The organism is Parolsenella sp. LCP21S3_E11, assembly GCF_052118165.1.
Taxonomy (GTDB): domain Bacteria; phylum Actinomycetota; class Coriobacteriia; order Coriobacteriales; family Atopobiaceae; genus Parolsenella.
In genome coordinates this window covers 1-55,100 of record NZ_JBQKHS010000001.1, presented here as the reverse complement: position 1 = coordinate 55,100, position 55,100 = coordinate 1, and the positions used below count along the sequence as shown (strand labels likewise).

Here is a 55,100-nt window from a genome sequence, read left to right as displayed (position 1 = left end):
CATGGTGGATTTGCCTGCGCCGTTCTCGCCCATGAGCCCCATCACGGTGCCACGACGCACATTGAGGTTGATGTGATCGAGGACCCTGTTACGGCCGAACGACTTGCTCATCCCTTTGATTTGCAGGACGTAGTCCTCTTGCTCATCCGCCATTTGATCACCCCTCTTTACCCCTAGAAATTGATAACGTACTCATCCCTTACCGGGAAAAGGCCGGGAAGAGGACCTACCCCTCCCCGGCCCAGCGCCAACGTTAAAGCTGGACGATAGCTAGACCTACGCCAGGAGCGAGGTGTAGGAGGAGCCGTTGTCGGTCTTCACCATGTTGATGGCGAAGGCGTCGTACTCGCCCGGGTTGCCGAGGCGGTTCGTGATGTTGGACTCGGTCTGACCGTCGCCACCGATGTAGTCAACCTTGAGGTTGAGGAGCTTGTCGTACTTCTGGAGGAGCGGCTGGTAGGTGGCGGACAGGAAGTTGTCGGCCGCGTTGTAGATGTCGAGCCAGACATTCTTCTCCGGGCTCTTGGAGGAGTCAAGCTGGGCCTGGGCGCCGTCATACAGAGCGGTGGCATCGGCGAACTTGTCGGCGTTCTCGGCGGTGACGGCGAGGTTCATCGCGTAGTAAGAGCGATCCTCCTCGCTGTACTTGTAGTCATCCTCGGCAAGGACGTTGCCGGCATCGTCGGCTGTGGAGATGCCCGTGTTGATGTCAACGCCGTCAAGGGAGTTGCGGAGCAGACGGAGGGTCAGGTAAGCCTGGACGGCCGGGTTCTGGGAGATGGTGCCGGCGTAGCCCTCGGCGATGGCGGCGACAGCGTCAGAGTTAGCGTCATAGCCGAAGGTCGGGACCTTGTTCTCCTTGGACCAGGCGTTGAACATGGCCATGCCCATGCCGTCGTTGTTGGAGACGATGACGTCGATCTGGTCACCGAAGGAGGTGGCCCAGCTGCCCAGGGCGTTGCCAGCGGTGGCAGCATCCCAGGTGGCGCCGGCGGAGTTCTTCATCTCCTGCGAGGCGAGCTCGCGGACGATGTACTTCTTGCCGTTGACCTCGAGCTCGCCGTCCTTGACGACGGTAGCGGAGCCGTCAACGTTGGTGCCGGCGGCCTCGGAGATGATGGCGCCGTCCTTCTCGACAGCGGTGCCGAGGGCCTTGCGGCAACCACGGGTACGGGCGATGGAGTCGTTGTGGCCCACATCACCGATGGCGAGGACATAGCCGATGACGCCGTCGCCGTTGCGGTCGATGGTGTCGATGTGCTCCTTGATGTAGTCAACGACCATCTGACCCTCGAGCTCGCCGCCCTGGTTGGCGTCGAAGCCGACGTAGTAGGTGTTGGCGTTCCAGTTGAGCGTGGTCATGTCGAGCTCACCGGTGGAGCTGTTGGACGGCTGGCGGTTGAAGAAGACGACCGGCTTGTCCTTGTTGGCGACATCTCCGCCAGCAGCAGCCGTGGTGGCGGCGCTGTTGTCAGAGCCGCCGCAGCCAACGAGGCTGCCAGCAGCGACGGTGGTCAGGCCAAGACCACAGACCTGGAGGAACTTACGACGAGACATTGCCATAACGATCTCCCTTTCCTTTTTGCGCGCAATTCGCGCGCCTTTTGACGGTTGGCGAGAATTCTCCCGCTTCGGACTCAAGAGTAACGCATTGGAAATAAAAGTTGACCACTCCTGAGTTGCCATTTCATGTGAGTACGTTAACATTCTCGCCGCGCGCACAACTCAGCGAGACTCGGATTGTTGCCGAACGGTCGAATTTTGCGCCGCGAGTGGCACTACGAGCGTGCAGGTAGGTCCTTAGCTTTCAGCTTTAGGGTCCCGCCAAAGGCCGCTTCGTCAACACGTGCGAGCTCTTCCGCACTCCACGCCTCCCCATCGAGGGCCTTGAGATTCTCGAGGACCTGCTCGGGACGCGAGGCGCCTGACGACACAATGTCTACACTATGCTCTCGCTCGGGCAACGGAGCCACGCTCGATAAGCTTGCCGGGAATGCGCACGGCAACGACCTGGTTGTTTACCGGATCCTCCGGCACGGCATGCTCGAAGGCGGTGCGCCCACGCTCGCTCATGTCGAAGCGCACGGTGGTGAGCTGGCAGTTGGGCACATAGTCCACGAGCGAGTCATCGACGCCGACGACGCTCACGTCCTCCGGAACGCGCAGCCCATGATCGCGCAGGGCACAGATGACGCCATTTGCCATCTGGTCGTTCGCGGCAAAGACCGCCGTGAAGTCATGGTCATGCTCGAGCATTTGGCATGCCGCCTCATAGCCGCTATTCGCAGACCAGTCTCCACGCGTGGGCTCGACCACGGCGAGCCCCCTCTCCTGGAGGGCGTCCCTCCAACCAGCCTGGCGAAAAACCTCGTCCACGGAGAACTCGGGGCCGGCAACATAGCGAATCTCGCGGTGACCATACGAGAAGAGATGCTCCATGAGCGTGAGGGCGCAACGGTACTGGTCAGAGTCGACCGTCGTACAGCGTGGGTGCGCATACATGGAGACGATCACCGAAGGAAGGCCCGCAAGCGGCGTAAACTCCTCGAAGTCTGGCGCGAGACGGCTCATGCCGAAGATGACGCCATCGACAGGCAGCGCGGACATCGCGCGCGTGGCCTCTTCGAGGCTAAAGTTCTGGTCCTTGCTAATCTCCATAAGCGTGACGGCGTAACCGCGGTCTCGCGCGGCGGCGGTGATTCCGTCAAGCATAGAGAGGTTACCGAACTCCGTGATGTCGTTCACGCAGAAGCCAACGGAATGGTACCTGCCATCCCTGAGCGAGCGACCCGCATAGCTCACGCGGAAGCCGAGCTGGTCCATAGCCTCCTGAACGCGCCTGCGCGTCTTCTCGCTGACATTGGGCATGTTGTTCGCCACGCGAGAGACCGTCTGCTGCGATACGCCCGCGAGGCGCGCCACATCAACCATCGAGACGGTGCGCCCAGCCGTCACCGCCTTGGTCCCGTTGTCTTCACTGCGCATCACGCCGCTCGCCTCCCGGTCCCGCCAGATTCGTTGGGCAATGACCGACCCGCCCCAGACACAGGGCGGACAAGCCCCCACGCCGCTCACAGGGCAATTATGGCCGATTGCGGGAATGAGGTCTGGTTCGGTAAATTCCTTATGAGTACGTTAACATTATTCGAGTGAAGTGTCCCGATTACTCGCCGAACGGCAGTCAGGACACGTAAATGCGAGTGCGAGAGGCGCATCATGGCAAACATCGAGTTCCTTGGGAAAGCCCCGGACGGCACCCCCGTGAGTTCATATGAGCTCTCCTGCGACGGCGTCACCGCCCGCGTCATGGACTTCGGGGCAACCCTCCTCTCCCTCAGCGTGCCCAACAGGGACGGCGCGGCGGAGGATATCATCCTCGGGTTCGACAGGCTCGACGGCTACTTCGACAACCCCGCCTGCTACGGCGCGACCGTAGGCCCCTCCGCCAATCGCACGGACCTCGGCCAGGTCACCATTGGCGAGGCCACGTACCAGATGCCCAAGAACGACGGTCCGGACTCCCGCAACAACCTCCACACCGATCTTGCGGGCGGCCTGCACAAGCGCGTCTGGAACGCCGAGCCCGCGGAGGATGATTCCTCCGTCACCTTCTCCATAACGCTCGCGAGCGGCGACTACGGTCTTCCCGGCAACCGATGGATCACCGCGACATACGCGCTTGCCCCCTCGCCCGAGGATGGCGTGGCGCTCACCCTGCACTATAGGTGTGAGTCTGACGCCCCCACGTTTGTGAACATGACCAACCACACCTATTGGAACCTCGCCGGCCACGCCTCCGGCCTCGTCTTGAACCAGCTGGTCAGCGTGAACGCCAGCCATTACCTGCCCCTTCGCTCCGACAACGTCTCTCTGGGCGAGGTCGCCGATGTCGCTGGCACCCCGTTTGACTTCAGGCAGGCCAAGGAGCTCGGCCGCGACATCGAGCTCGAGGACGGGCAGCTCGCCCAGGGTCGCGGCTATGACCATTGCCTCTGCGTCGACGGCTATGACGGCACGAGCGTGCCGCGTCATGCGCTTCATGCCGAGGACCCCGCGAGCGGCCGCGTGCTCGACATCTCAATCACGACGCCGGGCGCGCACCTCTACACAGGCAACTGGCTTGACGACACAGACGCCAAAGACGGCGCCACGTACACGCCCCGTTGCGGCTTCGCCTTCGAGCCCGAGTTCTGGCCCGACAACATGCATCACGCAGACTGGGAGCACCCCGTCTGCAAGCCAGGACAGCCCTACGAGCAGACCATCGTCTATCGCTTCTCCAACAGGTAATTACCGGCGCGCATGCGCCTCGAGAAAGGACCATCCATGAGCGACAGCATCTGTCCCGAGCTCCTCTCGCACCTCACCGAGCTATTCGAGGCCGCATTCGGCCCCGTTGGCGACGGGCGCGTCCTCCACGTCCACGCACCCGGTCGCTCCGAGATTTCGGGCAACCACACGGACCACGAGGGCGGCCACGTCATCGCCGCCGCGCTCGACGTGGCGGTCGACGGCCTCGCCCGCCCCAACGGCACCAACACCGTGCGCGTCGCCTCCGAGGGCTACCCCCTCATCGAGGTCGAGCTCGACACGCTTGACGTCGTCGAGGACGAGAAGGGCACCACCGCGAGCCTCGTGCGCGGCATGGCCCACGAGGTCGCCGCGAACGGCGGTACGCCGACGGGCTTCGACCTCGCGATGACCTGCACCGTCCCCTCGGGCGGCGGCCTTTCCAGCTCCGCTGCCGTCGAAGGCGCCTTTGGCCGCGCGATGGAGGCCCTCTGGGGTGTCACCCCCGCCGAGCCCGTCGCCCTCGCGCAGATGAGCCAGCGCACCGAGAACAACTACTACGGCAAGCCCTGCGGCCTCATGGACCAGGCCGCCGTCTGCCTGGGTGGCCTCGCCTTCATGGACTTCGAGGACTCCGCCAACCCCAAGACGCAGAAGCTCGAGCTCGACTTCGAGGACCACGGCCATGCCCTGGTACTCGTGAAGGTCGGCGCGGACCACGCGGCCTCCACCGATGACTACGCCGCCGTCCCGGGTGAGATGCAGGCCATCGCGGCCAAGCTCGGCCACGCGCGCCTGTGCGAGGTCGACAAGGCCGACTTCGACCGCGACGTCCCCGCCCTTCGCAAGGAGTTTGGCGATCGCGCCGTTCTCCGCTGCATCCACTATTGGTACGAGAACGACCTTGTCGACCGCCGCTGGGAGGCACTTAAGTCCACGGACATCGACGCCTTCCTCTCGCTGACGCGCGCGAGCGGCGCCAGCTCCGCGATGTACCTGCAGAACGTCGTAGCCGAGCTTGGCCGCGAGCAGCCCGCCATGTACGCCCTCGGCCTTGCCGAACACATCCTGGACGGCCGCGGAGCCGTGCGCATCCACGGCGGCGGCTTTGGCGGCACCATCCAGGCCTTCGTTCCGCTCGACCTCGTCGACCAGTTCATCGAGCGCATGGACTACTGGCTCGGCGCCGGCTCAAGCCGTCGCTACAAGGTCTCTGACGAGGGGGCGTTCGCGGCATGGCTGTAGAGCAGGACGCGACTCTCCGCGACGCAATCCAGGCGCTCGTGGACTACTCCGTAACCCATGGTCTTGAGCAGGCGGAAGACCGCGTGTGGTCCTACAACGCCGTGCTCGAGTGCGCCGGCGCCCAGGGTCCCGCACCCGAGGTGGACTGGGTCCTTACCGAAGGCATGCCCGCAGAGGACGCCGCGTTCGACCTCGACGCCACCCTGGCAATCATCGCCGAGGCCGCCGTGGCCAACGGTACGGCAGACGACACGGCAAGCGGACGCGACCGCGCCGCATGCCGCGTGATGGGGCTCCTCATGCCCAAGCCCGCCGCCGTCGCTGCCGAGTTCAGACACCTCGCCAGCGAGCAGGGGCCCAAAGCTGCCACCGACTGGTTCTACCAGCTGTGCTGCGATGCCGGCTACGTGCGTCGCTCTGCCATCGCCCGTAATATCGAGTGGGTCACCCCCACTGACTGGGGCGGCCTTGAGATTACGATCAACCTCTCCAAGCCCGAGAAGGACCCGCGCGAGATCGCCGCCGCGGGCGCTGCGAAGAACACCGGCGAGAAGTACCCCGCCTGCCAGCTCTGCATTGAGAACGAGGGTTACGCCGGTCGCGCCGCGAGCGCCCCGGGCGGCGCGCACCCCGCACGCCAGAACCTGCGCATCATTCCCATCACGCTTGGCGGCGAGCGTTGGGGCCTCCAGTACTCCCCCTACGCCTACTTCAACGAGCACTGCATCGCGATGAGCTGCCATCACAGGCCGATGCACATCGACCGCACTGCGCTCTCCTGCCTCCTCGATTTCGTCGACACCGTTCCGGGCTACTTCATCGGCTCCAACGCCGACCTCCCGATCGTCGGCGGCTCCATCCTGTCGCACGACCACTTCCAGGGCGGCGCCCATGAGTTCCCAATGATGCGCGCCGAAGTGGCGGGCGAGTTCACGATGGATGGCTTCCCCGGCGTCACCGGCGCCGTGCTTCGCTGGCCGCTCTCCGTGCTACGCCTTCGCAGCGCCAGCAGGGACGAGCTCCTCGACGCCGCCACGCACGTCATCGACGCGTGGCGCGCCTGGTCCGACGAGTCCGTGGGCATCATCGCCAACGACCCCGATGGCACGCGCCATAACACCGTGACGCCCGTGGTCCGCCGCGTTGACAAGGACGGCAACGTTGGTGGCGAAGGCTATGAGGTCTACCTCGCCCTTCGTTGTAACATCACCACGGCGGAGCATCCGCTGGGCGTGTTCCACCCCCACGCGGAATACCACCACATCAAGAAGGAGAACATTGGCCTCATCGAGGTCATGGGCCTCGCCATCCTTCCGCCGCGCCTCGTTCCCGAGCTCGCGGCCGTGCGCGAGCACCTGCTTGCGGGCGACGTGGCAGGCCTTTCCGCGGACGAGCTCACCGCGAGCCACGCCGATTGGGCCGCTGACGTGTTCGCGCGCCGCGGCGATGAACTTACCCCCGAGAACGCCCTCGACATCCTGCACGAGGAGGTCGGCGTCGTCTTCGGCCACGTGCTCGAGAACGCTGGCGTCTTCAAGTGGGACGAGCAGGGCCGTGCCGCCTGCGAACGCTTCGTCGGGAGCCTGTAGCGGGGCAGTCTCGCCCTTGGTATAGACCGCAGCAAGGCACATGGGCCGCTCCCATTTCGGGGGCGGCCCTTTCCTTTGGGATGGATTCCCAGCCGCGACCTCGTCAGTAATGGCCACGGCACCCGGCGTCGCAGCGGCCGTCCCAAGCCGCGTGGCGACGCCTCCTATCCGCGAGCGCGATGGCGACGCAGGAGGCTCGCGCCCGGGCGAGCGGGCAGCTCGATGTTGAGGCCCATGAGCACGTTGATGATCCAGACGAAGAACAGCAGCACGACGACGGGTATCACGCAGTTCGTCACGATCATGACTGCGAATGCCTCTATGAGGCGAGCGACCCAACCCTTCGCCGTGTCGAGGATTCCCGTAACGCCAGAGCTCAAGGCCGTGCCGGCCCCGCTGAGCGCAGATCCGATATCCTCGCCGAGTCCGCCCGCCCACGCGGCAAACGCGCCAATGGGATCGGTCGAGGCATCGGGTGCCTCGTCGGACGACGCGGACGAGGCCCCGTCATTCGCCTGAGTATTGTCCGCCGCGTCGGCACTCTCAGTCGTCACAGCCGCAGTCCCGGCGCCCGCAGCGCCCTCGGCGTCCATCTCGGAAGAAACGGAGGCGGCGTCATGCTCGAAAGTATCCTCGATCATGTTGGAGACCTGCACGCTCGCGGGCACGACAAGCGTGAGGGCGAGCGCGAGAAGGGCGAGCTTGACCGCCGACGTACGCAGGCCCGCACGCCACGTCACATCTTCACGCACGAGGACGTAGCCGACGCCGAGCGCGCACGCAAGCGGCACCACCACGCGACAAGCGGCGAGACCAAATATCGTTAGCATGTATTTCTCGAGGTAGATGGCCCCGAGCACGATTGCGAAGTCTGCCGCGACATCCATCAGCTTGTCCGCGACGGGAATCCCCGTGTCGCCTGGGATCGCAGAGATGGCGACGGAGGCCGCCGTCGTCGTACCAACGAGCGCCGTCACCGTCTGAGCCTTGGCATCGAGTTTCTCGATGCTGCCGCGGTACGTCTCCTTCGAACCCATGACGTCAGCCACGGGAAATGCGAAGACGAGGGCGACGATTACGAGAAGGGCGACGTAGAGGGCCTTCCTCGCAGAGGGCGAGAGCTCGCCGCCCGCACGGAGCGCGCGCGACGCGTCGCCCGTCTCCGCCACCTCGGGCACGTTCGCGAGGCGCGTGTGCCCGCTCCGTCCGCCGAATTCGTCACGATCACGATCCTCTCGACCCATGGTTGCCTCCTCGTCGCGATGTCTTTTTGGCCCATGCTAGCACCAAAGCGCCACGCTCTTCGCGCCTTGTACCAGCACATATAGGCCGATATTTAATGTCATGAACGGGCGATAAGCTTGACCGCGAGAAACAAGCGGGATAGAATCGTCTTCCCGTTTGCCCGCCAAAGGCGAGCACCCGGACGAAGGCTTCGGGTTCACATCATTGACCCAACCGCGTTGAGCAAGGGCAAGTCGGCCCCTCTGAGATGACGCGAGGTCCGCCCCAACAACCAAATACAAGGATTCTCGCCACCATGAGCGGCATGCCATGACGCATACCGCTCGAGGCCGCGCAGCCGCGCCGCCCCAGACCTCAGCAGGGAGACACCCATGGAATCCAGCTTTGCCTACAGCCCCCAGATCGTCCGCGAGACGTCGTCTGGCCTTGAGCGCTTTGACGTTCGTGACCAGATGCTCGCCAACCGCGAGCTCGAACTCACCAGCCAGGTCGACGCAGGCTCATGCGCCGGCGTCATCCGCAACCTCCTCTTCCTCAAGCGAGAGGATCCAGACGCCCCCGTCACGCTCTACATCAACAGCCCCGGCGGCGAGGTTCAGTCGGGACTGGCGCTCTATGACGTCATGCAGGCGGTGAGCAACCCCATCCGCACCGTCTGTCTCGGCATGGCGGCAAGCATGGCCGCACTGCTGTTCATCTCGGGCGATGAACGCGAGATGCTGCCCCACAGCCGCGTCATGATCCACGACCCGCTCATCGGCGGAGGCCTCGGCGGCAGCGCCCTGTCCGTCAAGGCCCGCGCCGACGACCTCATGCGCATCCGCGACATCACGGCGGAGGTCATCTCTCGCCACACGGGCATGACGCTCGAGCAGGTCTTCGCACTCACCGCGTCGGACACCTATTTCGAGGCGGAGGCCGCCATCGACGCCGGCCTCGCCGACCGCATCATCACCTCGCTCTAGAAGGGAGCCGCATGTACGACACGAACATCTCCGACAACCCCCACGCCAACGGCGGCATCCGCAAGGACGGCGTGGCCGGCGGCCACGACCCCCGCTCCGCCTATGCCGGCGAGCTGCTCTTCACGCGCCACCACTCCTCCAACGCGGACTCCTGGGCCTCCGGGCTCAACAACAACGTGCTGGTGCTCGGCTGCTCCGGCAGCGCCAAGACGCGCCACCACGTGAAGCCCAACCTCATGCAGTGCCAGGGCTCCTACATCGTCCTCGACGGCAAGGGCCGCCTCTGGCATGAGATGGCGCCGTTCCTCGCCCTCAACGGCTACAAGGTCGACCGCCTCGACTTCACCAGCCCCTGTAGCGACTCGATCGGCTACGATCCCCTCGCGCACGTCCGCTGGTGCCAAGACGAGCCCGTCCAGTCGGACATCATCTCGATCGCCAGCGCGATCTGCCCCACCTCGCAGCACGAAACAGACCCCTTCTGGCCGCTCGCCGCGTCCAACTACCTCGCGTGCTTCATCGCCTACGTCTTCGAGGCGATGCCTCGCGACGACCGCAACTTCTCGAGCGTCATCCGCGTCTTCGAGGCGATGTGCGACCGCAAGGAGCGGGAGCTGTTCGAGGCCCTCGAACGCGAGAAGCCCGGCAGCTACGCCGCGGCGCTCTACCGGCGCAGCAGGACCACGCAGGGCGCCGAGAAGATGCACTCGAGCATCACGGGCATCGTCGCCGCCAACCTCCTACCGCTCTCACACAAGGGCGCGATCTGGTCATTCCAGAACCCCGAGCAGGTCGACTTCGCGTTCTTCGGGCGCGAGCGCCGCGCCCTGTTCGTCACCATGGACGACCTCGACCACAGCCTTGCCGCGCTCACGAGCCTCTTCGTGAAGCAGGCCATCTCGAGCCTCTGCGACGCCGCGGACGCCAATCCGTCCGGCAGGCTGGACATGCCCGTGCGTCTCGTCCTCGACGACTTCGCGAACCTCAACCTTCCCGGCATCGACGACGCCCTCGCCGTCATCCGCAGCCGCGAGATCAGCTGCACGATCGTCTGCCAGACGGTGAGCCAACTCGAGGCGCGCTACGGCGAAGCCGGCGCGAACTCGATCATCGGCAACTGCGACCGCCAGCTCGTCACCGCCTTCCAGGACGAGAGGACCGCACGCTACTTCAGCGTTCGCGCCAACAAGCCCGCCTCGTCGCTGCTCGAAACCCCGTCTGGGCAGTGGTGGCTGTTCGAACGAGGCCGCCGCGGCGTTATGGACGAGGCCTATCACCTCGAAGAACACCCCGCCTACCAGCAGCTCACGCTTGCAAGCAACTTCGAGGTGGACGCGAGGGACGAGGATTCCTTCGAGGAAATCGACCCGTCCGAGTATGAGAAATACGGCTTCACGCCGGCGGCCTAGAGAACGGGACGGCCCCGCAAGCGAGCGCTCGCGGGGCCGTCCTCGGATTCGTTATGTGCCGGCACGATGCGCTGCCGCCGGGCGCCGTCGGCGCGCGTCGCCGCTAGGCATCGCCACCGTGCGTCGCTACCGTGCGTCGCCGCTAGGCGAGAAGCTCGCGAAGGATGTCGCACATCTCGTCGACATCCGCATGCGTGCAGACAAGCGGTGGCAGGAGACGCAGCGTCGTGGGGCCAGTGGCGTTGATCACGAGTCCGGCCTCGAGCGCACGCGCGACGAACTCGTGGGCATCAGGCAGGCCGGCCTCAAGCTCGGCTCCCTGGATGAGGCCGCTGCCGCGCACCTCGACAACGTGCGGCAGCTCAGCGAGCTGCTCCGCCAGGTACTCGCCAACGGAGCGGACATGCTCGAGATAGCCCTCGCCCTCCTCGCCCTCGGGAGCGGTGCCCTCCGTGAGCTCGGTCAGCACGGCGTCCGCCGCGGCACAGGCGAGCGGGCCGCCGCCAAAGGTGGAGCCATGGTCGCCGGCATGGAAGGCCTCGCTGATCTCCGCCTTGGCAACGCAGGCGCCCATCGGCACGCCGCCCGCAATGGCCTTGGCGAGGGTGAACACATCGGGAACGATTCCGTAGGCCTGGAAGGCGAGTGCCCAACCCGTGCGGAACAGGCCCGTCTGGACCTCATCGCACATCATGAGAGCGCCATACTCGCTCGTGAGGTTGCGCACCTCGGTCATGAACTCCTGCGTCATCGGGTGAACGCCGGACTCGCCCTGGATGGGCTCGAGGAGCACCGCGGCGATGCTGGAACCCTTCTGGGCGAAGACGTCACGCAGGGCGTCGACGTCGTTGGCATCGATGCCGATGAAGCCACCCGGCAGCGGGCGGAACGGGTCCTGAGCCCAGCCCTGCATCGTCGCGGCAATGGTCTCCATCGTGCGGCCGTGGAAGCTCTTGTTAAGGCAAACGATGTCAAAGCCGCCGTTGCCACCGCGCTTCGCCCAGAGGCGAGCAAGCTTGATGGCGCACTCGTTGGCCTCGGCGCCAGAGTTGCCAAAGAAGGTGCGCCACTGCTGCGGCGTGTCGGGGCTCGCGTCCTTGGGCGCGACCACACCGGCATTCGCAAGCTGGGAGATGCGACGCGCGACCTCTCCCCTGTGCTCGATCTGGAAGTAATTCGAGACGTGCAGGAGCTTGTCGACCTGCTCCTGGATGGCACCCGTGAGCGCGGGGTGACCGTAACCCAGGCAGTTGACGGCGATGCCAGCGAGGAAGTCGAGATATTCCTTGCCGTCCGAATCAGTGAGACGCATACCTCTGCCACCCACGAACTCGACCGGCGAGCGGCCGAACGTGTGCATCACGTACGCGTCGTCTAGCTTCTTGGCCTCTTCGAAAGACATGGGGCTCCTTTCGTGGACTGCGTCACGCGTCTTAAGCTATGACGCCATGCCCATATACGCGATTGTCCGCGCCTCGACGGCGGAGGACGCTACGCCCTTGTGCGCGACGGCCGCGACAATAGCAACGCGTCGCGCCTCGTACTACAGGTTATTGACTGAAAGCCTGCTTGCAAACGTCCCAAGCGGATGCGCGTCATACTCGAGCGCTTCCTCGGTGGAGTGCATCGTCGTGCCGATGCCCTTATCGGTGAGCAGCTCGATGAGCAGGGAATGCGGAGTCTTGCCGTTGATGACGTGGCTGCGGAAGACTCCCGCACGCAGGGCGAAGCAGCAGCTCTGAAGCTTGGGGATCATGCCCTTGTCCACGATGCCGGAGTCGAGCATCTCCTCCATCTCGCGCAGGCTCATGTTGGAGATGAGCGAGTCCTTGTTGGAGAAGTCCTCGTAGACGCCATCGACGTCGGTGAGGTAGACGATCTTCTGCGCGCCGATGGCAGCGGCCACGTGGCCGGCGGCGACGTCGGCGTTGATGTTGTAGTAGCCGCCGTCCTCGCCCACGCCCACCGTGGCGACCACGGGGATGTACTCATTCTTGATGAGGCTGTCGAGATAGGCGGTGTCAACGTGCTCGATCTTGCCCACGCAACCGAGCTCGGGATCGAGGGTCGAGCACATGATCGTGCCGGCGTCAGCGCCAGAGACGCCAACGGCGAGGTTGCCATGGCGGTTGATGGCCGCGACCAAATCCTGGTTGACCTCGCCCACGAGCACCTGACGGACGACATCCATCGCCGCGGGCGTGGTGACGCGCTGGCCGTTCTTGAACTCCACGGGGAAGTTGAGGGCCTCGAAGGCGCGGTTGATGGCCTTGCCGCCACCGTGGACGATAACGACGTTCACGCCCAGGATCTTGAGCAGGACGATATCGCTCATGACGTCGGCGCGAAGCTTCTCGTCGACCATGGCGGCGCCACCGTACTTGATGACGACGGTCTTGCCCGTGATGTTCTTAATCCAAGGAAGCGCCTCGAAAAGGACGTTACCGGTCCTCTCGTCGGTGTCCTTGGCGCGATGGCTTGTGTCTGTTACGTACTTCATGCGCGTCTCCTGCTTCGTACGATTGGCGCAAAGTTGACAAAGGGACAGTCCCTTTGTCAACCCGCCTCGAGAACCTGCAAAAGGGACTGTCCCTTTTTCAGGTTTACGTGCGGTAGTCGCCGTTGATCTTGACGTACTCGTGGGTGAGGTCGCAGGTCCAGACTGTGGTCTCGCAGGTACCGGCCTTGAGGTCCGCCCAGATCGTGATCTCAGGCTCCTCGAAGCGGCGGAGGGCCTCATCCTCGTCGAAGGCGACGGTAAGGCCGTCGCGGCAAACGGGCATACCCATGATGTCGATGTCGACGTCGCGCTGGTCAAACTCGACGCCGCACTTGCCAAGAGCCATCGCGATGCGGCCCCAGTTGCAGTCGTGACCATAGATGGCGGTCTTCACGAGCGGCGAGTTGGCGATGGCGCGAGCGCAGGTGTCCGCGTCCTCGTCGGTAGCGGCTCCGGCGACCGTAACGGTCACGAGCTTCGAAGCACCCTCGCCATCGGCCGCGATCTCGCGCGCGAGGTGCTGGCAAACGGCATTCACGGCAACCGCGAACTCGGCGGCCTCCGGCGTACCCGGCTCGATGGGAGCGACGTCCTTGGCGGCTTCACCCGTGGCGAGCGCGATGCAGGTGTCATTGGTTGAGGTATCCGAGTCGACCGTCACCTTGTTGAACGTGGCCTTCACGACGTCGATAAGCACCTCGTGAAGCGCCTCGGGCGCCACGGGGGCATCCGTCGTGATGATGGCGATCATCGTGGCCATGTTCGGCATGATCATGCCGGAGCCCTTGCACATACCTCCAACGGTCACGGTGTGGCCAGCGAGGGCACCCGTCGCCTCGTAGGAGACGGCGTACTCCTTTGGGTGGGTGTCGGTCGTCATGATGGCGCGAGCGGCATCATGGCCACCGGCCTGGCGAGCCGCCTCGTCACCCGCGGCAGCAATCCGCGCGTGAAGCTCGGGCACGCCCGTCTCGAAGTGGTCGAGTTCGAGAAGCTGGCCGATAACGCCGGTAGACGCCACGAGAACCTCACCCGGCTCGCAGTCGAGGGTATCCGCCACGAGCTTGCAGGTGGCCTCGGCAACCTCCAGGCCCTCCTCGCCCGTCGCGGCATTGGCGTTGCCGGAGTTGATGCAGATCGCGCGCACGGGAGCGCAGCCACTCGCGCCAAGGTGGGCGCGAGAAACCGTCACCGGGGCAGCGCAGAACTTGTTGGTCGTGAAGGCGCCGGCAGCGGAGCACGGCTCGTCAACCTCCACGAGTGCCATGTCGAGGCGGCCGGGCTTCTTACGGAACCCGGCATGAATGCCACCCGCGCGGATGCCCGCGGGACTCGAGACGCCACCGTCGGCGATAACCGTGAGCTTTGTCGTGATGTTGTCTTGCATGAAGTCTCCTATCGACGGGCACACGCCCGAAAGAAGGGATTGGTACGGTTAGACGGGCATACCGACGCGCGCAAGCCCGGTGTCCTCGGCAAGGCCGAAGACGAGATTCGCGCACTGAACGGCCTGGCCGGCGGCACCCTTGCAGAGGTTGTCGATGGCGCCGATGGCCACGAGGGTGTTCGTGTGCTCGTTCTTGGCGAGGCCCACCTGGCAGACGTTCGTGCCCGTCACGCTCGAGGTGCGCGGGAGCTTGCCGGCGGGGAGCACCTGCGCGAAGGGGCGACCCGCGTAGAAGCCGGCGTAGTAGTCGACCATATCCTCAACGCTCATAGACGCCGCCTCGGGCGTGAGCTGAAGATAGACAGTCGAGAGGATGCCGCGGCGCATGGGCACGAGGTGGGGCGTGAAGACGACCTCACCGGGCTTGCCGAGAATCTGCTCGATCTCGGGCGTGTGGCGGTGCTTGCCAACGTTGTATGCCTGGACGTCCTCGTCCGCATTGCAGAAGTGCGTCTTGGCGTTGCAGCCCTTACCGGCACCGGTGACGCCGCTCTTGGCGTCAACGATGACGAGACCCTGGGTCCAACCGGCGCGAATGGCGGGCGCGGAGGCGATGGAGGTCGCCGTGGGATAGCAGCCAGCGCAGGCCACGAGGGCCGGCTTGCCAGCGGCGTGAAGCTCGTGAGCGCGATCGATATCCTCGCCAAAGAGCTCGGGCAGGCCGAAGGAACGCGTGGCGAGGAGCTCCGGCGAGGTGTGCTTGGCGCCATACCACTGCTCGTAGACGTCCTTATCGGCCAGACGATAGTCAGCGGAGAGGTCGACCACGGTCACGCTCGCGTCAAGTAGCGCCGGGACCTGAGCCATGGCTGCGGTGTGCGGCACGGCGAGGAAGACGAGGTCACAGCTCTTGACCGCCGGGTCGTCGTGCGTGGTGAACACGAGGTCAGACGCCCCCGCGAACGCGGGATAGACGTCAGCGAGCGAAGTGTCAGCGTCGGCGTTTGAGGTGATGGCGGCAAGCTCGAACTCGGGGTGCTGGAGCACGAGCCTCACAAGCTCCGCTCCGGCAAATCCCGCAGCGCCGATGATTCCCACTTTGTATGACATGCGAATCTCCCTCATAAGCTATGAGTGCAACGACTCGCCATTATAGACCTACGAAAGCGCGAGGGTCTAACCATCTATCGCGATTTTGCATAAACGTGTAACTTTATGCATTTCACTGTATATTGCATACATTATTGGGTTTACTGCCACGGTTTATTCGCATCGCAATCAAACGGACGCGCACCTGACATCAGAGCGCTTTGCTCGCGGGGCTTCTTGGTCCGGCGCGCCCAGCCTCGCGGGGCTTCTCGGCCCGGCAATTCGTCTGCGCAGAACGGCTCGCCGTCTAGCGGTTGGCCTTGAGCGTCGCGAAGAGCTTCGTGTTGTGACGCTTCACGAAGGAGATGAAGCGCCCCTCCGCGAGGGCCAGGCGCGCGTCCTTGCGGCGGATGGGCACGAGCATCACGCCCATCATCTTCGAGCGCGGCTCTGCGATGGAAACCGCGAGCTGGGCGCGATCACTCTTGATCATCTTATCGACCTGACGGAGCTTCTCGGCAGAGGAAAGCGTGCAACTGGGGTTGCAGACGTTTTCGATGCAGCCAACGAGGCGTTCAATGTAGCGGCGCTGCACCATCTCGGTGCTGGCAGGATCGCCGGAAAGGCCCCAGTGCTCGTAAAGGTCGAGCATCCAGTCGTGCTCCTCCTCGCGCTTCTCGTACATATTGGAACGCCAGCGAGCCGTCTCGCTCTCCGCGCGAAGACGGATGAAGTGGTAGTAGGCGCGCTCGGTCACACCAACGCGCTCGATGTCGCGGATGACATCGAGAACGAAGGGGAAGTCATCCCAGAAGGTGGGCTTGAAGCGAGCACCGATGCGCTCGAGATATGAGCGACGGAACAGCTTGTTCCACGGCGTATAGAAGAGGTTCTGGTCAAAGAGCTTCCACGCACCGGCGCGGAACTCCGCCTGGCTCGCATACACGCGAGAGGGCTGGCTCTTGAGTTCCGTGGTGTGCTGGTCGGCATCGCCATAGTAGGTCTCGATATAGAAGCCGGCGATAACGAGATCGAGGCTATCCGCCTCGGCAATGTTCACAAGGTCGGCAAGCATGGTGGGCTCTGCCCAGTCGTCGCCGTCGATGAAGTGGACGAACTCGCCGCGAGCACGGTCGAGAGCGACGTTGCGCGCTGCGGCAGCGCCCTGGTTTTCCGTGTGGATGACGTCAATGCGGATGTCGCGCTCTGCCAGGCGATCAGCAATCTGGCCCGTACGATCAGTCGAGCCATCGTCCACAATGATGAGCTCGAAGTTCCTGAGCGTCTGGTTCTGAATGCTCTCGATGGCGCGACCGATGAAGCGATCCACGTTATAGGCCGGTATAATCACCGAGACCTTCGGGACTCTCTTCTCCATGTGAGCCATCTTTGCCCTTCTGTCGCACGTTAACATGCCGCGCGCACCGCGCGGAGTTGGCAATGTATGCACACACGAGAGACTACCATCGAACGAGCGTATGGCTGTGGAGGCCCGGTGAGCGCAGTTAATCTGCATAATTGCTGAAGGCAAGCGCCGGACGCTGGCCTGCCGCCCAACTGGCTTCGAGAGCCGCCTACGCGAGCGTGCCTACGGCAAGCGCGAGCTGCGCGGAGTCGACCTGCAAGCGCGTCGTGCCCTCTTCATCCGTAACCTCGTTCGTCGCAACGCTGGCGATTGAATCGGAAGAAGCGCCGTTCGCGACCGCGCGCTGAGCGATGTCGACAAGCTCCATAGCGTCCATATCCGTCTGCGTTATGCCCTTGATGAGCTTCCGAGACTGGCTCTGGAGCGCGGAGCTGCCCTTCGAAGCGATTGACATGAAGGAGTCCCAACCGTCCTGCGTCATGACCACGATGTGGGAGACAGGCACCACGGCAGAGCCCGAAATGGCGGAGGCGAGACCGGCAGCGCCCTTCTGGGCATACCAATCCGCAACGGAGAGGTTCTCCTCCCCCGCCTGAATCCACTCATCCGAGGCGAACTGAAGAAGCTTGGCCGTTCCCTGAGTGTTGTTTAGTACCGCGAGGTATGCAGTGGCAAGCGAGCCCTCGGAATCATCCGACGCAACGGCGAACAGCACGGTCTCGATCTCGTCGCCCGTGGCAGTGAGGCCCGTCGCCTCAGCCTGGTCCCAGATTGATTCCTCCGCGGGAATCGTGCTCTCAACGGCGTTGCCCAGGTCATTGCTACCGAGAACCGAGTTGGCGTTTGCGAGGTCCCACAGCGTGGTCACGAGCACGCCGATCGCCACGACAACGACCACCAACACGATGACGGCGATGAGGTTGCGATGCGGGCTGTCCTTGGGGACATCTGGCCTCTCGTACATAGCCGTCTCCTTTCGCGCGTAGGAAATGACGCGCGTCAAATCGCGCACGGCACATCAAGCTCGCCATCTGGCGGCGCAACGTGCAAATGACGACCGAACCCCGACGCTACTCCCAGGGTTCGAGCAATTCTTCCGGATAGTCTACCCCTACGAAGGTCAAGCCCTTCGCGGGAGCGCAGGGGCCCGCCGCCTTGCGGTCACACGCCGCAAGCGCCTTGGCAACCCACCCCGCATCACGCTGGCCTCGCCCCACCTCAACGAGGGTTCCCGTGATCGTGCGCACCATAGAGTGGAGGAAAGCGTTTCCCACTACGTCTATGCAGGTAACTCGCTCACCGCACTCGTCCTCCCCATGAACGCCAAGGCTCATGACATAACGATGCGTCGGCTTGCCCTCGGCGGACGTCGCCTTGCAGAAGCTTTTGAAATCATGCTCTCCGACAAGGGCCTGAGCGGCCTCGTCCATCGCATCCGCGTCAAGCGGGCAGCGCAGCCACCAGGCATGGTCCCATGCGAGAACCGGTCGAGCCTGGCCGGCAACAACGCGATAGCGGTAGCTGCGCGAGCGGGCGTCAAAGCGTGCCGAGAAGCCCGCGGGGGCACGATAAAGCTGGGAGGGCGATATGTCATCCGGGAGCAGGGCGGAGAGTCCATGGGACAGGCGCCTTGCGTCAAGCTCAAGCTCCGCGGCGCTCAGGGGCACGCTCACATACTGGGCGAGAGCGTGGACGCCCGCGTCCGTACGGCCTGCGCAAGTTAGCTCCACGGGCCTACGGAGAAGCGTCTCGAGGGCGCGCACGACCTCGCCCGCAACCGTACGACGCCCCGGCTGCGCCGCGAACCCGGAGAACTCCGCACCGCGGTAGCCCAGACGAAGCACGAGGGTGCCATCAAGCGAGGCGGGGTCTGCCGCCCTCTCTGCAATCGAAGGGCGCTCGGGGGCCTTGAAGGTAGGCTCGGCAACGTCGAATCGTGACTCCATAGAACTCCTACGCGATACAAGCGGCGAGTATCGCCGCGAGAACGATGACTAGGACAACGATATCAGTCAGGCGAAGGGAGCGTGTGAGACGCGTTCTTCCGTGGCCACGGTAGCCGCGCTCGCGCATGGCATCCGCAAGGTCCTCCGCACGACGAAAGAGTGCCACGACCAGCGGCGTGAGCACGGAGAGCCACCGTCTAACGCGCACGACGGGATTGCCTTCAGCAAAGTCGACGCCCCTCGCGCGCTGGGCATCACGAATTCGCACGAGCTCCTCCGCCGCAAGCGGTACGAATCGAAGCGCGACGGACGTCAGCATCGCAAGGTCTCCCACGGGAAGCCCCAGGATGCCGAACGGCGCCATCAACGAAGAGAGAGCGTCAGCCACCTCAGAAGGTGTAGTCGTGTTCGTCATGACAAGCGACCCCGCAATGAGCACCACAATGCGAACGGCTGCGAATAGACCCCTTGCCGCCCCCTGGCAGCTAATGCCGAATTGCCCAACGAGAACGATATCGGCCGTCCCATCCGCCACGAAGGCGCAGGCAAGCAGACCAAACGCGAGGAGCAGAGCCGAGGGCCTCAAGGCCCTCAGGATGTCGCACGCGCTCAATCCCGCCAAGAACGCGCCCCCTATCACCGCAATTGCCGGCATCACCAAGCCGTACGGCGCTTCCGACGCAAAGAGGACAATGCCAAGAGCAACGAGAGCGAGCAACTTCACGCGTGCGTCTAGGCTGTGGACGGGCGTCTGCCCGGGAATGTAGGATCCCAGCAAGGTGCTAGCGCGCATCTTGGCCCTCCCTCGCGAGTTCGCCAAGCATGGCAAGCTCGAGAGGCACGCCGACGCCCCAGCGCTCAAGCACCTCGTACGCCGAGGCGAGCTCCAAAGGTGTACCCCTCCAGCGGATTCTGCCCCCTTCGAGAAGCACGACGTCATCCGCCGCGTACATCCACTCCCCCACGTCGTGGCTCACCACAATGACGGGGCGCCCCTGGTCAGCAAGATCGCGCATGGCGTTGATTAGGATCGTTCTGCATGACGCGTCCAGCCCATCCGTGGGCTCATCGAGGACAAGTGCGGCGGGGCTCATGGCAATGACGCCCGCTATAGCCACTCGACGCTTCTCTCCGCCAGAGAGCTGGAATGGAGACCTCGGCCAGAGGTCCTCCGGCACCTTGAGCAGCTTTAGGGAGCGCTGGGCACGGCGGCGTGCCTCCTCGCGTGATGCCCCAAGATTCACAGGCCCAAATTCAGCATCTTCTAGCACCGAATTTAGGAATAGTTGGTCTTCGGGTCGCTGGAGGGCAAGGCCAATGGCACCCCGCACGACGGACTTTCCCGCAAGCGTGACCGAACCCGCGTCAGGCTCAAGAATGCCAGCCGCCACGCGCGCGAGCGTCGACTTTCCCGCTCCCGAAGGACCGATGACAAGAGACAGATGCCGAGACGGGATTTCGAGGCTCACGCCATCAAGAATCTGGGCGCCTCCAAGCTTGAGCTGGATATCCCGCAGGCTCAAGCCACAAGAAGAGGACGCCTTGCCATCCGAGCACGAGGCCGCACGCTTCGAACCAACGTGAAGCGAATCAAGCAGCTCATGCCCGCGGCTGGCTTCGCGAGCGAACGAAGCCAACTGATACGCCGTTCGATAACTAGTTAAGTCGCACCCATCCTTAACAAGCATGGCCAAGGCAGTCGACAAACGAGATCCCGGAAACACGCGGCTCGCGCGCCCTTCATCTGCGAATAGCAGATTCGGCGCGCCCTCCCAGACTAGACGCCCAGCCTCCAAGACAACCACTCGATCTGCATACACGGCCTCTTGGGGGCTATGAGATACCAGCAATATGCCAACGCCGCGCTTTGTAAGCCCTCTCAAGACGCCTCGGAGGCTCGATCGCGATGCGTCTTCAAGCTGCGACATCACTTCATCAAGCACGAGATACCGCGGATGCATCGCCAGAACGCCGGCGAGAGCCAGGCGCTGCTTTTCCCCACCCGAAAGAGTGTCAACAGCCCTGTCCCCAAAACCTAAGAGACGGCAGTCGTCAAGCGCCTCGTGAACCCTCTTGCGTACCTCCTCGGCAGGCAGTCCGAGATTACAGGGGCCAAATGCAACCTCATCAAAGACAATCGGCGCGACAAACTGAGATTCAGGATCCTGTCTTACGTATCCAACGCAACCGTCATGCGTCGAAGCCTGAAGATTACGGTCATCAACCTCAATCGAGCCGCACTGAAGCTCCAAGGAACGCGCGAGCAGCCTGGATAGCGTCGATTTTCCCGAACCATTTGCTCCGAGCAAAACGACGAGCTCTCCCGATGCCACATCAAGCGAGACTCCCGAGAGAGCATCACGAGAAGAGCCTGGATATCGATAGCGTATGTCCCGCGCCCTTATCATTGCCCTCCCCAACACCGTTCTCTCGTGATTTCTATCGCAGGCAAGCATAAACAAAAAGAGGGTCCGAGAAATCCCGGACCCTCTCATTTGCACGAAGCTAAATTGAGCGAAACGCCTACTCGGCGGTCTCCTCAGTGGCCTCAGCGGTCTCGACGACCTCGGCGGCCTCCTCAGCGGAAGCCTCCTCGACCTTCTCAACCTTGGTGACCACGGCCTTGGCCGGCTTGGCCTTGGCGGAGACAGGCTCGGTCACGATCTCCATGATGACAACCTCAGCGTTGTCACCCTTGCGGGGACCGAGCTTCATGATGCGGGTGTAGCCGCCGTTGCGGTCAGCCCACATGCCCTGCGCGGCCTTCTCGAAGGCCTCGCGGACGAGCTCCTTGTCACCAAGCTTGGCGATGGCGAGACGACGGGAGTGCAGGTCGCCCTTCTTCGCCCAGGTGATGATGCGATCCACGTCGCTGCGGATGGCCTTAGCGCGCGGAAGGGTCGTCTTGATGCGGTCGTTGGCGAACAGCGCCTGGCACAGGCTCTTCTTCATAGCCTTGGTGTGGCTGGCGTCGGTACCAAGCTTCATACCGCTCTTCTTGTAGTGCCTCATAGTCAGTTACTCCTATGTGTGTAGCGGCGGCTAGGCCTTGAAGCCCAGACCCATCGACTCGAGCTTGTCCTTGACTTCCTCGATCGACTTGACGCCGAAGTTGCGGATGTTGAGCAGGTCGTTCTCAGAGAACTCAACGAGCTGACGCACGGAATGAATACCGGCGCGCTTGAGGCAGTTGTAGGAACGGACCGAAAGGTCGAGCTCCTCAATCTGCTTGTCGAGCTCAGTGTTGTCGTCGGTCTGGCCAGCGGCGAAGATCGACGCGTCCTCGACCGGCTCGCCCTCATCGGCCAGGCACATGAACGCGGTCATGTGCTGGTTGATGATGTTCGCAGCCTCGACGACGGCCTCGCGGGCGGTGACACCACCGTTCGTCTCGATCTCGAGGACGAGACGATCATAGTCGGTGTGCTGACCCACGCGGCAGGGCTCAACGGCCTTGGCGCAGCGAGTAACCGGCGAGAAGAGAGAGTCAACGTGAATGAGACCGATGGGGTCGTCATCGCGCTCGTTGTCCTCGCCAGACACATAGCCACGACCAGTACCGATGCGCATGGACATCGTGAGGTGGGCGCCCTCGCCGAGGGTGCAGATAACGTGCTCGGGGTTGACGAGCGTGAACTCGGTCGGGATGTTGAAGTCGCCGCCGGTCACGGTAGCCGGGCCGTCGATGGAAATCGTGGCCGTGGCCTCGTCGCCAATGCCGAGACTCTTGAACGCAAGTCCCTTGACGTTCAGAACGATGTCGGTGACGTCCTCGTAGACGCCCTCGACCGTAGTGAACTCATGCTGCACGCCGTCGATCTGGATGGCCTCCACAGCGGCGCCCTCGAGAGAGGAGAGCAGCACGCGGCGAAGCGAGTTGCCAAGCGTGTCGCCATAGCCGTGCTCAAGCGGCTCGGCCACAACGCGAGCGACATTCTCGCTGACCTCTTCTACCGACACGGTCGGTCGGATGAAATCGGACATAGAAACCTCCAACCGATCTCTACTACTTGGAGTAGAGCTCGACGATGAGCTGAGCGTCAATGTCAAGGTCGATCTGATCGCGGGTCGGAAGCTGGAGGACGGTGCCCTGAAGCTTCTCGATGTCGACCTCGAGCCAGGCCGGAACGGCCATGTGCTCAGAAGAGATCAGAGCCTCCTTGATGGGGAGGAGATCCTTGAACTTCGGGGCGACGGCAACGACGTCGCCGGCCTTAACGCGGTAGGAGGGGATATCGACGCGCTTGCCGTTCACGGTGATGTGGCCGTGACGGACGGTCTGACGGGCCTCCTTGCGGGTGCGGGCGAAGCCAAGACGGAAAACCACGTTGTCCAGACGGCTCTCGAGGATGGTCATCAGGTTGTCACCCGTGATGCCCTCGATCTTCAGAGCCTTCTCGTAGTACATGTGGAACTGCTTCTCAAGCACGCCGTAGATGAACTTGGCCTTCTGCTTCTCACGAAGCTGACGGCCGTACTCGCTCTCCTGGCGACGCTGACGCTTGGGCTGGCGGTTCGACTTCTTGTTGATGCCCATCACGATCGGGTCAATGTCGAGCGCGCGGCACCTCTTAAGGACAGGAGTCCTATCCACTGCCATAGTTAGATTCCTTCCTTACCTACACGCGGCGACGCTTGCACGGACGGCAACCGTTGTGCGCGATGGGGGTCTTGTCCTGGATGCTCGAAACCTCGAGGCCGGCAGCCTGGAGGGAGCGGATGGCCGTCTCGCGACCCGAACCCGGGCCCTTGACGAAGACGGACACCTTGTGGACGCCGTGCTCCATAGCCTCCTTGGCGCACGCCTCGGCAGCCATCTGAGCGGCGAACGGCGTGGACTTACGGGAGCCCTTGAAGCCGACCATGCCGGCAGAGCGCCAGGAGATCACGTTGCCCTGGGGGTCGGTGATCGAGATGATCGTGTTGTTGAAGGTGCTCTTGATGTGGGCCTGACCGACGGAGATGTTCTTGCGGTCGGCGCGCTTGATGCGGCCGCGGGCCTGCGCACCCTTCTTAGCAGTAGCCATTAGTCAGTCTCCCCTACTTCTTCTTCTTGCCGCCGACCTGACGCTTCTTACCCTTGCGGGTACGAGCGTTGGTGTGCGTACGCTGGCCGCGGACAGGGAGGCCCTTGCGGTGACGGAGGCCGCGGTAGCAGCCAATCTCCATCAGGCGGGCAATGTTCTGACGCGTCTCACGACGGAGGTCGCCCTCGACGGTGAGGTTAGCATCGATGTAGTCGCGGATCTTGCCGACTTCTTCCTCAGTGAGGTCGCGCACGCGAGTGCTCGGATCAACGCCGGTAGCGGCGCAGATCTTGGAGGCGGCGGTACGGCCGATGCCGTAGATATAGGTGAGTCCGATCTCAACGCGCTTCTCGCGCGGGAGGTCGACGCCGTTAATACGGGCCAACTTGTGCTCCTCTCCTAGCCCTGACGCTGCTTGTGGCGCGGGTTCTCGCAGATCACGTACACCTTACCGTGGCGACGGATGATCTTGCACTTATCGCACATCTTCTTGACCGAAGGACGTACTTTCATCGTTCTTCCTCTCGGTGTGTCTTACTTTCCTATATGAACGCCCAGCCGCTGGCGAGAATATCCAAGGCTGATCACACGCGCCTTGCTCCGCGTGTGGGAAGTACAAAGCCCTTACGGGCATGCGGCTCGCGCCGCAGGGTGCCCTACTTGTAACGGTAGGTAATGCGCCCACGCTGAAGATCGTACGGCGACATCTCGACGACGACCTTGTCACCAGGAAGAATACGGATGTAGTTCATCCTGATCTTGCCTGAAATGGTGCAGAGAATGACATGACCATTCTCGAGCTCAACGTTGAACATCGCGTTGGGCAGCGGCTCGAGAACCTTACCCTCGAGCTCGATTGCGTCCTGTTTGCTCACTGCGCTACCTTTTCCTCGACACATGACACAGCGACTGAACATCATAACGAAAAACCCGCGCCACGTCTACGAGGCGCGGGTTCTCCATAAGATTTTGATTGAAGCCGCCTTCGGTAGTTCATGCCACGAGCATATCGGCTCGTAGTCTGCTCTATTCCCCACCCATCATAGAGCACCAGGGGCCTTCATCATCAGTCGTGAGGATAACAGGGCCGTCTTCCGTAACAGCAACCGTGTTCTCATAGTGAGCCGCCGTTCCGCCGTCGTTGGTGACAACCGTCCAGCGGTTACGGAGCACATGAGATTCATAGCCGTTCATACAAATCATGGGCTCGATGGCGATGACCATACCAGCCTGGAGCTTAACGCCCCTCCCCTTCTTGCCATAGTTGGGGACGTTGGGTTCCTCGTGCATCTCACGGCCAATGCCATGACCGACGTAATCGCGAACTACTCCGTAGCCGTTCTCCTCAGCGAGAGACTGGATAGCATGGCCTACGTCACCAAGGCGATTGCCAGGCACGGCAGCTTCGATGCCAGCCTTGAGACAATCACGCGTGACCTCGCAGAGGCCCTTATCGGCATCGCTGGGCTTACCGCAATAGAACGTCCAAGCATTATCGCCAACCCAGCCGTCAACTACCGCGCCGGTGTCGATGGAAACGATGTCGCCGTCTTCAAGCACGCGCTCTGCGGACGGGATGCCGTGAACGATTTCTCCGTTGATGGAGCAGCAAATGCTAGCCGGGAAACCACCGTAGCCCTTAAATGCGGGCGTGCCGCCATGAGAGCGAATCACGCTCTCGGCCACACGATCAAGCTCAATCGTGGAGACTCCCGGCATAATCATGGCACCCACACGGCGAAGGGTGAGCTTGGAGAGCGCACCCGCAGGTCGCATGGCCTCTATCTGGTCTTGCGACTTAATGATGATCATAGGGCGAGGAGCTCCTTGACATCGGCGTAAACATCATCGACCGGGCGGTCGCCGTCAACGGCCTTGAGAAGGCCCTTCCCCTTGTAGTACTCGACAAGCGGAGCCGTCTGGGACTCATAGACGTTAAGGCGGTTCTGAATGGTCTCGGGCTTGTCATCGTCACGCTGATACATCTCGCCACCACAGGAGGGGCAGACGTCAACGCCGGCAGGGGCGGTGTAGCCGCAATCACGGCAGGTGCGACGAGAAGAGAGGCGCTCGACGATGACCTCGGCCTTGACGTCGACGAGGAGGGCGGCATCAAGGGAAAGGCCCATGTCGGCAAGAGCGGAGTCAAGCGTCACGGCCTGAGCGGTATTACGCGGGAAGCCGTCGAGAATGAACCCCTTCTTGGCGTCATCAGCAGCGAGGCGCTCCTTCACGAGGTCAACAACGAGCTTATCCGGAACAAGCTGGCCAGCGTCCATATACTCCTTGGCCTTGACGCCGAGCTTCGTGCCAGCCTTAACGGCGGCACGAAGGAGGTCTCCAGTGGAGATGTGAGCGACGCCAAACTCCTCGACGAGCTTCTGAGCCTGAGTGCCCTTGCCAGCGCCGGGCGCTCCGAGCAGAACGATATTCATTAGTGCCTTCTTTCTTCACGGGTTGCGAATGGGAAGTACAAGATGAAGCTAGCGTACCGCAAAACAAAAGGGTCGGCACCCTAAGGCGCCGACCCCCTCAAAGATAACTATGAAGAGACTTGTTACTTGATGAAAAGTCCCTCGTAGTTTGCGGTCTTCAGCTGGCTCTCGATCTGAGAAATCGTATCCAGAGCAACACCCACCATGATGAGGATGGAGGTGCCACCGAAGGCCTGGACGAGCGAATTGCCCGTAAAAGTGAACACGATGGACGGCACAACGGCCACGAGGGCGATAAAAATCGCACCAGGGAGCGTGATGTGGTTCAGCACGTTCTTGATGTAAGCGGCAGTGGCAGAACCTGGACGAACGCCAGGGATAAAGCCACCCTGCTTACGAAGGGTGTCCGCGGTCTCATCGGGGTTAAACACCATGGAGGTGTAGAAGTACGCGAAACCAACGATGAGGAGCACGGAGAGAACCCAGTTCAGCCAACCAGAGCTCACGGCGTTAGCAAATGCGTTAATCCAACCCACGCCGGGGAAGAAAACCGCAATCTGAGCCGGGAAGTACAGGATGGCGCTCGCGAAGATGATGGGGACAACGCCAGCGGTGTTGACCTTGATCGGCAGGTACGTCGTCTGCCCGCCCATCATGCGACGTCCGACGACGCGCTTGGCGTACTGCACCGGGATGCGACGCTGGCCGCGCTCGATGTAGACGATGAAGGGCACGACGGCGACGATAAGCACCACGATCATGACGGTCATCAGCATGCCATTGTCAGACGTGCGAAGCGACTGCACGATCGAGGTCGGCAGGCCCGCAATGATGTTCGCAAAGATGATGAGGCTCATGCCATTGCCAATGCCACGCTGCGTGATGACCTCGCCCATCCACATGATGAGGATGGCGCCAGCCAGCATGGAAACGACAACCACGGTGTCCATCAGCCAACCAGGCATACCGGCCTGCGAGAAATCGATGCCGAAGCTCGAGCTCTTAAACAGGAACAGATAGCCCACGGAGTTCAGCAGGGCAAGCGCGACCGTGAGGTAGCGCGTGTACTGCGTAATCTTACGCTGGCCAGACTCGCCCTCGCGAGCGAGGGTACCGAGGCTCGGAATCACGGCCTGGAACATCTGCATGATGATCTGGGCCGTAATGTAGGGCATGATGCCAAGGCAAAACACCGACACGCGGGACAGGGCGCCACCACTGAACAGGTTCAGAACGGCAATCGCGCTGTTAGCGCTGGAGCTCGACTGATATGCCGAGAGCATCCCCTGGAAGGGGATGCCGGGCACGGGGACATAGGCCCCGATCCTGTACAGCACGAGGATGCCCACGGTGAGCAGGATCTTGCTGCGGAGCTCCTTCACGCGGAACGCGTTGAGGAATCCGTTTAGCACGGGAGCTCTACCTTTCCACCAGCGGCCTCGATCTTGGCCTTGGCAGAGGCGGAAACCTTGTCCACCTTGACGGTGAGCTTCTTGGTGATCTCGCCGTTGCCGAGAACCTTCACGAGCTCGTACTCACGCTTGATAATGCCGGCAGCAATAAGGCTGTCGGTATCGACGGTATCGCCATCAGCGAACTTCTCCTCGAGACGGGAGACGTTGACCGGAGCGTACTCGACACGATTGCGGTTGGTGAAGCCGGGGAGCTTCGGGAGACGCATCGCGAGCGGCTGCTGGCCACCCTCGAAGCCGGCACCCTTGCCGCCACCAGAGCGGGAAAGCTGGCCCTTGGTGCCGCGGCCGGCAGTGGTGCCGTGACCGGAGGCGTTGCCGCGACCAATGCGCTTACGTGCCTTCTTGGCGCCCTCAGCGGGACGCAGATCGTTGAGCTGCATGTGATGACTCCTAGTTCTCTTCCACGGTGACGAGGTGCTTGACCTTGAAGATCATCCCGCGGATGCTCTCGTTGTCAGGCTGCTCGACGACGCTGTTGATCTTGTGGAGGCCGAGGGCGCGGACGGTGGCCGTCTGGTCCTTCTTGACACCACAGACAGGGCTCTTGACGAGCTTGATCGTAAGGGTCTTCGCCATGTCTAGTTCTCCTTACCAACGAACATCTCGGCGACGGTGAGACCGCGGCGCTCGGCGGTCTCCTCCGGGCTGGAGAGCTGCTGAAGGGCGTCAACGCCGGCCTTGATGATGTTGAGGCCGTTGCTGGAACCCATCGACTTGGACAGGACGTTCTTGATGCCAGCGAGCTCGAAGAGCGGACGCACGGGGCCGCCGGCGATGACACCGGTACCCTCGATGGCCGGCTTGATGAGGAGGCGCGCGGCGCCAAACTCACCCATGACCTCGTGAGGCACGGAGCCAGTCTCGGTCAGAGGCACCTTGAACATGTTCTTCTTGGCGTTGTCAGACGCCTTCTGGATGGCCAGGGGCACCTCGGCGGACTTGCCCATGCCGAGACCGACGTTGCCCTTGCCGTCGCCAACGACCACGAGGGCGACGAGGGACATACGACGACCGCCCTTGACGGTCTTGGAAACACGGTGGATGAAGACGACGCGCTCCTCAAGCTCGGAGGCTTCGCGCTGCTGCTTCGGGTTACGAGCCATTACAGATACCTCCTAGAACTTCAGGCCCGCGGAGCGGGCGCCGTCTGCGAGAGCCTTGACACGGCCGTGGTAGATGCGGCCGCCACGATCGAAGGTGACGGTCTCGACGCCAGCCTTGAGAGCGCGCTCGGCGATCATCTTACCGACGAACTCAGCGGCCTCCTTGTTGGAGCCGAGGTTGCCGGTGGCACGGAACTCGGCGTCGAGCGTCGAGGCGGTGCAGATCGTCTTGGCATCGACGTCGTCGATGACCTGAGCGTAGATGTGCGCGTTGGTGCGGTGCACGGAAAGACGCGGACGCTCGGCGGTGCCGCAAATCTTGGAGCGGACGCGACGCTCACGGCGCTTGAGGCCGGCTCGCTTCGCCTGCTGCTTGTTCATACCAATCTCCTTAGTCACGCCGTCACCTGACAGGGTGGCGGACTTTTATGACTGCCTTGGCGGTCGCTACTTAGCGGCCTTGCCGAGCTTCCTGCGGATGTGCTCACCCATGTAGTGGATGCCCTTGCCCTTGTACGGCTCGGGAGGACGCTTCATGCGAATCTCAGCGGCAACCTGGCCGACCTGCTCCTTGGAGATGCCCTTAACGTTGATGTGGGTGTTATCGGGGACCTCGAAGGTGATGTTCTCAGGGGCAACGTAGATCACGGGGTGAGAGTAGCCGAGGGAAAGATCAAGATCCTTGCCCTTGAGAGCGACACGGTAACCAACGCCCGTGAGCTCGAGCTGCTTCATGAAGCCCTCGGACACGCCAATGACCATGTTGTGGATGAGGGTACGGGTCAGGCCGTGCTGAGCGTTGGCCTCACGGGTCTCGTCGTTGGTGGCGACGAGGATCTCCTCGCCCTCCTCCGTGATGGTGACGAGATCGGAGAACGTGCGCTCAAGCTCGCCCTTGGGGCCCTTGACGTTCACGGTGGTGTCGTTGACTGTCACAGTGACTCCGGCGGGAATCTGGACAGGCTTCTTGCCAATGCGGGACATAGTGTCTCCTTTCCTATCCTGCCGTGAGTTACCAGATGTAGGCGATGACTTCGCCGCCGACGCCAAGCTTACGAGCGTCGCGGTCGCACATCATGCCCTTGGAGGTGGAGATGACGGCGGTGCCCAGGCCACCGAGGACGCGAGGAAGATCCTCGGCCTTGGAGTAGATGCGCAGGCCGGGCTTGGAAATGCGCTTGATGCCACGGATGATACGGGCGTGGCGAGCGCCGTACTTCAGGGTGACGTGCAGGGTCTTCTGGGGAGTGGTGTCCTCGACGGCATAGCCCTCGATGTAGCCCTCCTCCGCGATGACGCGGGCGACCTCAGCAAGCACCTTGCTGGAGGGCATGCTCACGACGTCCTTGCCGGCGGTGTTGCCGTTGCGGATGCGCGTAAGCATGTCTGCAATAGGATCGGTAACGTTCATTGGGATTCTCCTTCGGTAGGGATGAACCTCTTCGTCCGGTTCACCCGAGCCCTTGGCCGGGATGCCTGGACGGGAGTCTTCCGTCTGCCCTGGGAGCCGCTAGACCTTGTAGGCCTACCAGCTCGCCTTGCGGACGCCGGGAAGCTCGCCCTTGCTCGCGAGCTCGCGGAAGCACACACGGCACAGGCCGAACTTGCGATACACGCTGTGCGGACGGCCGCAGCGCTGGCAGCGGTTCTGAGTGCGCGTCGAGTACTTCGGCTCACGCTGAGCCTTGACGATCATCGATGTCTTAGCCACAAATCCTCCTTCTGGGTGACGGTCGCGCTTTTTGCGCGGCTTTGTCTATGCCGCCGAAGCGGCAACACGCCGCCCGCTCTCGCAGGCGGCGGGATTACCTCTAGTTCTCCTTGAACGGGAAGTTAAAGGCGTCGAGCAGGGCCTTGCCCTCCTCGTTGGTCTTCGCGGTGGTGACGATGGTGATGTCCATGCCGCGGGTGTGGTCCATCTTGTCGAAGTCAATCTCCGGGAAGATGAGCTGCTCGGTGACGCCCATGGAGAAGTTGCCACGGCCGTCGAAGCTCTTGGAGGAGATACCACGGAAGTCACGGATGCGCGGGATGGCAATGCAGATCAGACGATCCAGGAAGTCCCACATACGGTCGCCGCGGAGGGTGACCTTGGCGCCGATGGGCTGACCCTCACGAAGGTGGAAGGTAGCGATGGACTTACGGGCGCGACGGATGGTCGGCTGCTGGCCGGTGATGGTGCGGAGGTCAGCGACGGCACCGTCGATAGCCTTGGAATCGGTCGCGGCCTCGCCGACGCCCATGTTCACGACGATCTTCTCGATCTGCGGAACGGTCATCGGGTTGGTGTAGCCAAACTGCTCGATGAGCTTGGCGCGGACCTCGTCGTTGTACTTGGTCTTGAAACGCGGGACGTACTTTTCCTCAGCCATATTCACTCCTCTTGGGGTTTTAAGCATGGGGTTGGCGCAGGCTGGCAAGCACAACTCCCCTTGCCTGACCGTAAAGCCGCAGGTAGCGACCATAGGTCGATGCCTCGTTATCCTCATGCCTCCTGTCCGACGGCTAATCGGCAGGAGCCTTCACAGTGCAGCTCATAAGGATATGCCTTTACGCAGAGGATTTCTAGTCAAAAATCGACATGATTCCTCTGCACGCTAACCGTTCACGACTAACTCACAACTCGGGTTTAACGAGTTTAGATTACTCGATGTTGGCCTCAGCTTGCCCGCGCTATCGCACTTGGCAGAAGACGTGGACGACCAACACAATAAGACAAGTAGCGGGGCTGACACCCTCACGGATGTCAGCCCCGCTGAGATCTTATTTGACTCTAGCGGTTACTCGGGAACACTCGCATAGAACTCAGCGTCAGCGGCAACGTCTACGAGGGACTTTCCGTCGAACACGGGGAGGTTCATCACCTCGTTGAGCGTAGGAACCAGCTCGGAGCAATCCGTAAAGTGGCCCTTATCATTGAGGTTCGCACAATCTTGGACGCGCCAGTACCCATCAGTGTGGGTGACGTAATACGTGGCGTCATTGACCTTGGTAAAGACGCGGGTGTTCGAGCGGAGGTAGCCCTCGAGCGTGTCGGGGCCGATCTCCAGCTTCTCCTCTGCCATCACTCCCATGGTCGCTCCCTTCGTCTGGCCGCGAGGACATTCTCGCCGGCGCTTCCCTTTGCTTTAGCGTCCCCCACTTCGCTGGTCCTATCCACCGCTCACCCGTGAGCGGCTCTATAAATCGCGGAGCGGTTTTGCGCATAGCGGGGAAGCAACAAAAAAGGCGCCCCGACAATGGGGCGCCTTCAGAAGCGAACTAGCGGAAACCACTCAGATTACTTCTTGTACGGGTCGGGGATGACCTCGCCGGACTTCTTGGCGTAACGGACCTTGGTGCCGTCCTCCTCGAAGCGGTAGCCGACGCGCGTGGGCTTGTCGGTCTTGGGGTCGATCAGCGCGACGTTGGAGACGTCGATGGGCATCTCCTTGTTCACGAAGCCACCCTGCTGGTTCTCCTGCGTCGGGCGGACAGCCTTCTTGGCGACGGCAACGCCCTCGACGACGACCTTGCCCTCGGAGGGAAGGGCGCGCACGACCAGGCCGCGCTTGCCCTTGTCCTTGCCAGAGAGGACCTCGACGGTGTCGCCCTTCTTGATCTTCATCTTAGCCATAGTGGCGACTCCTTCTAAAGCGTCTCAGGTGCGAGCGAGACGATCTTCATGTACTTGTGGTCGCGCAGCTCGCGGGCGACAGGCCCGAAGATACGGGTGCCCACGGGGCCGCCGTCCTTGTCGATCAGGACGCAAGCGTTCTGATCGAACTTGATGTAGCTGCCGTCCTTGCGACGGTTCTCCTTGGCGGTGCGGACGACGACGCAACGAACGACGTCACCCTTCTTCACGGAACCACCCGGAGTGGCCTCCTGCACGGCAGCGATGATGACGTCGGCGAGGCCGGCGTAACGACGCTTAGAGCCGCCCAGGACCTTAATGCACCTCACACGCTTGGCGCCGGAGTTGTCGGCGACGGTGAGCATGGTCTGCATCTGAATCATTGCTAAATCCCTTTCAAGAGCTCGTCCGGTACAGAGGTGCGCCCACACGAGCGACGCACATGTACCAGAAGAGGGCCTTGGCTGTTACTTGGCTTCCTCAACGACCTCGACGAGGCGCCAACGCTTCGTCTTGGACAGGGGGCGAGTCTCCATGACCTTGACGGTGTCGCCGACCTTGGCGACCTGCTCCTCGTCGTGGGCGTGGAGCTTCTTGGACATGGTGATCATCTTGCCGTACTTGGGGTGACGCTTACGGTTGCTGATCGTCACAACGATGCTCTTGGCACCGGAGATAGAGGTGACGACGCCCGTGCGCACCTTGCGCTGATTGCGAGCCTCGGTATCGCTCATGTTCTTCTCCCTAGACTCTTCTACTTCGCCTCAGCGGCGATCTGGCGGGCGCGCATCTCGGTGAGAATGCGGGCAATGTCACGCTTGACGTTGGTCACGCGAGCCGTGTTGTCCAGCTGGCTGGTGGCCATCTGGAAACGCAGGTTGAAGAGCTCGGCGCGGCCGTCCTCAAGCTTCTTGGCGAGCTGCTCGTCGGAGAGCTCGCGAATCTCTGCGGGCTTCATTAGTTATCCTCCTCCGCGGTGGCAACACCATTAGCAGCGTCCTCGGCGGCCCACTTGGCCTCGAGCTCGGCCTCGGCCTTCATCTCGGCCTCAGCGCGCTCCTCGGCGTCCTTGGCGATGACGATCTTGGTCTTGATGGGGAGCTTGTGCTGGGCAAGACGCAGGGCCTCGCGAGCAACCTCCTCCGTCACGCCACCGATTTCGAACATGATGCGGCCGGGCTTGACAACGGCCACCCACTCCTCGGGGTTACCCTTACCCTTGCCCATGCGGGTCTCGGCGGGCTTCTTGGAGATGGGCTTGTCCGGGAAGATCGTGATCCAGACCTTACCGCCACGCTTCATGTAACGAGTCATGGCGATACGAGCGGCCTCGATCTGACGGTTGGTGATCCAGTGAGCCTCGAGGGCCTGGATGCCGTACTCGCCGAAGTAGAGCTGGGTGTTGCCCTTAGCCTGGCCCTTCATGGAGCCACGCTGAACCTTGCGGTGATTGATTCGCTTAGGTGCGAGCATTAGTTGCCCCTCCTCTCATTGCGACGACGGGGACGAGAGGAGCCCTCGAGAGCCGGCTGCGGCTTGGGCTGGCCGGGGAGCTTCTCGCCCACGTAGATCCACACCTTGACGCCACAGGCGCCCATGGTGGTGCGAGCGGTGGCCTCACCGTAGTCGATGCAGGCGCGGAGGGTGTGCAGGGGCACGCGACCCTCGCGATACCACTCGCGACGGCCAAGCTCGGCACCGCCGAGACGACCGGAGCACTGAATACGGATACCCTTGGCGCCAGCCTTGCGAGCGGACTGCACGGCCTTGCGCATGGCGCGACGGAAGGCGATACGCTGCTCGAGCTGATCGGCGATGGACTGGGCAACGAGGGAGGCGTCGAGCTCGGGGCGCTTGACCTCGATGACGTCAACGTTGACCTGGCCCTTGGAGACCTTGGCAATCTTCTCGAGCTCAGAGCGGAGACCGTCGATTTCGGAGCCCTTCTTGCCAATGACGATGCCCGGGCGGGAGGTGTAGATGGTGACCTTCACCTTGTCGCCAGCGCGCTCAATCTCAACACGAGAGAGACCGGCGTTCTTGAGGCGCTTCTCCAGGTACTTGCGAATCTCGAGGTCATTGCCGAGGGTGGTGGCGTAGTCCTTGTCGGCGTACCAACGGGAGCGCCAGTTCTCGGTGACTCCGAGGCGGAAACCAGTGGGGGAAACCTTCTGACCCATGTGGCTTTACGCCTCCTTTCGGGGAGCGACGGTGATGGTGATGTGGCTCGTGCGCTTATTGATGCGGCTCGCGGAGCCCTTAGCGCGCGGACGGATGCGGCGGAGCGTCGGGCCCTCGTCGACGTAGGCGGCCACGATCACGAGGTCGTCGGGACGGAAGCCCTTGTTCTGATAGGCGTTGGCCACGGCGGAGCGGAGAACCTTCTCCACGTCGACGGCGACAGCGCGCTCAGAGAACTGGAGGATCTCGTTGGCACGAGCAACGGACTTGTTGCGGATGAGATCAACGACAAGACGGGCCTTGCGCGGGGCGACACGGACGTACCTGGCGGTCGCAGAGACCCAGTTCGGGTTGGTGTTCTTAGCCATTTGTCAGTACCCCCTTAAGCCTGCTTGTGACCACGGAAGGTGCGGGTCGGGGCGAACTCGCCCAGCTTGTGACCAACCATGGACTCGGTGACGTACACAGGGACGTGCTTGCGGCCATCGTGGACGGCGATCGTGTGACCGACCATCTCCGGGAAGATGGTGGAGGAACGCGACCAGGTCTTGATGACCTCCTTCTTGCCAGCCTCGTTCATCGCAGCGACACGCGAAAGGAGGCGAGTCTCCACGAACGGGCCCTTCTTGAGACTTCTGCTCATAGGTGCTTTCTCCTACTTCTCGCGTTACTTCGTCTTGCGACGACGGATGATGAGGCGGTTGGTGACCTTCTTCGGGTCGCGGGTCTTCTTGCCCTTAGCCGGCTTGCCCCACGGGGACACAGACGGACGACCAGAGGTGTGGTTCTTGCCCTCGCCGCCGCCGTGCGGGTGGTCGACCGGGTTCATGACCGTACCACGGACGGTCGGACGGACGCCGGCCCAACGGTTACGACCAGCCTTGCCGATCTTGATGTTGGCGTGCTCAGCGTTGCCAACCTCGCCGATGGTGGCGCGGCAGGTGATGAGGACGCGGCGCATCTCGGAAGACGGCATACGAAGGATGGCGTAGCCGCCCTCCTTGCCCATCAGCTGGCAGGAGTTACCAGCGGAACGGGCGATGGCAGCGCCACGGCCGGGCTGGAACTCGACAGCGTGGATGAGCGTACCGACGGGAATCTCGGACAGCGGCATGGCGTTGCCGGGCTTGATGTCGGCGCCCTCGCCAGAAACGACGGTGTCGCCGACGTTGAGGCCCTTCGGGCAGAGGATGTACGCCTTGGCGCCGTCAGCGTAGTGAAGCAGCGCGATGCGAGCGGAACGGTTCGGGTCGTACTCGATGGTGGCAACCTTGGCGGGCACGCCATCCTTACGACGCTTGAAGTCGATAACGCGGTAACGACGCTTGTGGCCGCCGCCCTGGTGACGGGTGGTCACGCGACCGTTGTTGTTGCGACCGGCCTTCTTCGGCAGCGGCTCGAGAAGCGACTTCTCGGGCTTGTCCGTCGTGATCTCGGCGAAGTCCGAGACCGTCTGGAAGCGCCTGCCTGCGCTGGTCGGCTTGAGGTGCTTAACTCCCATGTTACTTTCCCTTTCTTAGGTCCGTTGGCCATCCCGCTCAAGGGATGAGGCCTTGCAGCCGTTATCGGCAGTGGCCTCGGCGAGATGACGCCGGATTACCACGGTGCCGCGCGTATCCTTCAGCGCGGCGCGAACACGCCCTCGCTTTTGCGAGGGCGGGAGTACCCTACTCCTCGGAGGCAGCCTGCTGGCCGAAGAGCTCGATCGAATCGCCCTCGGCGACGGTCACGATGGCCTTCTTCCAGGAACGGGTCTTGCCAGCCTGGTAGCGGACGCGCTTGGTCTTGGGCTTCACCGAGATGGTGTTGACCTTGACGACGTGGACGCCAAAGAGCTTCTCGACGGCGTCAGCAATCTCCTCCTTGGGAGCCTGCTTGGCGACCTCGAACGTGTACTTGTTCTGGTTCATGAGGTCGAAGGAACGCTCGGAGACGACCGGGCGGATGATGACGTTGTAGACGGAGTTCATTTAAGCGAGCACCTCCTCGAGCTTCTTAGCGACCTCGGTCGACATAACGAGAGCGTTGTTGTCGATGAGGGCGTGCGTGGTGACCTCGCCAACGCCGATGATGCGAACGGTCTCGACGTTACGGAAGGACAGGTAGGTGTAGACGTCGTCGTCGGGGACGATGACGGTGAGGCGCTTGCCCTCGAGGCCAAGAGCCTTGAGCATGGCAACGGCCTGCTTGGTGCAGGGCTTGTCGAAGCCATAGTTGTCGACGACCACGAGCTCGTTGTCGCGAAGCTTACCGGAGAGCACGCCGCGCATGGCGAGCTTGACCTCCTTGTTGTTCAGACGACGAGCGTGGGAACGAGGGGTCGGGCCGAAGGGCACGCCGCCGCCAACCCACTGGGTGGCACGGATGGAGCCCTGGCGGGCACGACCGGTGCCCTTCTGACGCCAAGGCTTGGCGCCGCCGCCGGAGACCTCGGAGCGACCCTTGGTGTCGTGGGTGCCCTGACGGAGGTTACCGAGCTGAACGGTCACGACCTGGTGGATAACGGGGATGTTCGGCTCGACGCCGAACACGCTGGAGCTGAGCTCGACGGTACCGGCCGCCTTGCCCTCCGCGTTCTTGATTTCGATGTTGGACATCATGTTCTCCTTGATAGCCTAAAGGTGTGTATCTCTAGGCCCTTAGGCCATGCGGATCGAGACCAGGGCGTTCTTGCCGCCGGGGACGGCACCCTTGACGAGCATGAGGTTCTGCTCGGCGTCAACGCGGACGAGCTTGAGGTTCTTGACGGTGACGCGCTCGTCGCCCATGTGACCAGCCATGTGGAGGCCCTTGCGGACACGAGACGGATAGGCGCACTGGCCGATGGAACCCGGCTTACGCTGGTTACGCGAACCGTGGGTCATGGGACCGCAGGCGAAGTTCCAGCGCTTGATGGTGCCCTGGAAGCCCTTGCCCTTGGAGGTGCCGGTGACGTCGACGTTCTTGACCTCAGCGAAGTCAGCCACTGAGACGACGTCGCCAACCTTGTGCTCCTCGCCGGAGGCAACGCGGACCTCGCGGAGATAGCGCATGGGCTCGACGCCGGCCTTGGCGAAGTGACCCGCCATGGGCTTGTTGACGCGAGACTTCTTGATCTCACCGAAGCCAATCTGGACGGCGTCGTAGCCGTCGGTGGCAACGGTCTTGACCTGCGAAACGACGCAGGGGCCGGCCTGAATGACCGTAACGGGGACGACGTTATCGTCCTCGTCAAACACCTGGGTCATCCCGATCTTGCGGCCGAGGATGGTGCTGACCATACACGTTCCTTACCTTCGGTGGTCTTGGGTGTGTCTGGCGCCCCTTGCGCCAGTTCCCAGCGGACCACATCCTACTGTGCGCTGCGCGGGTGAGGGCGTTGGCTGTGACCTGCGGCTTCCCTCGCGTTGCCGGCGGAAACACGTACGTGCTTCTCGTGCCCGTTCGAAGGATACGCCCGGCACCGGGGTTAGGTACCGACACAGCATGCCCCCAAAAGCGCAGCTTGACTAGTATACACGCGTCTGATGCCCTTCACAATCTCTATATTTGCTGGTTAGGAGTGGCATTTCGGCGACCGATCGCTCGCCCTACCGCGAACCGGCAAAAGTTGACAAAGGGACTGTCCCTTTGTCAACTTCGTACAAAGAAGGAGGCCCCGGCATCCGGGACCTCCTAGGAAGAGCTATTCGGTCGAGAACTTAGAGCTTGATCTCGATGTCAACGCCGGCCGGAAGGTCGAGGCGCATAAGCGAGTCGACGGTCGAGCTCGTGGGCTCGAGGATGTCGATGAGACGCTTGTGGGTGCGCATCTCGAACTGCTCGCGGGAGTCCTTGTCCTTGTGCGGCGAGCGGATGACCGTGTAAAGGTTGCGCTCGGTCGGCAGGGGGATGGGGCCAGACACCTTGGCGCCAGTCTTCTGGGCGGTGTCGACGATGAGCTTCGCGGACTGATCGATGACCTCGTGATCAAAGCCCTTGAGACGAATCCTGATCTTCTGGTTAGACACTTGGTACCTCCATCGGCGGGCGCGCGCGTGCCTGCACGCGCCCGGTCGTTTCTCCTAGGGCTAGAACTTAGGCGTTGCCGCCGGCCTTGCTGACGATCTCGTCGGCAACGTTCTTCGGGACGGGCTCGTAGTCGCTGAACTGCATGGTGTAGCTCGCGCGGCCCTGGGTCTGGGAACGAAGGTCGGTAGCGTAGCCGAACATCTCGCCCAGGGGCACCTTGGCCTTGATGGACGTGGTGCCGTTGCGCTCCTCCATGCCCTGGATCTGGCCACGGCGGGAGTTGAGGTTGCCCATGACGTCACCGAGGTACTGCTGCGGGGTCTCGACCTCGACGTCCTCGATGGGCTCGAGGAGAACCGGGTTGGACCTCTTCAGTGCCTCCTTGATGGCCATGGAGCCAGCGATCTTGAAGGCGGCCTCGGAGGAGTCGACCTCGTGGTAAGAACCGTCAACAAGGGTGACCTTGATGTCGACAACCGGGTAGCCGGCGATGACGCCGCTCTCGAGAGCCTCCTGGATGCCCTTGTCGATCGAGGGGATGTACTCCTTCGGTACGACACCGCCGACGATGGCGTTGACGAACTCGTAGCCCTTGCCGGACTCCTGCGGCTCAAGGTCGATGACGGCGTGACCGTACTGACCACGACCACCGGACTGGCGAACGAACTTGCCGTCGACGTGCTGGACGGCCTTGCCAGCGGTCTCGCGGTAGGCGACCTGCGGCTTACCCACGTTGCAGTCAACGTTGAACTCGCGCTTCAGGCGGTCGACGATGATCTCGAGGTGCAGCTCGCCCATGCCGGCGATGATGGTCTGACCGGTCTCCTGATCCGTGTGAACCTGGAAGGTCGGGTCCTCCTCGGCGAGCTTGGCGAGACCAACGCTCATCTTGTCCTGCTCGGCCTTGGTCTTGGGCTCGACGGCGACGTCGATGACCGGGTCGGCGAACTCGATGGACTCGAGGATGATGGGGTGAGCCTCGTCGCACAGGGTGTCACCAGTGGTGGTGGACTTGAGACCCACGGCAGCGACGATGTCGCCGGTGGCGCAAGAGTCGCGGTCCGTACGATCGTGGGCGTTCATCTCGAGGATGCGGCCCAGACGCTCGCGGTTGCCCTTGGTGGCGTTGTAGACGTAGGAGCCGGCCTCGGCGGTGCCGGAGTAAACACGGAAGTAGGTCAGCTTACCGACGAACGGGTCGGTCTGGATCTTGAAGGCCAGGGCGCTGAACGGAGCCTTGTTGTCGGCCTCGCGGGTCTCGGTCTCCGTGGACTTCGGGTTGGTGCCCTCAACGGCGGGAACGTCGAGCGGGCTCGGGAGGTAATCGACAACAGCGTCGAGGAGCTCCTGAATGCCCTTGTTCTTGTAGGCGGAGCCGACGAAGACGAGGTTCAGCTCGTTAGAGATAACGCCCTTGCGGAGCGCGGCCTTGAGCTCGGAGACCTCGATCTCCTCCTCCATGAGGATCTTCTCCATGAGGTCGTCGTCAAAGTTGGCGGCGGCGTCGAGGAGCTCATCGCGCTTGGCCTGGGCAACCTCGGCGTACTCAGCCGGGATGGCGTCCATGGCCTCAGGGTAGATCATGCCCTTGTCGTCTTCCTTGAAGTCCCAAGCGGTCATGGTGACCAGGTCGACGAGGCCCCAGAACTGGTCCTCGGCGCCCATCGGGATCTGAGCGGCGACGGCGTTGGCGTGCAGGCGCTCCTTCATGGTGTCAATGGCGTGGAAGAAGTCGGCGCCAATGCGGTCATACTTGTTGATGAAGGCGATGCGCGGGACGTTGTAGTTGTGAGCCTGACGCCAAACGGTCTCAGACTGCGGCTGAACGCCGGCAACGGCGTCGAAGACGGCGACGGCACCGTCGAGGACGCGGAGGGAGCGCTCGACCTCGGCCGTGAAGTCAACGTGGCCCGGGGTGTCGATGATCTGAATGACGTTGTCGCCCCAGAAGCACGTGGTAGCAGCGGACTGAATGGTAACGCCGCGCTCCTGCTCCTGAACCATCCAGTCCATGGTGGCGGCGCCATCGTGAACCTCACCGATCTTGTGGGTCTTGCCGGTGTAGTAAAGGATTCGCTCGGTGGTCGTGGTCTTACCGGCATCGATGTGGGCCATGATGCCGATGTTACGCATGTCCTTGAGCGTGTACTTGCTCTTTGCCATGAGTGTTCTCCCTAACCTACGCGATTACCAGCGATAGTGCGAGAAGGCGCGGTTGGCCTCGGCCATCTTGTACATATCCTCGCGCTTCTTGACGGAGGCACCGATGCCGTTGGAGGCGTCGATGATCTCGTTGGCGAGACGCTCGGCCATGGTCTTCTCCTTGCGGGCGCGGGAGAAGGTGACGATCCAGCGAATAGCCAGCGTGGTGGCACGACGGGAGTTGACCTCCATCGGCACCTGGTAGGTGGCACCACCGACACGCTTCGGCTTGCACTCGAGGGTCGGGCGAACGTTGTCCATGGCCTTCTTGAAGACGGTCAGCGGATCAGACTCGGTCTTCTCCTTGACGAGGTCGAAGGCGCCGTAGACGATACGCTCAGCGACGGACTTCTTGCCGTCGAGGAGGACCTTGTTGATGAGCTGGGTCACGAGGCGGTTGTTGTAGACGGCATCCGGCGTGATCTCACGACGGTTGGCTGCTGCACGACGCGGCATATTGAAACTCCTAACGAAATAAGCCCAGACGTTCGGGCGTGGTAGTTACTGGTACTGGGCTGGTTTAGCCGCGCTTGGCGCCGTAGCGGGAACGGGCCTGCTTGCGATCCTGGACAGCGGCGCAGTCGTAGGCACCACGGATGATCTTGTAGCGGACACCAGGGAGGTCACGGACACGGCCGCCACGGACGAGCACGATCGAGTGCTCCTGGAGGTTGTGGCCCTCGCCCGGGATGTAAGCGGTAACCTCGACGCCGTTCACGAGGCGCACACGGGCGACCTTACGAAGAGCGGAGTTAGGCTTCTTGGGGGTGGTGGTGAAGACACGGGTGCAAACGCCGCGCTTCTGCGGGTTGTGCTTGAGTGCCGCGTTCTTGGACTTGCTCTTGATCGTGGTGCGGCCCTGACGGACAAGCTGGTTGATAGTAGGCAAAGCTTCTCTCCTTCATACCTATCTAGACCTGTGCTGATTACATACTTGAAGGCGACGCAGCACGACGTCACCCCGGATTGGCGCAAGTGAGAAGATTACTCGTGCTAGATTCATGTGTCAAAAAGCCACGGGGCCGGGCGTATCCATCTTCACATTCGCAACACGTTACACGTAGCTCGTTGTTCTCAGGAGCTATAAGCATCTCCCCGACCGTTATTCGGCACAAAAAATGGGGCGCCCCGGATCGAGGTCGTCCCACTTTACACTGCATGCTCTCTAAAGACCATTAGGCCTTGCGAGGCCTACCCCTCTTCTTAGGGCGCAAGGCTTCGGCGCCTTCCTCCCTATAGGTCGAGCACCACCTGAAGAAGGCGCTCTTGCTCTTGACGCCATAAGCATCCATGGCACTCGTAGACGTCATACCGCCTTCGATGTGCGCCTTGACGGCGCCAACTTTGTCCTCGTAAGAGTACTGGTTTCTGGTATCCCCCTTCATGGTTGTACATGGCCCCCTTTCATATTCAATTTGCCCCCCCAACAGATAGTTGAATTCTATATAAAACGGGAGGGCCGTGGAATAACTCCGCGGCCCTCCCGGTCTTTAAATTTTCGTAAACGACGGCGAACTAAAGACTACTCGTCGTCCTCGTCCATCGAGTCGTCGTGGCGGACGACCTGGGAAAGAAGCGCATCAAGGGAGTCGAGACCCTCGTTGATAACATCGGCCTTCTGACCGCTCTCGGCAGGAGCGCCAATGAGCTCGTCCTCCGAGTCGAAGTGGTGTGCCGACGGGGCGGCGGAGCCGAGGAGAATATCCGAGTCTCCGTCAGGCGAGAAGACCATGTTCAGAAGCTGAGACAGGTCCTCGTCGTCAGCGCCCTCATCCTCAGGCTCGAGGATGTAGAGCAGGCCGCGAGCCTCAAGGCCGTCGCGAAGCTCCTGAATCGCCTTGGCGCCAATGCCGTCGATATGCAGGAGGTCGTCCTCGGTCTTACCGATGAGGTCGCCCACGGTCTCGATGCCAACCTCGCCGAACTTGTTGGTCCAACGCTGCGACACGCCGAGGTCGTCGAAGAGATAGAGCTTGGCATCCTCGCTGGAGAGGGTGCGGCCGTTCTTCGAGTAGACGCCCGGGTAACCATACTCGTCGCCAACCCAGTCAAGCTGCTGGGGAAGCTGCTCCTCAACCTCCTTGAGCTGCTCGGGAGCCCAGTCGGGCAGGCTCTTCGCAAGCGGGCTCGTCGGGCCGTCGATCTTCTGACCACGGTAGGTGAGCTCGACGTCGTTGTAGGCGGCAAGGCCGGTACCGGCGGGGATCTTCTTGCCGACGATGACGTTCGACTTCAGGTCCATGAGGTTGTCGACCTCGCCGGAGATGGCGGCCTCGGTGAGGACGCCAGCCGTGCGGATGAACGACGCACTGGAGAGCCAGGAGTCGATGGAGCTGGCGACCTTGAGGGTACCGAGGATCGCGGGCTCGGCCTCGGGGGCGACGCCACCGGCGAGGGTGATCTCGTTGACGGTGTCAGCGAACTCGTAGCGGTCGACGTACTGGCCCATGAGGTACTTGGAGTCACCCGGGTTGGTGATCTGGACGCGACGCAGCATCTGACGGGCGATGACCTCGATGTGCTTGTCGTTCAGCTCAACGCCCTGGCTGGTGTAGACGTCCTTGACGCTCTCGACGAACGTGTGCATGGTCGACTCGATGTCGGTGAGCTTGCGCAGGTTGCGGAAGTTCACGAAGCCCTTGGTGATCTGGTCACCGGCGCGGACCTCGCAGCCATCCTCGATGCCCGGCATGAAGCGGGCGCTCGCGGGAATGCGCTTCTCGTCGAGGATGCGGGTCGGGTCGTCGATGTCGACGATGCGGACGAGGTACTCGGTCTGCTCCGGCGAGATGGTGAGCTTACCGGAGAGCGGAGCGAGGTCAGCCTCGCGGCCGAGGATCTTCTCGTTGACGTTGCCGACGACGTCGAACATACGGCCAACCGTAGGCAGGCCCTGCGTAATGTCGTCGACGCCTGCGACGCCGCCGGAGTGAATCGTACGCATCGTGAGCTGGGTGCCCGGCTCGCCGATGGACTGGGCGGCGATGATGCCAACCGCGGTGCCGACGTTGACCGGGCGACGCGTGGAGAGATCCCAGCCATAGCACTTCTGGCAGACACCGTTCTTGGAACGGCAGGTGAGAAGCGCGCGGAGCTCAACCTTCTTGAGGCCGGCATCGACAAGGCGCTGGATGTCAGCGGCGGACTCGATGTAGCCGTCCTTCGGGATGAGAACCTCGCCGGTCTTCGGGTCGATAACGTCGTTGAGGGCACAACGGCCGACAAGGTCAACGTTGAGGTCGGTCGTGCCGGGCTTCACCAGGACGTAGGAAACGCCCTCGGCGGTGCCGCAGTCCTCCTCGCGAACGATGACGTCCTGCGCGACGTCGACGAGACGACGCGTGAGGTAACCGGAGTCAGACGTGTGGGACGCGGTGTCGACGAGGCCCTTACGAGCGCCGTAGGTCGAGATGAAGTACTCGAGCGGGAGCAGGCCCTCACGGAAGTTCGCCTTAATGGGAAGGTCGATCGTGTCACCGGACATATCAGCCATGAGGCCTCGCATACCGGCGAGCTGACGAAGCTGCGTCTTAGAACCACGAGCACCGGAGTCGGCCATCATGTAGATGGGGTTGTCGTCGTCGAAGCCCTCGAGCATTGCCTTACCAAGGGCCTCGGTGCACTCGGTCCAAGCGTTAACGACCTCAGCGTGACGCTCCGCCTCAGAGAGGAAGCCGTCCTCGTAGTACTCGTTGATCTCGTTGACGTTGGCCTGGGCCTCGGCGAGCATGTGCTCCTTGCAGCCCGGGATGACAGCGTCCCAGACGGACACGGTCAGACCGGCGCGCGTGGCGAAGTGGAAGCCAGCGAACTTGATGGCGTCCAGGATCGGCTCGACGCGAGCGAGCGGATAACGGTCGCAGCAGTCGTTGACGAGCTTGCCCATGTCGCTCTTCACCATCTTGTAGTTGATGAAGGGGTAATCGGCGGGCAGGCACTGACGGTTGAAGATGATGCGGCCCGTGGTGGTCTCGAAGCGAGCCGGCTTGTCGGTGACGTCGAGGTCCTCTTCCTTGCCCCAAGCGGTGCGGATGCGGAAGATCTTACGGCCGTCGACCTCGGCATTGGCGTCGGCCGCGGAGACGCGGACGATGACCTTGGCCTGGATGTCGATGCCGACACGCGAATCATAGGCAGCGAGCGCGTCGTCGAAGTTGGCGAACACGTGACCCTCGCCCGGCATGTCGTTCTTCTCCGTCGTGAGGAAGTAAACGCCGAAGACCATGTCCTGGGAAGGAACGGTCAGGACCTTGCCGGATGCAGGCGAACGCAGGTTGTTGCTCGAGAGCATGAGGACGCGAGCCTCGGTCTGGGCCTTCGTGGACAGCGGCACGTGAACCGACATCTGGTCGCCGTCGAAGTCTGCGTTGAAGGGGGCACACACGAGCGGGTGCAGGTGGATGGCCTTGCCCTCGACGAGGACCGGCTCGAAAGCCTGAATCGACAGACGGTGCAGCGTAGGTGCACGGTTGAGGAGCACGAGACGGCCGTCGATGACCTCCTCGAGCACGTCCCAAACGGCGGGAAGGCTGCGATCGATGGCACGCTTGGCGCCCTTGATGTTCTCAACCTTGCCGAGCTCGACGAGGCGACGCATGACAAACGGCTTGAAGAGCTCGAGGGCCATCGTCTTGGGGAGGCCGCACTGGTGAAGAAGCAGGTGCGGGTCGGTGACGATGACGGAACGGCCGGAGTAGTCGACTCGCTTACCAAGCAGGTTCTGACGGAAGCGGCCCTGCTTGCCCTTGAGGGCCTCGGCGAGCGACTTGAGCGGACGACCGCCACGACCAGTGACGGGACGGCCGCGACGACCGTTGTCGAACAGCGCGTCCACGGACTCCTGGAGCATGCGCTTCTCGTTGTTGATGATGATCGCGGGAGCATCGAGGTCAAGAAGGCGCTTCAGGCGGTTGTTGCGGTTGACCACACGACGATAGAGGTCGTTGAGGTCAGACGCGGCGAAGCGGCCGCCGTCGAGCTGCACCATCGGGCGCAGGTCGGGCGGGATGACCGGAATGACGTCAAGAATCATGTTGGCAGGGTCATTGTGACCCTCGAGGAAGGCATCAACGACCTCAAGGCGCTTGACGGCCTTCTCGCGACGCTGCTTCTGGCCCTTGTCGTCGGCGATGATGGCGCGGAGCTCAACCGCGGTCTTCTCAAGGTCGACGGCGCGGAGAAGGTCGCGAACGGCCTCGGCGCCCATGCCGCCCTGGAAGTAGATGGAGTAGTAGCGCTTCATCTCGCGGAAGAGGCTCTCGTCGGAGATGAGCTCACGCGGCTCGAGCTGCATGAACTTCTCGTAAGCCTCAGAGCGAAGCTGCTTCTCCTCCTCATACTCCTCGCGAAGGTCGACGATCGCGGCAGCGAGCTCGTCATCGGTCAGGACGTCGTCGCCGTTGAACTCGTCGACGATACCCTCGGCCTGGTCAGCACGCATGCGCTCGATCTGCTCGTCGCGCTCGGCGTCGAGCTGCTCGAGGTCGGCGGCCAGCTCCTCCTTGAGGTCGGCAGCGTCGGCCTCGCGGGCCTCGGTGTCGACGTTGGTGATCACGTAGCTCGCGAAGTAGAGAACCTTCTCGAGGTCCTTGGACTTCATGTCGAGCAGACGCGACAGCGGGAAGCAGTTCGGGCTCTTGAAGTACCAGATGTGGCTCACGGGAGCCGCGAGCTCGATGTGGCCCATGCGCTCACGACGCACCTTGGCGCTCGTGACCTCAACGCCGCAGCGCTCGCAGACGATGCCCTTGAAGCGAATGCCCTTGTACTTGCCGCAGCCGCACTCCCAGTCCTTGACCGGGCCAAAGATCTTCTCGCAGAACAGGCCGTCCTTCTCCGGCTTGAGCGTACGGTAGTTGATCGTCTCGGGCTTCTTGACCTCACCGTGCGACCAGCTGCGGATGTCATCGGCAGAGGCGAGGGAGATCTTAATGGCGTCGAAGTCAGTGGTATCGAAATCTGCCACGGTTCGCTACTCCTTCTCGTTCGTGGTCTCGGCGACGAGCTCGGGCTCCTCGTCGGAGGAGTTGAGGTCGACGGAGGCACCGATCAGGTCATCGGCAGAGCCGGCGTCGGCGAAGACGTCGACCGGGTTCTCGGCGCTGACCTCGGCGGCAGCCTTGGCGGCACGCTTCTTGTAGGAGATCGGCTCGATGTCAAGAGCGAGGGAGCGAATCTCCTTGACGAGTACCTTGAAGGACTCGGGGATGCCGGCCTCGGGGACGTTTTCGCCCTTGACGATGGACTCGTAGGTCTTCACGCGGCCGTTCGTGTCGTCGGACTTAACGGTGAGGATCTCCTGGAGGACGTTGGAAGCGCCGTAGGCATACAGCGCCCAAACTTCCATCTCACCGAAGCGCTGACCACCGAACTGGGCCTTGCCACCGAGCGGCTGCTGGGTGACGAGGCTGTACGGGCCGGTCGAACGAGCGTGGATCTTGTCGTCGACCATGTGGCCGAGCTTCAGGATGTAGGAGGTACCCACGGTGATCTTGTCACGGAAGGGCTCACCGGTACGACCGTCATAGAGGGTGGTCTTACCAAAGCTGTTGAGCTGCGGCACGAAGGTCTCGTCCATGTGTTCGCCAAAGCGCTCGCGGGCACGGTTCACCAGGTTGATGTTGGTGCGACGAATGGCCTCGGCGACCTCGTCGGCCGTGGCACCGTCGAAGACCGGAGTCGCAACGGGGATCGGGCCGGGGATGTACTTGTCGGAGTTGGCGTCCTCCATGTCCCAGCCGTTGGCGGCAGCCCAGCCAAGGTGGCACTCGAGCAGCTGACCGACGTTCATACGGGACGGAACGCCCAGCGGGTCGAGCAGGACGTCGACGGGTGTACCATCGGCCATGTAGGGCATGTCCTCGACCGGCAGGACACGGCAGACGACACCCTTGTTGCCGTGACGGCCGGCGATCTTATCGCCCTGCTGGATCTTGCGGCGCTGAGCGACGAACACGCGAACGAGTTCGTTGACTCCCGGCGGGAGGTCGTCGCCAGCCTCGCGGCTGAAGCGGACGACGTCAACAACGCGGCCATAGGCACCGTGAGGCATCTTCAGCGAGGTATCACGGACGTCGTGCGCCTTGGCGCCGAAGATGGCGCGGAGCAGGCGCTCCTCGGAAGTGAGAGCCGTCTCGCCCTTGGGCGTGACCTTGCCGACGAGAATGTCGCCAGGGCCGACCTCGGCGCCGATGCGGATGATGCCGTCATCGTCGAGGTTGGCAAGCATGTCCTCGCCCAGGTTCGGGATCTCGCGAGTGACCTCCTCGGGGCCGAGCTTGGTGTCACGGGCATCAATCTCGTGACGGGAGATGTTCACCGAGGTGAGCAGGTCATTCTGGACGACGCGCTCGGAGACGACGATGCCGTCCTCGTAGTTGTAGCCTTCCCACGGCATGTAGGCCACGGTGAGGTTCGCGCCGAGGGCGAGCTCGGAGTGGTCGATCGAAGGACCGTCAGCGAGGGGCTGGCCGGCCTTGACCGTCTCGCCGGCGTGAACGATCGGGCGGTGGTTGATGCACGTGCTCTGGTTAGAGCGCTGGTACTTCGGGAGGTCGTACGTCACAGGACCCTTCGGGCCCTCGACGACGATGTGCGCCGCGTCGGCCTCAAGAACGGTGCCGTCGAACTCGGCGGCAATGATGTCGCCGGAATCGAGGGCGGCGCGAGCCTCCATGCCAGTGCCGACGTACGGCGCGTGAGCGTGAATCAGAGGCACGGCCTGGCGCTGCATGTTAGCGCCCATGAGGGTACGCTTAGCGTCGTCGTGCTCGAGGAACGGAATGAGCGTGGCAGCCACGGAGAGGAGCTGGCGCGGCGAGACGTCCATGTAGTCGACCTCGGAGACGGGGCACTCGGCAGGGGCGCCGAAGGAGCCGTCGAAGTCGCGGGTACGGGCGACGACGCGCTTGGGATTGTAGAGGTTGCCGTCCTCGTCAACAGCGATGAAGGAGCCGTCCTTCGGGTCGATCGGCGTGTTCGCCGGCGCGATGACGTGATCCTCTTCCTCGTCTGCGGTCATCCAGTCGATCTGATCGGTGACCTTACCGTCGACGACCCTGCGATACGGGGCCTCGATGAAGCCGAAGTCGTTGACGTGAGCGTAGAGGGCCAGCGAGCCGATGAGGCCGATGTTCGGGCCTTCGGGGGTCTCGATGGGGCACATGCGAGCATAGTGCGAGTTGTGAACGTCGCGGACGGCGGTCGGGACGTTGGTACGACGGCTGGAACCGGACTTGTGGCCGGCGAGGCCGCCCGGGCCGAGGGCCGAGAGACGGCGCTTGTGGGTCAGGCCAGCCAGCGGGTTGGACTGATCCATGAACTGAGAGAGCTGCGAGGAGCCGAAGAACTCCTTGATGGCAGCCACAATCGGGCGGATGTTGATCAGGCTCTGCGGCGTGATGTCATCGGCGTCCTGGGCGGCCATGCGCTCGCGAACGACGCGCTCCATGCGGCTCATGCCGATGCGGAACTGGTTCGCGACGAGCTCACCCACGGTGCGGACACGACGGTTGCCGAAGTGGTCGATGTCGTCGACCTTCTTGGTGGGGTCACCGGCGTGAAGGGCCAGGAGATAGCGAAGGGCGCAGACGAGATCCTCAGCCGTGAGAACGGACTCGGAGGCGTCGACGTCGATGCCGAGCTTCTTGTTGATCTTGTAACGGCCGACCTTCGCGAGGTCATAGCGCTGAGCGTTGAAGTACAGGCCATCGAGCAGGCTGCGGGCGGAGTCGACAGTGGGCGGCTCGCCGGGACGCTGACGCTTGTAAATCTCGATGAGGGCGTCCTCGCGGGTCTGGGCGACGTCGCGCTCGAGCGTGGAGCGCACAATCTCAGAATCGCCAAGGAGGTTGATGATCTCCTCGTCGCTCTCGGCGATGCCGAGGGCACGAAGGAACATCGTGGCGCTCTGACGACGCTTACGGTCGATGGAGACGACGAGCTGGCCGCGCTTGTCGACCTCGAACTCGAGCCAGGCGCCGCGGGCAGGAATGAACTGGACGCGGTGAACCTGAACGCCGTTGTCCATCTCGGCAGCGAAGTACACGCCCGGCGAACGGACGAGCTGCGAGACGACGACGCGCTCAGTGCCATTGATGATGAAGGTGCCACGCTCGGTCATCAGGGGGAAATCACCCATGAAGACGAGCTGCTCCTTGATCTCGCCGGTCTCCTTGTTAACGAAGCGGACGTCGACCAGGAGCGGGGCCTGATACGACATGTCCTTGGCGCGGCACTCGGCGATCGTGTTGGCGGGATCACCAAACTGGTGCTCGCCGAAGGTGATCTCCATCGTGCCAGCGTTGTTCTCGATGGGCGAAGCCTCGGCAAAAGCCTCGGCAAGGCCATCGGTCATGAAGCGCTCGAACGACTCCTTCTGGATCCTAATCAGGTTGGGGAGCTCCATCGCGGGGGCGATCTTGGAAAAGCTCACGCGATCGTGCTTGACTGCGGAGGTGGTAGTAGACTTAGCGGTACGCACCAGGCATTTCCTCCTTCAACATGGCATATGGCGGCAGTTGTCGCAACCTAATAATCTAACGAAGCTCAAGTCTTTCGTCAATGAACAGTCTTGACTTCATTATTTTTTTCAACTATTTTGTCGATCTTTAGCTCTTTCCTGCACCTTTGCCGTTTTCGGCGACCTCTGGTTATGAAGGACCTGTGAGCAGTCGTCCTCTCTACCGCTCAAGTGCCGCGCACTACCGCTTGGCGACTTCTCTCTTTTGCTTCTACCACTCCCCCACTGCATCCATCGATGCTCACCCATGCCAACAGAACGGCTGTAAACAGAAAAGCCCCGCACCGATTTCTCGATGCGGGGCTTCGTAACTGACTCATAGTTCGAATCTAGTTCGAACCTAAGCGGCAGGCATCAAGCCTGCTAGAAGTTACTTAAGGGAGACGGCAGCGCCGGCAGCCTCGAGCTTCTCCTTGGCAGCCTCGGCGTCCTCCTTCTTGGCGCCCTCGAGGACGGCCTTGGGGGCGGACTCGACGACCTCCTTGGCCTCCTTCAGGCCAAGGCTGGTGAGCTCGCGGACGACCTTGATGACGGCGATCTTGTTGTCGCCGAAGCCCTCGAGCACGACGTCGAAGTTGGTCTTCTCCTCGGCAGCGGCCTCGCCGGCGGCAGGGGCGGCGACGACGGCGGCAGGAGCGGCGGCGGAGACACCAAAGGTGTCCTCGATGGCCTTGACGAGCTCGGAAGCCTCGAGAAGGGTCATTTCCTTAAGGGCGTCGATGATCTCATCGGTGGTGAGCTTAGCCATTGCTAAATTCCTTTCGTGGCTCATGCAGCTTGCATGAGGTTAGTCTGATCCGAAGCGCGATTGCGCCTACGGGTTGCGGCTAGGCCGCAAGACTGCCTAGGCAGCCTTCTGCTCGGAAACCTGCTGGATCGAGCGGGCGAGACCGGAGGAAACACCGTTGACGCACACGGCGATGTCGCGCGCGAAACCGTTGATGAGACCGGCGATCTGGCCGAGGAGCTGCTCCTTGGAGGGAAGGTCAGCGATAGCGATGACCTCCTCAGCGGAGACGACCCGACCATCGGTGATACCACCACGGAACTCAATCTTATTGAGCTTCTTGGAGGTCTCCTTGATGGCCTTGGCGGCGGCGGCAGGGTCGCTCTCGTAGAACACGCAGGCGACGGTGCCCTCGAGGCAGTCATCAATCGCGGGCATGTCGGCGTTCTTGAGCGCGAGACGGACGATGTTGTTCTTGTAGACCTTCATCTCCGCGCCCGCCTCACGAAGAGCGTGACGAAGCTCCTGCGACTCCTTGACGGAGAGGCCGCGATAGTCGATGACGAACAGGCCGCTGGAAGCCTCCAGGGACTTGTTGACCTTCTCGAGCATATCGATCTTGGACTTGGCTGGCATAGTTGCACCTCCCCTCGAGCGAACGTGCACGTCTCGCCAGTAGGCGGGACTTCGCTCGAGGAGAACAAAAGACCCCGCCGGCGCTTGGCCAGACGGGGTCGCAAGAGTTTCACTCGTTGGACCACCTCGGCAGGCGGGACGAACCCCTTAGGCCCGATTGGGCACCGGCTGTCTCTGGCAGCGGACGTGCTATGTGCTGAACAGTCAATATGATTGCAGCCGCCTGACTAAGAGTCAAGCGGCTGCATCAAATTCAAATCTCCTACACGCCAATTATGCGGCGCACGTTAGGTGAGATTTAGGCCTCGAGGAAGGCGCGGGTGACGGAAGAGTCAACCTTGACGCCAGGGCCCATGGTGGAAGCAAGGGCGATGGACTTAACGTACTTGCCCTTGGCGGTGGCGGGCTTCACGCGGAGAATCTCGGTGTAGAGAGCGCCGTAGTTCTCGACGATCTGCTCGACCGGGAAGGACACGCGGCCCACCGGGACGTGGCAGATGCCGTAGCGGTCAGCGCGATACTCGACACGACCGGCCTTGAGCTCTCCGACCATCTTGGCGACGTCCATGGTGACGGTGCCAAGCTTGGGGTTCGGCATGAGGCCACGGGGGCCGAGGACCTTACCGAGACGACCGACCTTGGCCATCATCGGCGGGGTGGCGATGGCAGCGTCGAAGTCGATGTTGCCAGCCTGAATCTGAGCGACGAGGTCGTCGGAGCCAACGATGTCGGCGCCGGCCTCCTCGGCGGCACGAGCCTGCTCGCCCTCGGCGAAGACGGCAACGCGGACGGTCTTGCCGGTGCCGTGGGGCAGCGCGATGGAGCCACGGATGTTCTGGTCAGCCTTGCGGGTGTCGACGCCGAGGCGGAAGGTAGCCTCGATGGTCTCGTCGAAACCGGCGAAGGAAATCTCCTTGACGAGCTCCGCGGCGGCCTTCGGGGTGTAGAGCTTGCCGGCCTCAACCTTGGCAGCGGCGGCAGCGTACTTCTTACCGTGCTTAGACATGTTCTATCCTCCATGTGGTCAACGGGCTGGCGCCCTCCCACATCGTGCGGTCTCAAGACCGCGCTTGAGCCGACTTGCGCCGGCGGATTACCTAGGTGCCCAGTCAGGGCAAAGCCTCGCCCGAAAAGGGACGAGGCAAAGCGAAAGAGCTACTCAGCGATGGTGACGCCCATGGAACGAGCGGTGCCAGCGATAATCTTCTTGGCGGCCTCGATGTCGTTGGCGTTGAGATCCGGCATCTTGGTCTCGGCGATCTGGGTGAGCTGCTCCTGGGTGAGCTGGCCGACCTTGTCACGCTGGGGAACGCCCGAGCCGCCCTTGAGGCCGAGGGTCTTCTTGATCAGGTGAGCCGCAGGCGGGGTCTTGCAGATGAAGGTGAAGGAACGATCCTCGTAGACGCTGATCTCAACGGGGATGATGTCGCCCTTCTTGTCTGCCGTGGCGGCGTTGAACGCCTGGCAGAACTGCATGATGTTGACCTGAGCGGCACCGAGGGCCGGGCCGATCGGGGGCGCGGGGTTAGCAGCGCCGGCGGGAATCTGGAGCTTGATGAGGTTAACAACCTTCTTCTCAGCCATGGTCATACCTTCCTGATTAAATAACGTGTTAAAAGCGAGCTATCTAGTGCGCGGTCCTCAGAAGCTTTCCTCACCGAAAGAGGCCCGCGGGATTGCCAGTCTTAGGCGATGACGCTGACCTGGTCGAGCGTAAGCTCGGCAGGCGTCTCGCGGCCAAAAATCATCATAACGACCTTGACCTTGCCGGCCTCGGCGTTGACCTCGGTGACCTGAGCGTCAAAGTCAGCAAGGGGGCCAGAGAGCACGCGGACGGTCATGCCGGGCTCAAGGTTGGTCGCAGTGCGATGCGGCACCGGAGCACCCGCGCGAGGCGTGCTGCGGCGCATGATCTTGTTGAACTCCTCGCGGGAAAGAGGAGCAGGCTTGCCGTCAACGCCAACGAAGCCGGTCACGCCAGGGGTGTTGCGAACGACAGACCACGAGTTGTCGTCCATCTCCATGCGAACGAGAATATAGCCTGGGAAGACCTTGCTCTCCTTCGTCTCACGCTTGCCGCCGTCCTTGATCTCAGTGACCTCTTCGGTCGGGATCTTGATGTCGACAACGACATTCTCGAGGCCGTAGGTCTCGATGCGGTGCTCAAGGTCGTTCTTAACCTTATTCTCATAGCCAGAGTAGGTGTGAACGACATACCAACGCTTCGCCATAGTCTTAACCCCTCAGTCCGGTAAAGCCGATGAGAGCGGCGACGACACCAGTGTCGACAAGCCAAACAGCGACGCCGAAGACGACGAGCATGGCAATGACCGCGACAGAATAGTTCTTGAGCTCAGACTTGGACGGCCAAGTAACGCGGCCCATCTCGGTCTTAACATCCTTGAACCAATTCTTGATACGACCGAAGAAGCCGACCTTCTTGGGCTCACTCTTCTTGGCCTGAGCCTTAGCAGGCGCCGGGGTTGCCTTCTTGGAGCCATTGGCCGAGGAAATGGCGTGCTTCTCCTCGAGCTCCTTACGCTCGGCGGCACGCGCCTTGCGCACGCTCCTCTTCTGGCGATCCTTGTTGGCCATGCTCATTCCCTTCGGGCGGGCTTCGTACAATCATAGAAACCGGCCTCCCCCAATGGGAGGCCGGTGAGGCTGCTGGCAGGCCAGGTAGGACTCGAACCCACAACAAACGGTTTTGGAGACCGCCGCTCTACCATTGGAGCTACTGGCCTGTGGGGTGTTGGAGACTAGCGGGTCTCCTTGTGCAGGGTGTGCTTACGGCACCACGGGCAGTACTTCTTGAGCTCCATGCGCTCAGGATTGTTCTGCTTGTTCTTGTCCGTGGTGTAATTGCGGCGCTTGCACTCAGTGCAGGCGAGGGTAACCATGGTACGCATTGCTTTCCTCCTGATGGGTCATGGCCAAGACTGTCTCAGCCATGGCGCGAGCGAAAATGTTACCAGTGTGTCATTGGCTTTGTCAACACGAAGAGATTGTAATGGAAGAAAGTCCTCGCGTCTCGACATAACCTTCACAATCAGAACCACCCTTAAAAAGGGTGGTTTGCTCTTAGGGTATAACCCACGGGCCCCGGGCTCGCGTCTAAAGGCGCGGGTCCGGACTTCGTCCAGGCCTAGTGCATCTT

The 55,100-nt window shown here is 62.3% G+C and carries 62 protein-coding genes, 1 tRNA gene and 2 pseudogenes (1 of these 65 running past the window's edge); 5 read left to right on the top strand and 60 right to left on the bottom strand.

The window, feature by feature from the left end; translation table 11 throughout:
* The 3 genes from ACTQ1Z_RS00325 to ACTQ1Z_RS00315 all read right to left on the bottom strand — a co-directional run.
* Window positions 1-153, bottom strand: the start of a protein-coding gene (locus tag ACTQ1Z_RS00325; protein WP_293837085.1) for a sugar ABC transporter ATP-binding protein. Its footprint begins 1,356 nt before the window's first position; the window shows 153 of its 1,509 coding nt (coding positions 1-153); it begins with the start codon at window positions 151-153; its stop codon lies beyond the left edge, outside the window.
* A 123-nt stretch (window positions 154-276) separates the two neighbouring features.
* Window positions 277-1,563: a substrate-binding domain-containing protein gene (locus ACTQ1Z_RS00320; RefSeq protein WP_441857803.1), complete on the bottom strand. Its 1,287-nt coding sequence runs from the start codon at window positions 1,561-1,563 to the stop codon at window positions 277-279.
* A gap of 381 nt (window positions 1,564-1,944) precedes the next feature.
* On the bottom strand, window positions 1,945-2,985 hold the full coding sequence (locus tag ACTQ1Z_RS00315) for a LacI family DNA-binding transcriptional regulator (RefSeq protein ID WP_441858777.1): 1,041 nt from the start codon (window positions 2,983-2,985) through the stop codon (window positions 1,945-1,947).
* Between the two features lie 231 nt (window positions 2,986-3,216).
* Here ACTQ1Z_RS00315 and ACTQ1Z_RS00310 point away from each other — a divergent pair, with 231 nt between their 5' ends.
* From ACTQ1Z_RS00310 to ACTQ1Z_RS00300, 3 genes are read left to right on the top strand one after another with little or no spacing between them, the layout of a single operon-like run.
* Complete coding sequence (locus ACTQ1Z_RS00310) at window positions 3,217-4,290, top strand: aldose epimerase family protein (RefSeq protein ID WP_320679153.1); 1,074 nt, start codon at window positions 3,217-3,219, stop codon at window positions 4,288-4,290.
* 36 nt (window positions 4,291-4,326) lie between these two features.
* Window positions 4,327-5,535, top strand: a complete 1,209-nt coding sequence (locus tag ACTQ1Z_RS00305) for a galactokinase (protein ID WP_320679152.1) — start codon at window positions 4,327-4,329, stop codon at window positions 5,533-5,535.
* Window positions 5,526-7,124 (top strand): UDP-glucose--hexose-1-phosphate uridylyltransferase, encoded by a 1,599-nt coding sequence (locus ACTQ1Z_RS00300; RefSeq protein ID WP_441857798.1) that lies wholly within the window; start codon window positions 5,526-5,528, stop codon window positions 7,122-7,124. Before ACTQ1Z_RS00305 ends, ACTQ1Z_RS00300 begins: the two co-directional genes overlap by 10 nt.
* A gap of 164 nt (window positions 7,125-7,288) precedes the next feature.
* Here the strand turns inward: ACTQ1Z_RS00300 and ACTQ1Z_RS00295 are convergent, their stop codons facing one another.
* Window positions 7,289-8,368: a hypothetical protein gene (locus tag ACTQ1Z_RS00295; RefSeq protein ID WP_441857795.1), complete on the bottom strand. Its 1,080-nt coding sequence runs from the start codon at window positions 8,366-8,368 to the stop codon at window positions 7,289-7,291.
* 372 nt (window positions 8,369-8,740) lie between these two features.
* On the opposite strand from ACTQ1Z_RS00295, the gene ACTQ1Z_RS00290 reads away from it, so the two are divergent.
* Window positions 8,741-9,334 carry a ClpP family protease gene (locus ACTQ1Z_RS00290; RefSeq protein WP_441857792.1) on the top strand — a complete coding sequence of 198 codons (594 nt, stop codon included), beginning with the start codon at window positions 8,741-8,743 and terminating at the stop codon, window positions 9,332-9,334.
* An 11-nt stretch (window positions 9,335-9,345) separates the two neighbouring features.
* On the top strand, window positions 9,346-10,743 hold the full coding sequence (locus ACTQ1Z_RS00285; RefSeq protein ID WP_441857789.1) for a VirD4-like conjugal transfer protein, CD1115 family: 1,398 nt from the start codon (window positions 9,346-9,348) through the stop codon (window positions 10,741-10,743).
* A 142-nt stretch (window positions 10,744-10,885) separates the two neighbouring features.
* On the opposite strand, the gene ACTQ1Z_RS00280 is transcribed toward ACTQ1Z_RS00285, so the two are convergent.
* From ACTQ1Z_RS00280 to rpmG, 56 genes and pseudogenes are all read right to left on the bottom strand, one after another.
* Complete coding sequence (locus ACTQ1Z_RS00280; RefSeq protein WP_320679147.1) at window positions 10,886-12,145, bottom strand: aminotransferase class III-fold pyridoxal phosphate-dependent enzyme; 1,260 nt, start codon at window positions 12,143-12,145, stop codon at window positions 10,886-10,888.
* 141 nt (window positions 12,146-12,286) lie between these two features.
* Window positions 12,287-13,243 (bottom strand): acetylglutamate kinase, encoded by a 957-nt coding sequence (gene argB / locus ACTQ1Z_RS00275; protein ID WP_441857785.1) that lies wholly within the window; start codon window positions 13,241-13,243, stop codon window positions 12,287-12,289.
* A gap of 103 nt (window positions 13,244-13,346) precedes the next feature.
* A complete protein-coding gene (gene argJ / locus ACTQ1Z_RS00270; RefSeq protein WP_441857782.1) occupies window positions 13,347-14,630 on the bottom strand; it encodes a bifunctional glutamate N-acetyltransferase/amino-acid acetyltransferase ArgJ in 1,284 nt (427 codons plus the stop codon).
* A gap of 48 nt (window positions 14,631-14,678) precedes the next feature.
* Window positions 14,679-15,740, bottom strand: a complete 1,062-nt coding sequence (gene argC, locus ACTQ1Z_RS00265; protein ID WP_320679144.1) for an N-acetyl-gamma-glutamyl-phosphate reductase — start codon at window positions 15,738-15,740, stop codon at window positions 14,679-14,681.
* A 286-nt stretch (window positions 15,741-16,026) separates the two neighbouring features.
* Complete coding sequence (locus ACTQ1Z_RS00260; RefSeq protein ID WP_441857779.1) at window positions 16,027-17,097, bottom strand: glycosyltransferase family 2 protein; 1,071 nt, start codon at window positions 17,095-17,097, stop codon at window positions 16,027-16,029.
* Between the two features lie 196 nt (window positions 17,098-17,293).
* Window positions 17,294-18,049 (bottom strand): hypothetical protein, encoded by a 756-nt coding sequence (locus tag ACTQ1Z_RS00255; protein ID WP_441857776.1) that lies wholly within the window; start codon window positions 18,047-18,049, stop codon window positions 17,294-17,296.
* A gap of 106 nt (window positions 18,050-18,155) precedes the next feature.
* Window positions 18,156-19,031 carry a tRNA pseudouridine(38-40) synthase TruA gene (truA, locus tag ACTQ1Z_RS00250; protein ID WP_320679141.1) on the bottom strand — a complete coding sequence of 292 codons (876 nt, stop codon included), beginning with the start codon at window positions 19,029-19,031 and terminating at the stop codon, window positions 18,156-18,158.
* A 7-nt stretch (window positions 19,032-19,038) separates the two neighbouring features.
* A complete protein-coding gene (locus tag ACTQ1Z_RS00245; RefSeq protein WP_441857773.1) occupies window positions 19,039-19,824 on the bottom strand; it encodes an energy-coupling factor transporter transmembrane component T family protein in 786 nt (261 codons plus the stop codon).
* Window positions 19,814-20,668: an energy-coupling factor ABC transporter ATP-binding protein gene (locus tag ACTQ1Z_RS00240; RefSeq protein WP_320679137.1), complete on the bottom strand. Its 855-nt coding sequence runs from the start codon at window positions 20,666-20,668 to the stop codon at window positions 19,814-19,816. Before ACTQ1Z_RS00240 ends, ACTQ1Z_RS00245 begins: the two co-directional genes overlap by 11 nt.
* Before the next feature lie 111 nt (window positions 20,669-20,779).
* Window positions 20,780-21,439 (bottom strand): annotated as a pseudogene (locus tag ACTQ1Z_RS00235) (energy-coupling factor ABC transporter ATP-binding protein); the annotation flags it as partial.
* A 115-nt stretch (window positions 21,440-21,554) separates the two neighbouring features.
* Complete coding sequence (gene rplQ / locus ACTQ1Z_RS00230; protein ID WP_320679135.1) at window positions 21,555-22,043, bottom strand: 50S ribosomal protein L17; 489 nt, start codon at window positions 22,041-22,043, stop codon at window positions 21,555-21,557.
* A gap of 30 nt (window positions 22,044-22,073) precedes the next feature.
* A complete protein-coding gene (locus tag ACTQ1Z_RS00225) occupies window positions 22,074-23,015 on the bottom strand; it encodes a DNA-directed RNA polymerase subunit alpha (RefSeq protein ID WP_293814429.1) in 942 nt (313 codons plus the stop codon).
* A 22-nt stretch (window positions 23,016-23,037) separates the two neighbouring features.
* On the bottom strand, window positions 23,038-23,631 hold the full coding sequence (gene rpsD / locus ACTQ1Z_RS00220) for a 30S ribosomal protein S4 (protein WP_293814428.1): 594 nt from the start codon (window positions 23,629-23,631) through the stop codon (window positions 23,038-23,040).
* Between the two features lie 19 nt (window positions 23,632-23,650).
* On the bottom strand, window positions 23,651-24,058 hold the full coding sequence (gene rpsK, locus ACTQ1Z_RS00215) for a 30S ribosomal protein S11 (RefSeq protein ID WP_073296226.1): 408 nt from the start codon (window positions 24,056-24,058) through the stop codon (window positions 23,651-23,653).
* Between the two features lie 13 nt (window positions 24,059-24,071).
* Entirely contained in the window at window positions 24,072-24,443 is a 372-nt protein-coding gene (gene rpsM / locus ACTQ1Z_RS00210) for a 30S ribosomal protein S13 (RefSeq protein WP_320679129.1), read from the bottom strand.
* Between the two features lie 14 nt (window positions 24,444-24,457).
* Window positions 24,458-24,571, bottom strand: coding sequence for a 50S ribosomal protein L36 (rpmJ, locus tag ACTQ1Z_RS00205; RefSeq protein WP_013252436.1), 114 nt, complete (start codon window positions 24,569-24,571; stop codon window positions 24,458-24,460).
* Window positions 24,572-24,714: 143 nt separating this feature from the next.
* Window positions 24,715-24,933 (bottom strand): translation initiation factor IF-1, encoded by a 219-nt coding sequence (gene infA, locus ACTQ1Z_RS00200; protein ID WP_293837134.1) that lies wholly within the window; start codon window positions 24,931-24,933, stop codon window positions 24,715-24,717.
* A 151-nt stretch (window positions 24,934-25,084) separates the two neighbouring features.
* Complete coding sequence (gene map / locus ACTQ1Z_RS00195) at window positions 25,085-25,870, bottom strand: type I methionyl aminopeptidase (protein WP_320679124.1); 786 nt, start codon at window positions 25,868-25,870, stop codon at window positions 25,085-25,087.
* Entirely contained in the window at window positions 25,867-26,493 is a 627-nt protein-coding gene (locus ACTQ1Z_RS00190; RefSeq protein ID WP_293814425.1) for an adenylate kinase, read from the bottom strand. The genes map and ACTQ1Z_RS00190 overlap by 4 nt, the downstream gene beginning before the upstream one ends.
* Window positions 26,494-26,615: 122 nt before the next feature.
* Window positions 26,616-27,905, bottom strand: coding sequence for a preprotein translocase subunit SecY (gene secY, locus ACTQ1Z_RS00185; protein WP_441857766.1), 1,290 nt, complete (start codon window positions 27,903-27,905; stop codon window positions 26,616-26,618).
* Complete coding sequence (gene rplO / locus ACTQ1Z_RS00180) at window positions 27,899-28,348, bottom strand: 50S ribosomal protein L15 (RefSeq protein ID WP_317285435.1); 450 nt, start codon at window positions 28,346-28,348, stop codon at window positions 27,899-27,901. Before rplO ends, secY begins: the two co-directional genes overlap by 7 nt.
* 10 nt (window positions 28,349-28,358) lie before the next feature.
* Window positions 28,359-28,544: a 50S ribosomal protein L30 gene (gene rpmD, locus ACTQ1Z_RS00175; RefSeq protein ID WP_293814422.1), complete on the bottom strand. Its 186-nt coding sequence runs from the start codon at window positions 28,542-28,544 to the stop codon at window positions 28,359-28,361.
* 2 nt (window positions 28,545-28,546) lie between these two features.
* Window positions 28,547-29,071 (bottom strand): 30S ribosomal protein S5, encoded by a 525-nt coding sequence (gene rpsE, locus ACTQ1Z_RS00170; RefSeq protein WP_293814421.1) that lies wholly within the window; start codon window positions 29,069-29,071, stop codon window positions 28,547-28,549.
* Between the two features lie 12 nt (window positions 29,072-29,083).
* Window positions 29,084-29,452: a 50S ribosomal protein L18 gene (gene rplR, locus ACTQ1Z_RS00165; protein WP_293814420.1), complete on the bottom strand. Its 369-nt coding sequence runs from the start codon at window positions 29,450-29,452 to the stop codon at window positions 29,084-29,086.
* A gap of 66 nt (window positions 29,453-29,518) precedes the next feature.
* A complete protein-coding gene (rplF, locus tag ACTQ1Z_RS00160; RefSeq protein WP_441857761.1) occupies window positions 29,519-30,055 on the bottom strand; it encodes a 50S ribosomal protein L6 in 537 nt (178 codons plus the stop codon).
* A gap of 28 nt (window positions 30,056-30,083) precedes the next feature.
* Window positions 30,084-30,482 (bottom strand): 30S ribosomal protein S8, encoded by a 399-nt coding sequence (rpsH, locus tag ACTQ1Z_RS00155; RefSeq protein ID WP_293847343.1) that lies wholly within the window; start codon window positions 30,480-30,482, stop codon window positions 30,084-30,086.
* A 114-nt stretch (window positions 30,483-30,596) separates the two neighbouring features.
* Window positions 30,597-30,782: a type Z 30S ribosomal protein S14 gene (locus ACTQ1Z_RS00150; protein ID WP_073296263.1), complete on the bottom strand. Its 186-nt coding sequence runs from the start codon at window positions 30,780-30,782 to the stop codon at window positions 30,597-30,599.
* Window positions 30,783-30,882: 100 nt separating this feature from the next.
* Window positions 30,883-31,443 (bottom strand): 50S ribosomal protein L5, encoded by a 561-nt coding sequence (gene rplE / locus ACTQ1Z_RS00145; protein WP_293814417.1) that lies wholly within the window; start codon window positions 31,441-31,443, stop codon window positions 30,883-30,885.
* Window positions 31,444-31,851: 408 nt separating this feature from the next.
* Window positions 31,852-32,145 (bottom strand): CDP-alcohol phosphatidyltransferase, encoded by a 294-nt coding sequence (locus tag ACTQ1Z_RS00140; protein ID WP_320679115.1) that lies wholly within the window; start codon window positions 32,143-32,145, stop codon window positions 31,852-31,854.
* A gap of 206 nt (window positions 32,146-32,351) precedes the next feature.
* On the bottom strand, window positions 32,352-32,687 hold the full coding sequence (gene rplX / locus ACTQ1Z_RS00135; RefSeq protein WP_293814415.1) for a 50S ribosomal protein L24: 336 nt from the start codon (window positions 32,685-32,687) through the stop codon (window positions 32,352-32,354).
* 14 nt (window positions 32,688-32,701) lie between these two features.
* Window positions 32,702-33,070, bottom strand: coding sequence for a 50S ribosomal protein L14 (gene rplN / locus ACTQ1Z_RS00130; RefSeq protein ID WP_293836256.1), 369 nt, complete (start codon window positions 33,068-33,070; stop codon window positions 32,702-32,704).
* 84 nt (window positions 33,071-33,154) lie between these two features.
* The gene (gene rpsQ, locus ACTQ1Z_RS00125; protein WP_293814413.1) at window positions 33,155-33,421 is read right to left on the bottom strand and encodes a 30S ribosomal protein S17; all 267 of its coding nucleotides are present in this window, start codon (window positions 33,419-33,421) and stop codon (window positions 33,155-33,157) included.
* A gap of 20 nt (window positions 33,422-33,441) precedes the next feature.
* Window positions 33,442-33,645: a 50S ribosomal protein L29 gene (gene rpmC / locus ACTQ1Z_RS00120; RefSeq protein ID WP_293814412.1), complete on the bottom strand. Its 204-nt coding sequence runs from the start codon at window positions 33,643-33,645 to the stop codon at window positions 33,442-33,444.
* A gap of 101 nt (window positions 33,646-33,746) precedes the next feature.
* Window positions 33,747-34,160 (bottom strand): annotated as a pseudogene (gene rplP / locus ACTQ1Z_RS00115) (50S ribosomal protein L16); the annotation flags it as partial.
* A complete protein-coding gene (rpsC, locus tag ACTQ1Z_RS00110; protein ID WP_293814411.1) occupies window positions 34,160-34,867 on the bottom strand; it encodes a 30S ribosomal protein S3 in 708 nt (235 codons plus the stop codon). The pseudogene rplP and the gene rpsC, both read right to left, overlap by 1 nt.
* A gap of 6 nt (window positions 34,868-34,873) precedes the next feature.
* On the bottom strand, window positions 34,874-35,236 hold the full coding sequence (rplV, locus tag ACTQ1Z_RS00105; protein ID WP_293814410.1) for a 50S ribosomal protein L22: 363 nt from the start codon (window positions 35,234-35,236) through the stop codon (window positions 34,874-34,876).
* Between the two features lie 14 nt (window positions 35,237-35,250).
* Window positions 35,251-35,511 carry a 30S ribosomal protein S19 gene (gene rpsS, locus ACTQ1Z_RS00100; RefSeq protein WP_293814409.1) on the bottom strand — a complete coding sequence of 87 codons (261 nt, stop codon included), beginning with the start codon at window positions 35,509-35,511 and terminating at the stop codon, window positions 35,251-35,253.
* A 24-nt stretch (window positions 35,512-35,535) separates the two neighbouring features.
* Entirely contained in the window at window positions 35,536-36,369 is an 834-nt protein-coding gene (rplB, locus tag ACTQ1Z_RS00095; RefSeq protein ID WP_293814408.1) for a 50S ribosomal protein L2, read from the bottom strand.
* Between the two features lie 166 nt (window positions 36,370-36,535).
* Window positions 36,536-36,838: a 50S ribosomal protein L23 gene (gene rplW / locus ACTQ1Z_RS00090; RefSeq protein ID WP_343005248.1), complete on the bottom strand. Its 303-nt coding sequence runs from the start codon at window positions 36,836-36,838 to the stop codon at window positions 36,536-36,538.
* A complete protein-coding gene (gene rplD / locus ACTQ1Z_RS00085) occupies window positions 36,839-37,465 on the bottom strand; it encodes a 50S ribosomal protein L4 (RefSeq protein ID WP_320678801.1) in 627 nt (208 codons plus the stop codon).
* A gap of 42 nt (window positions 37,466-37,507) precedes the next feature.
* The gene (rplC, locus tag ACTQ1Z_RS00080) at window positions 37,508-38,128 is read right to left on the bottom strand and encodes a 50S ribosomal protein L3 (protein ID WP_293814405.1); all 621 of its coding nucleotides are present in this window, start codon (window positions 38,126-38,128) and stop codon (window positions 37,508-37,510) included.
* 420 nt (window positions 38,129-38,548) lie between these two features.
* Entirely contained in the window at window positions 38,549-38,857 is a 309-nt protein-coding gene (gene rpsJ / locus ACTQ1Z_RS00075) for a 30S ribosomal protein S10 (RefSeq protein ID WP_293814404.1), read from the bottom strand.
* A 67-nt stretch (window positions 38,858-38,924) separates the two neighbouring features.
* Window positions 38,925-41,021, bottom strand: coding sequence for an elongation factor G (gene fusA, locus ACTQ1Z_RS00070; protein ID WP_441857747.1), 2,097 nt, complete (start codon window positions 41,019-41,021; stop codon window positions 38,925-38,927).
* A 24-nt stretch (window positions 41,022-41,045) separates the two neighbouring features.
* On the bottom strand, window positions 41,046-41,516 hold the full coding sequence (rpsG, locus tag ACTQ1Z_RS00065; RefSeq protein ID WP_293814402.1) for a 30S ribosomal protein S7: 471 nt from the start codon (window positions 41,514-41,516) through the stop codon (window positions 41,046-41,048).
* 64 nt (window positions 41,517-41,580) lie between these two features.
* On the bottom strand, window positions 41,581-41,949 hold the full coding sequence (gene rpsL / locus ACTQ1Z_RS00060) for a 30S ribosomal protein S12 (RefSeq protein ID WP_293814401.1): 369 nt from the start codon (window positions 41,947-41,949) through the stop codon (window positions 41,581-41,583).
* 286 nt (window positions 41,950-42,235) lie between these two features.
* Window positions 42,236-42,445 (bottom strand): helix-turn-helix domain-containing protein, encoded by a 210-nt coding sequence (locus ACTQ1Z_RS00055; RefSeq protein WP_293814400.1) that lies wholly within the window; start codon window positions 42,443-42,445, stop codon window positions 42,236-42,238.
* A 137-nt stretch (window positions 42,446-42,582) separates the two neighbouring features.
* Window positions 42,583-47,025, bottom strand: a complete 4,443-nt coding sequence (locus tag ACTQ1Z_RS00050) for a DNA-directed RNA polymerase subunit beta' (RefSeq protein WP_441857742.1) — start codon at window positions 47,023-47,025, stop codon at window positions 42,583-42,585.
* Between the two features lie 6 nt (window positions 47,026-47,031).
* Window positions 47,032-50,541: a DNA-directed RNA polymerase subunit beta gene (rpoB, locus tag ACTQ1Z_RS00045; RefSeq protein ID WP_441857740.1), complete on the bottom strand. Its 3,510-nt coding sequence runs from the start codon at window positions 50,539-50,541 to the stop codon at window positions 47,032-47,034.
* A 409-nt stretch (window positions 50,542-50,950) separates the two neighbouring features.
* Entirely contained in the window at window positions 50,951-51,328 is a 378-nt protein-coding gene (gene rplL, locus ACTQ1Z_RS00040) for a 50S ribosomal protein L7/L12 (RefSeq protein WP_073296321.1), read from the bottom strand.
* A 96-nt stretch (window positions 51,329-51,424) separates the two neighbouring features.
* Window positions 51,425-51,943, bottom strand: a complete 519-nt coding sequence (rplJ, locus tag ACTQ1Z_RS00035) for a 50S ribosomal protein L10 (RefSeq protein WP_441857736.1) — start codon at window positions 51,941-51,943, stop codon at window positions 51,425-51,427.
* 298 nt (window positions 51,944-52,241) lie between these two features.
* Entirely contained in the window at window positions 52,242-52,949 is a 708-nt protein-coding gene (gene rplA / locus ACTQ1Z_RS00030) for a 50S ribosomal protein L1 (protein ID WP_343005253.1), read from the bottom strand.
* Window positions 52,950-53,098: 149 nt separating this feature from the next.
* Window positions 53,099-53,527, bottom strand: coding sequence for a 50S ribosomal protein L11 (gene rplK, locus ACTQ1Z_RS00025; protein WP_293814395.1), 429 nt, complete (start codon window positions 53,525-53,527; stop codon window positions 53,099-53,101).
* A gap of 101 nt (window positions 53,528-53,628) precedes the next feature.
* Complete coding sequence (nusG, locus tag ACTQ1Z_RS00020) at window positions 53,629-54,174, bottom strand: transcription termination/antitermination protein NusG (protein ID WP_441857732.1); 546 nt, start codon at window positions 54,172-54,174, stop codon at window positions 53,629-53,631.
* A gap of 4 nt (window positions 54,175-54,178) precedes the next feature.
* Window positions 54,179-54,538, bottom strand: coding sequence for a preprotein translocase subunit SecE (gene secE, locus ACTQ1Z_RS00015; protein ID WP_293814393.1), 360 nt, complete (start codon window positions 54,536-54,538; stop codon window positions 54,179-54,181).
* A gap of 73 nt (window positions 54,539-54,611) precedes the next feature.
* A tRNA-Trp gene (locus ACTQ1Z_RS00010) sits at window positions 54,612-54,687 on the bottom strand.
* Window positions 54,688-54,702: 15 nt separating this feature from the next.
* Complete coding sequence (gene rpmG / locus ACTQ1Z_RS00005; protein ID WP_293814392.1) at window positions 54,703-54,852, bottom strand: 50S ribosomal protein L33; 150 nt, start codon at window positions 54,850-54,852, stop codon at window positions 54,703-54,705.
* Window positions 54,853-55,100 lie beyond the last annotated feature (248 nt).

Bases quoted from the DNA above. Each gene is read 5' to 3' on its own strand.
- rplN (WP_293836256.1), bottom strand. From the start codon at position 33,070: ATGATTCAGATGCAGACCATGCTCACCGTCGCCGACAACTCCGGCGCC.
- argJ (WP_441857782.1), bottom strand. From the start codon at position 14,630: ATGCAAGACAACATCACGACAAAGCTCACGGTTATCGCCGACGGTGGC.
- rpmC (WP_293814412.1), bottom strand. From the start codon at position 33,645: ATGAAGCCCGCAGAGATTCGCGAGCTCTCCGACGAGCAGCTCGCCAAG.
- rplL (WP_073296321.1), bottom strand. From the start codon at position 51,328: ATGGCTAAGCTCACCACCGATGAGATCATCGACGCCCTTAAGGAAATG.
- rpsS (WP_293814409.1), bottom strand. From the start codon at position 35,511: ATGAGCAGAAGTCTCAAGAAGGGCCCGTTCGTGGAGACTCGCCTCCTT.
- rplQ (WP_320679135.1), bottom strand. From the start codon at position 22,043: ATGAGGCACTACAAGAAGAGCGGTATGAAGCTTGGTACCGACGCCAGC.
- truA (WP_320679141.1), bottom strand. From the start codon at position 19,031: ATGGAGTCACGATTCGACGTTGCCGAGCCTACCTTCAAGGCCCCCGAG.
- ACTQ1Z_RS00140 (WP_320679115.1), bottom strand. From the start codon at position 32,145: ATGGGAGTGATGGCAGAGGAGAAGCTGGAGATCGGCCCCGACACGCTC.
- rplA (WP_343005253.1), bottom strand. From the start codon at position 52,949: ATGTCTAAGCACGGTAAGAAGTACGCTGCCGCCGCTGCCAAGGTTGAG.
- rpmJ (WP_013252436.1), bottom strand. From the start codon at position 24,571: ATGAAAGTACGTCCTTCGGTCAAGAAGATGTGCGATAAGTGCAAGATC.
- fusA (WP_441857747.1), bottom strand. From the start codon at position 41,021: ATGGCAAAGAGCAAGTACACGCTCAAGGACATGCGTAACATCGGCATC.
- ACTQ1Z_RS00295 (WP_441857795.1), bottom strand. From the start codon at position 8,368: ATGGGTCGAGAGGATCGTGATCGTGACGAATTCGGCGGACGGAGCGGG.
- ACTQ1Z_RS00280 (WP_320679147.1), bottom strand. From the start codon at position 12,145: ATGTCTTTCGAAGAGGCCAAGAAGCTAGACGACGCGTACGTGATGCAC.
- rplD (WP_320678801.1), bottom strand. From the start codon at position 37,465: ATGTCCAACATCGAAATCAAGAACGCGGAGGGCAAGGCGGCCGGTACC.
- ACTQ1Z_RS00305 (WP_320679152.1), top strand. From the start codon at position 4,327: ATGAGCGACAGCATCTGTCCCGAGCTCCTCTCGCACCTCACCGAGCTA.
- ACTQ1Z_RS00285 (WP_441857789.1), top strand. From the start codon at position 9,346: ATGTACGACACGAACATCTCCGACAACCCCCACGCCAACGGCGGCATC.
- rpsD (WP_293814428.1), bottom strand. From the start codon at position 23,631: ATGGCAGTGGATAGGACTCCTGTCCTTAAGAGGTGCCGCGCGCTCGAC.
- rplX (WP_293814415.1), bottom strand. From the start codon at position 32,687: ATGGCTAAGATGAAGATCAAGAAGGGCGACACCGTCGAGGTCCTCTCT.
- ACTQ1Z_RS00300 (WP_441857798.1), top strand. From the start codon at position 5,526: ATGGCTGTAGAGCAGGACGCGACTCTCCGCGACGCAATCCAGGCGCTC.
- ACTQ1Z_RS00315 (WP_441858777.1), bottom strand. From the start codon at position 2,985: ATGCGCAGTGAAGACAACGGGACCAAGGCGGTGACGGCTGGGCGCACC.
- map (WP_320679124.1), bottom strand. From the start codon at position 25,870: ATGATCATCATTAAGTCGCAAGACCAGATAGAGGCCATGCGACCTGCG.
- rplC (WP_293814405.1), bottom strand. From the start codon at position 38,128: ATGGTCAGCACCATCCTCGGCCGCAAGATCGGGATGACCCAGGTGTTT.
- rplR (WP_293814420.1), bottom strand. From the start codon at position 29,452: ATGAACAAGCAGCAGGCGAAGCGAGCCGGCCTCAAGCGCCGTGAGCGT.
- argB (WP_441857785.1), bottom strand. From the start codon at position 13,243: ATGAAGTACGTAACAGACACAAGCCATCGCGCCAAGGACACCGACGAG.
- ACTQ1Z_RS00190 (WP_293814425.1), bottom strand. From the start codon at position 26,493: ATGAATATCGTTCTGCTCGGAGCGCCCGGCGCTGGCAAGGGCACTCAG.
- rpsG (WP_293814402.1), bottom strand. From the start codon at position 41,516: ATGCCGCGTCGTGCAGCAGCCAACCGTCGTGAGATCACGCCGGATGCC.
- nusG (WP_441857732.1), bottom strand. From the start codon at position 54,174: ATGGCGAAGCGTTGGTATGTCGTTCACACCTACTCTGGCTATGAGAAT.
- secE (WP_293814393.1), bottom strand. From the start codon at position 54,538: ATGGCCAACAAGGATCGCCAGAAGAGGAGCGTGCGCAAGGCGCGTGCC.
- ACTQ1Z_RS00245 (WP_441857773.1), bottom strand. From the start codon at position 19,824: ATGCGCGCTAGCACCTTGCTGGGATCCTACATTCCCGGGCAGACGCCC.
- rpmD (WP_293814422.1), bottom strand. From the start codon at position 28,544: ATGGCGAAGACCCTTACGATCAAGCTCGTCAAGAGCCCTGTCTGTGGT.
- rpmG (WP_293814392.1), bottom strand. From the start codon at position 54,852: ATGCGTACCATGGTTACCCTCGCCTGCACTGAGTGCAAGCGCCGCAAT.
- rplJ (WP_441857736.1), bottom strand. From the start codon at position 51,943: ATGCCAGCCAAGTCCAAGATCGATATGCTCGAGAAGGTCAACAAGTCC.
- argC (WP_320679144.1), bottom strand. From the start codon at position 15,740: ATGTCATACAAAGTGGGAATCATCGGCGCTGCGGGATTTGCCGGAGCG.
- rplB (WP_293814408.1), bottom strand. From the start codon at position 36,369: ATGGGAGTTAAGCACCTCAAGCCGACCAGCGCAGGCAGGCGCTTCCAG.
- ACTQ1Z_RS00255 (WP_441857776.1), bottom strand. From the start codon at position 18,049: ATGTACGAGAGGCCAGATGTCCCCAAGGACAGCCCGCATCGCAACCTC.
- rpsH (WP_293847343.1), bottom strand. From the start codon at position 30,482: ATGAACGTTACCGATCCTATTGCAGACATGCTTACGCGCATCCGCAAC.
- rplE (WP_293814417.1), bottom strand. From the start codon at position 31,443: ATGGCTGAGGAAAAGTACGTCCCGCGTTTCAAGACCAAGTACAACGAC.
- ACTQ1Z_RS00320 (WP_441857803.1), bottom strand. From the start codon at position 1,563: ATGGCAATGTCTCGTCGTAAGTTCCTCCAGGTCTGTGGTCTTGGCCTG.
- ACTQ1Z_RS00225 (WP_293814429.1), bottom strand. From the start codon at position 23,015: ATGTCCGATTTCATCCGACCGACCGTGTCGGTAGAAGAGGTCAGCGAG.
- rpsK (WP_073296226.1), bottom strand. From the start codon at position 24,058: ATGGCTACTGCTAAGAAGGGTGCGCAGGCCCGCGGCCGCATCAAGCGC.
- rplV (WP_293814410.1), bottom strand. From the start codon at position 35,236: ATGGCTAAGAACACCAACCCGAACTGGGTCTCTGCGACCGCCAGGTAC.
- ACTQ1Z_RS00310 (WP_320679153.1), top strand. From the start codon at position 3,217: ATGGCAAACATCGAGTTCCTTGGGAAAGCCCCGGACGGCACCCCCGTG.
- ACTQ1Z_RS00290 (WP_441857792.1), top strand. From the start codon at position 8,741: ATGGAATCCAGCTTTGCCTACAGCCCCCAGATCGTCCGCGAGACGTCG.
- rpsE (WP_293814421.1), bottom strand. From the start codon at position 29,071: ATGGCTCGTAACCCGAAGCAGCAGCGCGAAGCCTCCGAGCTTGAGGAG.
- rpsQ (WP_293814413.1), bottom strand. From the start codon at position 33,421: ATGAGCGATACCGAGGCTCGCAATCAGCGCAAGGTGCGCACGGGCGTC.
- ACTQ1Z_RS00055 (WP_293814400.1), bottom strand. From the start codon at position 42,445: ATGAAGGGGGATACCAGAAACCAGTACTCTTACGAGGACAAAGTTGGC.
- rplK (WP_293814395.1), bottom strand. From the start codon at position 53,527: ATGGCTGAGAAGAAGGTTGTTAACCTCATCAAGCTCCAGATTCCCGCC.
- rpsC (WP_293814411.1), bottom strand. From the start codon at position 34,867: ATGGGTCAGAAGGTTTCCCCCACTGGTTTCCGCCTCGGAGTCACCGAG.
- rplF (WP_441857761.1), bottom strand. From the start codon at position 30,055: ATGTCCCGCATTGGCAAGAAGCCTGTCCAGATTCCCGCCGGAGTCACT.
- rplO (WP_317285435.1), bottom strand. From the start codon at position 28,348: ATGCAGCTCAACGATCTGCGTCCCGCTGAGGGCGCCAAGAAGGCACGT.
- ACTQ1Z_RS00260 (WP_441857779.1), bottom strand. From the start codon at position 17,097: ATGGAGAAGAGAGTCCCGAAGGTCTCGGTGATTATACCGGCCTATAAC.
- rplW (WP_343005248.1), bottom strand. From the start codon at position 36,838: ATGAACTCCGTCTACAACGTCATCATCCGCCCGGTCGTCTCCGAGCGT.